Here is a 55,989-nt window from a genome sequence, read left to right as displayed (position 1 = left end):
TGTCGCCAAGGTTGCGCAGGTTGACCGTCGCGAGACCCGGGTTGGTATCACCCGCATTGCTGGCGCGCGCCTGGCCGGGAATGCCGACCGCCGGGATCTGCGTCAGCACGTCCTGCACGTTGGTCGCGCCGGCATGCTCGATCGTCTGGGCGGTGACCGCCTGCAGCGGCGACGGCGAGGTGAGGGTGGGGCTCCGGATGCGGCTGCCCGTCACGACGATGCCGGCGTCGCTCGCGGCGTCCTGCTCCGCAGGTGTCGTGGCTTCCGGCACGGTTTGCGCCGGCTCGGCGACCTGGGCGAAGGCGCCCGATGATGCGAGCAGCGTTAGCGCGCTCGTCCCGAGAAATGCCCCACGCAATGCTGTGTGCATGGGTGAGCGCCGAACCTCAAACATATCCATCTCCCCTTAAATATTTTGTCTAGTTACAGTACCAATTCGATGCCGCCGGACCGTCCGGCCCCTTCTTCAGCCCGCCCACGGAGGGGCGAGAATCATCCTGCGCGAGACTGCCGCGCCGTTTTCTCCTGAATCTCGTGATGCCGCTGGCGCGGATGGCAGACGGCGTGTCGGATGCTGCGATTGCGGAGCATCGCCGTCTGGATGGTGACCTGGCAGGTGCCGGCGGCGTCCTCGGATGGCGCGACATGGGGCCGCGCTGGCGACCGCAGCAATGGCTGACGATGCGCGAATCGGTGATGACGATGCCCAGTTCGGCCGACCCGGCCGCCCCCGCGTGGCGCACGGGTGACGTCAAATCTTGCCATCCAACCCTCTCCCCATTGCGTCGCTCTTTCGACAGGCGACTTCCCGCTCGTGTTGATCCCGCACGACGATGTTTTCGTCTGTCCGGGTTCGGACCAAGACGGATCATATGGTATACTGGTATAATGAGCAACTGATTTGTGTCTCGCCCGAGTACCACGGCAACATTCGGCGCTAACCGCCTGCCGAGGCAGCAGGGAGCCGCCATTTTTTGCAATTGTGCGGGTCACGTGAGACCACGGATTCTCGCGCATCGCGCAATATCCACGTTCTTGATCGCGAAAATATCGATGCGAACTGAATCCGTTTGCGCCGGCTCCACGAGAGTCGGCGCAAACGAGCTCCTATTTTTTCCAGGCGCTGACGCGGACCTCGGCGCCTTCGTTGAGCGCGGTCTTCGTACCGAAGGCGATGATACCGGCGCCCTCGATCCGGACCCGCTGGTCCAGATCGTCCCGCCCCTCATTGCCCTTGGAACTCGTGATGGACACGAGCTTGGACTGGATGGAGTAGGTTTTCCCGCCGGTGCGCACGGTGTGGAAAGAGAAGCTCAGGATGGCATGATCGGCACGGTCGACCGTCCCCTCCACTACGGCTCCTCGCAGCTGCCTCGGGTCGATGATCTCCCCCGTGATCGGATCGCCGACCTTGCTGGTGGTCGTGCTTATGGAGGTGTTCATCTTCACCAGCATGCTGCTGTTTGCTTCTGGGATGACGATGGCGTCCTTCGATCCTTCCTGGGCAAGGGCGCAGGACGGATAAAGCAAGGCACCAAGGATAAGGATAATCGGTTTCATGGCGTGATCCTATTTCATGGTTTCGCCGTTGGGCGCGTCAGCGCGTTCCTACTCTCCGAACCAGCACGGCCCAGTCGCTCGTGACGTCGCTTGGAGCCTTGCCCAGGGCGCGGCTGGCGCCCCCTTCGACGGTGCGCACGGATCCGTTCTTCAGATCGCCGCCGGTTCTGGGGTTGTACCATTTGACTTCGAACGTCCCGCTTGCGCCGGAAAGATCGAGCGCCGTTGTGCCGCCGTCGGGCAGATAGACGGCGTAGGCCTGTCCGGGTTTCGCCAGCACATAGTCGTTCGCCAGCGACGTCAGCTCGTCGGCGTGCCGCATCTCGTCGAATGGCAGGTACTTGCTGACGAAATCATGCGCGTAGCGAATGAGATCGAACAGCTGGTCCCGGCTGCGGAAATCTTCCATGTTGAGATCGCCGATGGGATCGGTGAAGAAGAACATCGTCCCCGTTCCGCCGGCCATGTAATGGCCCCAGATCGCCAGCTTGCGCACCTTGTTGTGCCCGCGGTCCTCCACGTCCGGACGAACGCCCGGGTTCATCTCGATCAGCTGCACGAGCCAGGGATGTCCGGCAGCAGCCGACTTATCCAGCCACTTGATCGTCTCGGAGTGCGTATTTTCGGGATCGTGCTGCAGCGCGGTTGAGTCGAAGTTCGGGAAGCCCAGCAGCCTGCCGTACGTCTTGTCGTCGGCGATCATCTCGGCCTTCCACTGCACATACTGGATCGGATGCTTGTAGGGATCGAGCGCCTTTATGTAATTGGCGATGTCCTGGGTGTCTTGGGTGGTGAAATAGCGGAAGCGGTCCATCTCCTCATCCAGATCCCAGATGATTCCGTGATGGTGCGCGAAGCGCGCGATCAGTTCGCGATAGTAAAGCTTGCGCTCGACGGTCATCTTGCCAAGCGTCTGTTCGCCCTCTTCCTCCTGGGTGATCATCATCACCTGCATGCCCAGGCGGTCCATGTGCGAGAAAACGATCTCCCACTGGGCGAGCTTCGAGACGTCGTAGCGCGTGTGCTCGTCATAGGCGATCCACGGATTGGTATCCATGGCGTCGCCGTAATTGTTCATCGTCAGCGTGTAGAAGGAGTTCATCCCCTTGCCGGCGAGATAGTTGAGCGCGCCGATGATGCCCTTGCCCTTTCCGCCTTGCCAGGTCGGATCGCCGGGCTTCCAGTCCTTCACATGCGGATCGTAATGGTGAAGCTGGTCCGGGTAGGGGAGGCCCTTCTGGCCGCGGTAATCCTTGGTATTGTCGAACTCGTAATAGGCCAGGAAATTCTCGGGGCTCTGGGTGCCGGCCATCACGAAGTATTTGCCCGTGCCGGCGTAGCGCAGAAAATGCTTGTTCGCATATTGCAGCATGCCGTTCGCGCGGTTGTCGCGCCCGGTCTTGTCGCTGGGCTTTACCTCGAACTTGCCCTTTTCGCCGTTGAAGGAGACCGGAGAGCCTGCCTTCGGATCGAGACTTACCGCGACATCCGACCCGGTCCGGAATGACACCTGATAGGTCCAGGTTCCCGTTGCATCGGGCACAAAATTCACGCGCCAGAGATTTCCCTCGGTCGCGCCGGTCTCGGCGGCATTGCCGTCCGCGGCAAAATAGCCGGGAACGACATAGACCTTGTCGCCGTGCGTGAAGGTGACATTCAACCGGTAATCACGGAACGGATTGGGGTCGGCGGTCTCGCTCGTCTTGGGTCCTGCGAAAGTCAGCTGGATATCGTGCCATTGCTTGCGTTCGCCATCGATGGTGGCGGCCGACGCAACGCCCAGGCTAAAACCAAGCAGGCTCAATATGGCTACGAAAACTTTCAGGAATATATGTCGCGGACCCCGGCGCCAGGGATCGGCGGCGTGATGCGAAGAATGCAAACCTCGAGCATGCATTTTCATCTCTCCTATTGCTGTCGCGGCTGGCCGAAACTGTCTGGGGTCCAGCACCAAGGCTGGAGTGCCGGGCGATCGCGCGCCTCGAACGCCACCGAATAGGCAAATGCCATTCGCTGTCCCCTCCTCTGCATCGCCGTTGCCCACTTTCCGTGATGCGGCTTATCGCTTGGACATGAGTCCAAGCTGGTATGATAAGATCATAATCATACCTGGACTGTCAATTCAGCCTTTCGCAGGTTTCGAAGCGCGACGCGGCATGGGTTTGGCCATGCTTTGAGGGGCATGTCGGCGGTTGTGCTGAAGCTGGTGGCTCGGGCCGGTCCCGCTCTCGCCGGACCGCAGGCTCGTGGAGCCGTGCACGACAGACTGCAAGGACAGGAAACAGTCTGGCAGGAGACTGGCTCCCCGGGCCTGATTCGAACAGGCGACCATTCGATTAACAGTCGAACGCTCTACCGCTGAGCTACCGGGGAAAACCGTCTTGTAGCGGCCGGGGCCGCTGCGGAGGCGCGCCTATAGCAGCGGGTTTTCAGGCTTTGCAAGGCCTTCAGGCGATGAATTGTTCCATCGTTATGCGATCGTCGAGCGCATGCTCCGGATCGAAGAGCAAAGTGAGGTCGCGATTATGGTCGATCTCGACATAGACCTCGGCGACTTCGCGCACCTCGCGCTGATCGGCGACGGCGCTGACCGGGCGCTTGTCGGCTTCTAGGACGCGCAGGCCGATGCGAGTTTTCTCAGGCAGGATCGCGCCGCGCCAACGCCGCGGACGGAACGGGCTGATCGGCGTGAGCGCGAGCAGCGCCGACCCGAGCGGCAGGATCGGACCCTGGGCGGAGAGATTATACGCGGTCGATCCCGCCGCGGTGGCGACGAGGATGCCGTCGCATACCAGTTCGGGCAGCACGACCCGGTCGTTTACGGTCACTTCGAGCTTCGCGGTCTGGCGGGTCTCGCGCAGCAGCGAGACTTCGTTGATCGCGGGGAGCACGCACTGCTCGCCGTCCACCGTGGTGGCGGTCATGCTTAGTGGCGCAACCCGGAAAGGCTTGGCGCGGGCGAGACGCTGTTCGAGCCCCTCGAGCGCCCAGTCGTTCATCAGGAAGCCGATCGTGCCCAGGTTCATGCCGAACACGGGAACGATGCGACGGCGCTCGAGCATTGCATGGAGCGTCTGGAGCATGAAGCCGTCACCGCCGAGTGCAACGACCTGCTCGGCCTGGTCGAGCGGCACCCAGTCATAAGCCTGACGCAGCTCCTCGACCGCGATCTGGGCCGGAGCAGTGGGCGATGCGAGCAGCGCGCGGGGAATCGTCATCCGCCGGTGACACTCATGTGGCGAGAGACGGCAGGCGCGGCGCCGCGGACGATGTGGAAATCATGCGCCGCGGGCTTCTCGTCCAGCGCCTGGTCGATGCGCAGATCGACCAGGGTAAGGCCGCCGGTGCGGATCGCCGCCTTGAGATCGACCGACTGCTCATGGCCCAGGCACATGTGGAGGCGGCCGTCAGTGGAGAGGCGGACGCGATTGCACGTCGCGCAGAAATTGCCGGTGAGAGGCGAGATCAGGCCGAGCCGCGTGCCGGTGCCGGCGACGCGCCAGTAGCGCGCAGGGCCGCCGCTGTCATGGGTATCGTGCAGCAGATCGAATTCCCTGCGCAAGGCGTCCATCACCTGCGTGAGCGGCAGGAAACGATCTGCACGGTCTTCATCGATCGTGCCGAGCGGCATTGTCTCGATCAGCGAGAGATCCATGCCTTCGGCGATCGCCCAGGCGAGCATCGGCGCGAATTCGCGATCATTGAGCCCCTTCAGCGCGACCATGTTGATCTTGACCGCAATGCCTGCGGCCCGGGCGGCGGCGATGCCGTCCAGCACCTTCGCCACCTCGCCATGACGGGTGATGTAGCGGAAGGTCTCGGGGTCGCGGCTGTCTAGGCTGACATTGACCCGGCGGACGCCGGCATCGAACAAGGCTTCGGCATGCTCGGCCAGGCGGGTGCCATTGGTAGTGAGTGTGAGCTCGTCGAGCGCGGTGCCGATATGGCGGCCGAGGCGCCGGGCGAGATCCAGCATGTCGCGCCGGACCAGCGGCTCGCCGCCGGTCAGCCGGATCTTCCGCACCCCGCGCGCGATGAAGCGCTCGGCGATCAATGCGATCTCCTCAAGGCTGAGCACTGCGTCCTTCGGCAGGAACGTCATCTTTTCGGACATGCAATAGCGGCACCGGAGATCGCACCGGTCCGTCACCGAGATGCGCAAATAGCGGATCGCGCGACCGTGGCGATCCACCAGAGCTTGCGGTGCAAAGGCGGGAGCACTGGCCATGCAGCTTGGGTAAGCACTCGCGGCGATGCAAACAACCCTTGCGATGGCGGATCGCCACGCTACCGGCTATCGATCTGCGATGGATGATGAGTTCGCGATAATTCAGACCAACGCTGCGGCGCCCGAAACGCCGGTGTTCGTGCTGTCCTTCCGCCAGCGCGACGAAGTGGCGGCGGCAGCGGCGGGCGGCGGCTGGCGAGTCGTGGCGGCGCGGCGAAGCGAGGGGCTGGAGACCCGCTTTCTGGCCAGCGGCGCGGCGGTGGCGGTGATCGACGCGCGCGGCGCGATGACCGACGGGCTCGATGCCGCCAAGATCCTGGGCCCGACCATCCAGGCGCACGGCGCAGCGATGCTGATCCTCGTCTCGCAGAGCGACACGGTGCATATGCAGCGCTTCTACGATGCCGGCGCGACGCATTTCCTGGGCAGCCCGATGTCCTCCGCGGCGATGGCGCATGCGATCCGCTTCGCGCAGCGCCATGTCGAGCGGCTGGCCAGCTGGCTGGGGCAGGGGACCGGCAGCACCGAACCGCTGGGCTGGCGCTACGATCGCGACATGGGTTCGCTCGAAATGACGCCGGCGCTCGCGGCGATGCTCGACTTGCCCGAGGCGCCAGGCATTCGGGCAATGTTCTCGCGGTTGGTCCCCGGGGACCGGAAACTGGCGCGTGCCGCGCTCAAGCGGCTCGACGGGGAAGGGGGATCGACGGCGTTCGCGCACGACATGCCCGGCATGGGCCGCGTGGTGCAGCACCTCCAATATGATCCGGAGACCGGACGGCTCGACGCATTGGTCGAGGCGCTGGGAATGGCCCCCGATGCGGGCGCGGCGGTGCGCGATGCGCTGACTGGCGCGCGGGACGGCCCGAGCGCGCGGCGCTGGGTCGATCGGCGGCTGGAAGAGGGGAATTCGATCGGGCTGATCCTGATCGGGCTCACCCGCTTCGACACGGTCAACACAGCTTATGGCCGCGCCGCGGGCGACGAACTGCTCCGCGGTGTATCGCGACGCGTGGCGGAAGTGGTGCGCGAGACGCTGGGCAAGGATGCGATCGTCGCACGCATCGGCGGATCGGATTTCCTGGCGGCGAGCCTCGATCCCGGCCGCAGGGCGCTGACGGAGACTGCGGATCGTCTGAAGGAGGCACTGGCGCGGCCTTTCGTGGCGGGCGGCGAGCTCGCCCATCTCGGCGCCAAGCTGGTGACGGCGGAGAGCGAGGCGGCGGACACGGCGGGGACCCTGCTGCGCCGGGCGAGCGAAGCGCTGCTCGGCGATGGGCCGGTGAGCGCGCATAGCGGACCATCGATCGAGGCGCTGGTCGGCGATCTGCGCAAGGGCATCGAGCGCGGCGAGATCGGCGTGCTGTTCCAGCCGCAGGTGGCGATCGCGACGGGCCAGATCATCGGCGTCGAGGCGCTCGCCCGGTGGCAGCACCCACAATATGGCGAGGTCGGCGCCGAGCCTTTATTCACCGCCGCCGAACGCGCGGGGCTGGAAAGCCTACTCAGCGACCATGTCCAGAAGCGCGCGCTGACGGTGGCGGCGCTCTGGCCGCAAACATTGGGCAAGCTCAGGCTCTCGATCAACGTGACCGCGGCCGATGTCGGGCGGCCGGGCTTTGCCGACAGCCTGTTGGGGCGGATCGACGCCAGCGGCTTTCCGCGAGCGCGGCTGACGATCGAGATCACCGAGAGCGGAATCATGGCGGATCTGAGCGAGGCGGCGCGGCTCCTGTCCGAGCTGCGCACCGCCGGATGCCGGGTGGCGATCGACGATTTCGGCACGGGCTATTCGAGCCTTGCCTATCTCAAGGCGCTGCCGCTCGACTATCTCAAGATCGACAAGAAATTGAGCCAGGACATCACCGGCTCGCACCGCGACCGGATCGTGGTGCGCGGGGTGATCGACATGGCGCGCTCGCTGGGGCTCTCGGTGGTGGCCGAGGGGGTCGAGACCGAGACCCAGCTCGACATGCTCGCCAAGGAAGGCTGCCAGTATTTCCAGGGGTTTCTATGCTCGGGGCCGATCGACGTGCCCGCGCTGGCGACGCTGGCGCGCGACTGGTGAGCGGCGACGGGCGCGACGTTTCCGGCGTCTGGTACGGACGCTGGAGCTCGACCGATCCCTTTGTCGATCCCAACAGCTTCATCGCGGTGCTGGAGGAAATGGGTGGCGCGGTGGACGGCAGCATCAGCGAGACCGATCCCGAGGCGCCGGAACCGCTCCGCGCGACGGTGAGCGGCGCGCGCACGGGTGCGCAGATCCACTGGATCAAGCAATATGAGGGGCGCTGGACCCACGCCGTCTACTATGCCGGCACGGTCAACGACGACGCGACCGAGATCAGCGGCGGCTGGCGGCTCGATCAGTGGAGCGGCAGCTTTGCGATGCGGCGCGAGAAATTCTCGATCGAGGAGCTGGAGGCGGATCGGGAGATCGTGCTGGTGATCGGGCCAGGCGGCGATTCGGGGTTGGAGCGGTAACTGGCTACCCGAGGTTGACACGGTTGACACCTGCTATGTCGAAAATCCTGGGTCCCCGATGGAGGACTGCCCCGGGTAAAGCCGGCGATGAGAAAGAGCCCGGAAGGCTTCGCAGCTCAAATCCTACATTTCAATTCGAGGCGCTGGCGAAATCCTGCATTGCGAGACGTACGGCTCGAAATTGCCAAGGCGCAGATGGGAGATCGAGATGGATGACCAAATTGTGCGACCGGCGCTGGAGCACCATTGGGCCGCTTCGGACGCCGGAGACTTCGAGGCCGAACATGAAATCTACTGCGAAGACGCTGTGCTGGATTACCCGCAATCGGGCGAACGTATCCGCGGCCGGCGCAATATCCAGGAAAGTCGATACGCCCAGCCAAACAAGAAGCGGTTTGCGATTCGGCGGATCATTGGCGGAGGCGATCTGTGGATCACGGAATTCGTACTCAGCTATGACGGCGTGCCATCCTATGCGGTGAGCATCATGGAGTTCTGCGAAGGACAGGTATTCCATGAGACGCAATATTTTGCCGATCGGTTCGAGCCGGCCCCTTCGCGCGCCCATCTTGTCGAACGCATGGGCGACACCGCGCCACCCTAGGTTCATCGCCGGGAAGCGTTCCAAACTACCGTCGACTGAGAAAGCGTGATCCGTCGAGGCAGAAGCGCCACGGTGTCTCCACGCCTTTGCTGATCCCGATCCGCGGACCGGCGCTGATCATTGGAGTCCGTTCGGCGGGTGATAGCGCAAAGGGCGGCTCGTCGAGCGATCGTCCGTCGAGTCCGATATCTATGCCAAGCGCCTGGCAGAGGCGGCCAGGGCCTGCGCACAGTCGACGGACGTCAGCCACGCCGCGACGTTCGATCATGCGGTCCAGGCCGGCGACCGGTTCCAACGCGCGGATCAGCACGCCGCTTCCCGTGGTGCAGACGAAGTTCAGGCACCAGTGAATGCCGTAGCTTCGATAGACATAGGCGTGACCGGGCGGTCCGAACATGCTGGCATTGCGGGCGGTGCGGCCGCGGAAGCAATGGGATGCCGGGTCGTTCGAATCATAAGCTTCGGTCTCGACGATCATGCCGCCGACATCGTCGACCAGAAGGTTCGTCCCGATCAGCGCACGGGCGACCGTCTCGACCTCGCGTGCGAAGAAGCCGGCCGGCAGTCGCCCCATGACCGCTAGCCCGCCGCCTTGGCCAGACCCCGCGACAATTGCAGCGCGCCGTGCAGTCGCGCCTTGGGGTTCGCCCAGACGCGATTGATGACGAGCTTCATGTCGGGGCGCAGGCGCGCGGTGCCGTCGAGCTTGTCGACATAAGCGAGCAGGCCGGCGACGTTCGGGAACTTGTCGTCGTGGAAGGTGACGAGCGCGCCCTTGGGGCCGACGTCCAGCTTGGCGATGCACGCGGTCTTGGCGTTGAGCTTTGCCTCGATCAGCTGGAGGAGATTGTCGGTCGGCTCGGGCAGCTTGCCGAAGCGGTCGATCATCTCGGCGGCGAAGCTCTCGATCCCGGCCTTGTCCTCGACCTCGTTGAGGCGACGATACAGGCCCATGCGCAGATCGAGATCGGGGACATAATCCTCCGGGATCATGATCGGTGCATCGACCGTGATCTGCGGCGACAGGTCGCGTGGGCGCTCGTCGCGCAGGCCGCCGGCGCGGGCGTCGAGGATCGCCTCCTCCAGCATCGCCTGGTAGAGTTCGTAGCCGACTTCCTTGATGTGCCCGGACTGCTCGTCTCCGAGCAGGTTGCCCGCGCCGCGGATGTCGAGATCGTGGCTGGCGAGCTGGAAGCCGGCGCCCAGCGATTCGAGATCGGACAGGACCTTGAGGCGCTTGTCGGCAGCCTCGGTCATCAGCCGCTCGGGCGGGGTGGTGAGATAGGCATAAGCGCGGGTCTTGGAGCGCCCGACGCGGCCGCGGATCTGGTAGAGCTGGGCGAGACCGAACTTGTCGGCGCGGTTGACGACCAGCGTGTTGGCGCTGGGTATGTCGAGGCCGCTCTCGATGATCGTAGTCGAGACGAGCAGGTCGTAGCGGCGGTCGTAGAAGGCGGACATGCGCTCCTCGACCTCGGTCGGCGCCATCTGGCCGTGGGCGACGACATAGGTGATCTCGGGCACGTCCTCGCGCAGGAACTTCTCGATATCGGGTAGATCAGCGATGCGCGGGGTGACGAAATAGGCCTGGCCACCGCGATAATGTTCGCGGAGCAGCGCCTCGCGCAGCACGACCGGGTCCCAGGGCATGACATAGGTGCGCACTGCCAGGCGATCGACCGGGGGGGTCTGGATGACGGACAACTCGCGCAGGCCCGACATCGCCATCTGGAGCGTACGTGGGATCGGCGTGGCGGTTAGGGTAAGGACGTGGACGTCCGCCTTCATCGCCTTGAGCCGTTCCTTGTGGGTTACGCCGAAACGCTGTTCCTCGTCGACGATGACGAGGCCGAGGCGCTTGAACTCGACGCTCTTGGACAGCATCGCGTGGGTGCCGATGACGATATCGATCGTGCCGTTGGTGAGGCCTTCCTTGGTCGCCTTGGCCTCGGCGGCGGGAACGAGGCGCGAGAGGCGGCCGATATTGAGCGGGAAGCCTTGGAAACGCTCGAGGAAGTTGCGGTGATGCTGCCGCGCGAGGAGTGTCGTCGGGCAGACGACCGCGACCTGGAGGCCACTCATTGCGGCGACGAAGGCGGCGCGCAACGCGACCTCGGTCTTGCCGAAGCCGACATCGCCGACGATGAGCCGGTCCATCGGGCGGCCGGCCGCGAGATCGCCTAGCACGTCGCCGATCGCGCGGTCCTGGTCGTCGGTTTCCTCATAGGGGAAGCGATCAACAAAGGCGGGATAGCTGCCATGATCGGGTTCGATGACTTCGCCGGGGCGCACCGCGCGATGGGCAGCGGTGGCGATGAGCTCGCCCGCGATCTCGCGGATGCGATCCTTCATCCGCGACTTGCGGCGCTGCCAGCCTTCGCCGCCCAATTTGTCGAGCGTCGCACCTTCCTCGCCCGCGCCATAACGGCTGAGGACCTCGAGATTCTCGACGGGGACGTAGAGCTTGTCGCCACCGGCGTAGCTGAGGGCAACGCAATCGTGCGGGGCCCTCTGAACCGGGATCTGGGTCAGCCCTTCGTAGCGGCCGATGCCGTGATCGACATGGACGACGAGATCGCCGGGGGAGAGCGTGGCGAGTTCGTTGAGGAACGCGTCGGTCGATTTGCGACGCTTGGCACGGCGGATGAGGCGGTCGCCGAGCATATCCTGCTCGGTGAGGACGACCACGTCGGGCGCGCTGAAGCCGTGGTCGAGCGGGAGGACGGTGAGCGCGACGCCCTTGTCCGCCGCGCCGAGCGCTTCTTGCCAGGTGTCAGCGTTGCGGGCGCCTTTCAGGCCATGATCGCCGAGCAGACCGGCGAGACGATCGCGCGCGCCGGCGGAATAGCTGGCGAGGATCGCCTTGCGGCCCTGCTTCTTCGCCTTGGCGAGGAAATCGACCACGGCTTCGTAGACATTGGCGCTGGCGGCGCGCTCGGGCGCGAAGTCGCGCGGGCCGTCGACGTTGAATTCGAGGACGGTCCGGGATTCGGGCTCGTGGAAGGGCGTCGCGGTGTGGACCGGGCCGTGGTCGAGCTTTTGCGCCCATTCCTCGGCGGTCAGGTAAAGCGCGGCGGCGTCGAGCGGGCGATAGCTGCCTGGCGCGGAGGATTCAGCGCGGACGCGGTTTTCCTGATAGTCGGCGATCGCCTCGAAGCGCTGCTCGGCCGCGCCGGTAGCGGCCGAATCACGGACGATGACGGCGCCGTCGGGCAGGTGATCGAACAGAGTCTCCAGCCGTTCCTCGAACAGCGGGAGCCAATGCTCCATGCCGGCGAGGCGGCGGCCGTCGCTGATCGCCTGATAGAGCGGGTCGCCGGTGGCGGTGGCGCCGAACTTTTCCCGATACCGCGTGCGGAAGCGCTTGATCGACTCCTCGTCGAGCAGGGTTTCGGAGGCCGGGAGCAGGGTGAAGCCGTCGATGCGGCCGGTGGTGCGCTGGTCCTCGGGCGAGAAGGTGCGGACGCTCTCGATCTCGTCGCCGAAGAAATCGAGGCGGAGCGGCTGCTCGGATCCGCTCGGGAAGAGATCGACAAGGCCACCGCGCACCGCGAATTCGCCGGCGTCGTTGACCGTATCGAGCCGGACATAGCCGTTGGCCTGGAGCAGGGTGGTCAGGCGATCGAGGCTGATCCGCTCGCCAGGGGCGAGCCGCGCGACGAACTGGCGGACGCGGAAGGGGGTGAGGGTGCGCTGGGTGGCGGCGTTGACGGTGGTGACGAGCAGGCGCGGCCTGCCGGGCTTGGCCTGGAGCGCGTGGAGCGTGCCGAGACGCTCGGACATAGTACGCAAGGTCGGGCTGGCGCGGTCATAGGGAAGGCAGTCCCAGGCGGGGAAGCTCAGGATCTCCAGCTCGGGTGCGAAGAACGGCGCGGTGGACGCGACCGCGCGCATCGCCGCCTCGTCGGGCGCGACGAACACGGTCATGCCGGCGGCGCGCGCGAGATCGGCCAGCATCCAGGGCAGGAAGCCAGTAGGTGCGCCGGCCAGCGTCAGCGGGCGCGTGGCGGAAAGGATGGTTTTCAGATCGGGCATTCAGCGGGAAATCGGCACGTAGGTGAGGGTCTGGAGGTCGTTGATCAGGCTGCCGGCATAGCGCGCGGGTACGGGCTCCGTTCCCATCGCCCAGGCCATGATGTCGACGTCCTGCTCCTCGAGCAGCACTTCGAACAGCGCAATCTCCTCGACGTTCCAGCCAGCTGAATAGCGATCGAAGAAACCGCCGATCAGCAGGTCGGCCTCCTTGACGCCGCGATGCCAGGCACGGAAGCGCAGGCGCTTGAGGCGGTGTTCGCGATCCATAGGGCTCCAACGCGAATTGGCCGACAGCGCTGGAATGCGCGGTCGGCTTGGGTGTAGGGCGGGAGATAGACATGCGGCCCGACATTCTCAATCCACTGTTTGCCGAGATCACGGCGCTGAAGGGCATCGGCCCGGCGCTCGCCAAGCCGCTGGAGCGGCTGGGGCTGGCGCGTGCCGTGGATGTCGCGTTCCACTTGCCGACGGGTTTCATCGACCGGCTGCCGCGGGACGAGCTGATGGCGGCAGATGTAGGGCAGGTGATCACGATCCCACTGACTCCCATGAACTATCGCTTCGGCGGCAGTGCGCGGGCGCCGGCGCGAGTGCAGGCGGTGGATGCGAAGGGCAATTATGTCAGCCTCGTCTTCTTCGGCGGCAATTCAGGCTGGGCGAAGAAGCTGCTGCCGCTGAACGAGACGCGCTGGGTATCCGGGCGGCTCGACCAGTACGGACAGGAATTGCAGATCGTCCATCCGGAGGTTTCCGAGGAATCAGAGGCTGGCGGGCGCGAGGCGGTCTATCCCTGCTCCGAGGGGATCACCTCGAAGCGGATCGCGGCGATGGCGGCACAGGCGCTCGAGCGCGCGCCGGAGCTGCCCGAGTGGATCGAACCGAGCCTGAAGGCGCAGCACGATTGGCCCGATTGGCGCGAGGCGCTGGAACGCATCCACGCCGACCCCGCGGACGCCAAGGCGCGCGAGCGGCTGGCCTATGACGAGGTGTTCGCCAACCAGCTGGCCTTGCTGCTGGTGCGCGGCGAGGCGCGGTCCAAGCGGGGCCGACCGCTGCAGGGCGACGGACGGCTGCGAGATGCACTGACCTTGCCCTATGCGCCCACCGGCGCACAGGCACGGACGATCCACGAGATCGAGGGCGACCTGACGCAGACCCAGCCGATGTTGCGGCTGCTGCAGGGCGATGTCGGATCGGGCAAGACGCTGGTGGCGACGATGGCGCTGCTGATCGCCGCCGAGGCCGGAGCGCAGGGCGCGCTGCTGGCACCGACCGAGATATTGGCGCGGCAGCATTTCGAGACGCTCAACCGACTTCTTTCGGGCATCGGGGTGCGGGTCGCGATCCTGACCGGGCGTGACAAGGGGCGGGTGCGCGAGGCGACGCTGATGGGGCTCGCCGTGGGCGAGATCGACATCTTGATCGGCACGCATGCGATCTTCCAGGAAGGCGTGACCTATCGCGACCTGGGGCTGGTGGTGGTCGACGAGCAGCACCGCTTCGGTGTGGCGCAGCGGATGATGCTTCAAGCGAAAGCGGAACGCCCGCCGCATCTGCTGGTGATGACCGCGACGCCGATCCCGCGCACGCTCACCCTCGCCCAATATGGCGAGATGGACGTCAGCCGGCTCGACGAGATGCCGCCGGGGCGCCAGCCGATCGAGACGAGCGTGATCTCGGAGGAGCGGTTGCCCGAGATCGTCGACGCGCTCGGGCGGCATCTGGCAGGCGGGGGACAGGCCTATTGGGTATGCCCGCTGGTCGAGGAGAGCGAGAAGAGCGATCTCGCCGCCGCCGAGGCACGGGCGGAATCGCTGCGGGCGCGGTTCGGCGACAAGGTCGGGCTCGTCCACGGCCGGATGAAGGGTCCCGAGAAGGATGCGGTGATGGCGCGGTTCGCCGCAGGCGAGTTGGGCGTGCTAGTTGCGACGACGGTGATCGAGGTGGGCGTCGACGTGCCCAATGCGACGCTGATCGTGATCGAGCATGCCGACCGGTTCGGGCTGGCGCAGCTCCATCAGTTGCGGGGTCGCGTGGGGCGGGGGAGCGGGCGATCGGTGTGCATCCTGCTCCGCGGCGGCCAATTGAGCGAGACCTCGCGGGCGCGGCTGGCGCTGATGCGCGAGACCAATGACGGGTTCCGGATCGCCGAGGAGGATCTGCGGCTGCGCGGAGCGGGCGAGCTGCTGGGCACGCGGCAATCGGGCGACATGCAATTCCGGTTGGCGTCGCCCGAGATGCTTGGCGGGCTGCTGCCACCGGCGAACGGCGATGCGCGGCTGCTGATCGACCGCGACGGCGGACTGAAGGGCGAGCGGGGGCAGGCGGCGCGGATCGCGCTCTATCTGTTCGAGCGGGACGCGGCGGTGGGGCTGCTCAGGGCCGGGTGACGGCTCAGTCGGCAGGCGCCGAGGCGGGCAACGTTATCGTCACGCGGCTCTCAACCGGCGTCAGCATCAGGGTCATGCCGAACAGAAAGCCGAAGGCGCTCCAGACATAGCGCTTCCGACGGAAGTCCACGACTGCCTGGACGATGCAGCAGATCGCCAGGGTGCAGCCTAACAGAGCCACCCAGGCCGGTTGCTCGCTCATGCCGGGCGCTTTGCGTCATTGCCTCGACAACGGCAATGGTGTGCGCACCCTTTAGTTCGCGCGGACCATCGTGGCGATCAGCTCGTAATAGCTTGCCAGGTCGATCGCGCGCTCGAACTGGGCGCCGATGCGGCCGCCCAGCGACCAGCGCACCTCGGCGATTACCACGCCGACCTTGGGCAGCTGGACGCGGATACGATCGCCGACCTCGAAGACCGCCTCGCAGCGGGCCATCATGCCGTGCGGTGAGACGTTGACGATCAGGAAGGTCAGCTGGCGGGCGTCGGGACCGAAGGCGCGGGCGCGGTAATGGACTTCGTCGCGATCGACGCTCCTATTGTCCGCAAAAGCCAGATTCCCGTAACCGAAACTCACACGCGCCTCATTCAAATACCTTGAGGTACGACGAAATGGATACCCGGCTCGTGTGAATCCCGGCCCAACGAAGCTACTTAACGCGCGTTTACGACCCCGGTGTCAGGATACCATGATGCTTCTTCCCCGCCGAGACTCGGACCGGCGCGGATATGGTTAACAACTGCGCTTCGTCATCGACTTTTTCATTGTCGACGCGGGCGCCGCCGCCTTTGATCAGCCGGCGTGCCTCGCCCTTGGAGGCGCAAAATCCCAGGTTCACCAGCGCGTCGACGATGGTGATGCTGCCGCCTTCGACGACGAAGGTCGGGAGCGCATCGCCGGCGCCTCCCTCCTCAAAGGTGCGGCGCGCGGTCTCGGCGGCTTCCTCGGCGGCGGCGCGGCCACGGCACAGCGCGGTCGCCTCGTCGGCGAGGATCTTCTTGGCCTCGTTGATCCCGGCGCCCTCAAGGCCTTCGAGACGCGTGATCTCGTCAAGCGGCAAATCGGTGAACAGCCGCAGGAAGCGGCCCACGTCGCGATCGTCGGTGTTCCGCCAGAACTGCCAGTACTCGTAATGCGAGAGCTGGTCCTCATGGAGCCAGATCGCGCCGTTGACCGACTTGCCCATCTTCGAGCCGTCGGCCTTGGTGATCAGCGGCGTGGTGACGCCGAAAACCTCTTCGCTGTCGATCCGGCGGGTGAGCTCGACGCCGTTGACGATATTGCCCCACTGGTCCGATCCGCCCATCTGGAGGCGGCACTTCGAACGGCGGGAAAGCTCCAGGAAATCATAGGCCTGGAGGATCATGTAGTTGAATTCGAGGAAGGTCAGCGGCTGTTCGCGATCGAGGCGGAGCTTGACCGAATCGAAGGTGAGCATCCGGTTGATCGTGAAGTGCCGGCCGACGTCGCGCAGGAACGGGATATATTCGAGCTTGTCGAGCCAATCGGCGTTGTTGACAAGGATCGCATCGGTCGGGCCGTCGCCGAACGTCAGGAAGCGCTCGAAGATGCGGCGGATCGAGGCGATGTTCGCCGCGATGCCGTCATCGTCGAGCAGCTTGCGGATCTCATCTTTACCCGAGGGATCGCCCACCTTGGTAGTGCCGCCGCCCATCAGGACGATCGGCTTGTGCCCGGCCTGTTGCAGGCGACGGAGCAGCATGACCGAAACCAGATTGCCGACATGGAGCGACGACGCTGTGGCGTCGAAGCCGACATAAGCGGGGATGACCTGCTCGCTTGCGAGGGCGTCGAGGCCGGCCGCATCGGTGACCTGGTGGATATAGCCGCGCGCAAAGAGCGAGGTCAGGAGATCGGACTTGTGTTCGGTCATGATGGTGGCCGCATAGCCAAAGCAGGGCCGCGCGTCATCCCCGCGGGCGGGCGAAAGCTGAGGGCTTGGCCGCGTTCGGGAAGTGGAGCAGACGAAACCTCCATTGGACACGAACCGGATTCGTATGATCCTCAGATTGATCTGCCACCCTGACACTCCGCCGCGTGCCGTATCGGCGATCGAAGTGGAGATCACCGCTACCGATTGGCGCGACGCGCTGATCGAATATGTCGTCCACGACGCCGACATGCTGGTGGTGCCGGAACCCGCGACGCCGACACGTGCCGACGGGTTGTGGCAAACGACTTGTTTCGAGCTCTTCGTTCGCCCGGAGGGAGCGGAAGGCTATTTTGAATTCAATTTCTCGCCGTCCAGCCAATGGGCGGCCTACAGCTTCGCCGCGCATCGCACCGGGCGGCAGAACCTGGAGGTCTCCGTCGAGCCGCACATCGGAGCCGTGCGGACGGAAGCGGGATTCAAACTGGAGGTGGATGTCGATTTCTCGGAGCTCGCGAACCGAATCTGCACGGCCAATCTGACGGCGGTGATCGAGGAGGCGGACGGCACCAAATCCTATTGGGCGCTCGCGCATCCTCCCGGCGAGCCCAACTTCCATGATCCCGCTTGCTTCACGCTGGAACTGCCAGCAGCACGGCCTAACCAGCCGTGAGTCCGTCTTAATTCCCGCTGGATCGTTCGGCCCGGCTGCGGCATTCCAGGCGGCATGGAGGCTGGAGCGCCAGAATCCTGGAGTCGATTGCGAGGCGCGCCGCCGCTGCTCATGCCCGCGCCGGCTCCGATCGTCACGGCGCCGCTCCCCGAGCAGGGGAGCAATATTCTTTCCGGCAAGGCGCCCGTCACCGCCCCGGGGAGTGACACGCGCGGGCAGGGCAGCGGCACAGCTGCTGCGGGGAACGGCTCCGGCGAGGGTGGAGACACGCCGTTGCGGCTGATCGAGGGCGCCATCCGCGATGCGGACTATCCGCGCGCCGCCGCGCGTGTCGGTGCTTCCGGCACCGTCTATCTCCGTTTCATCGTGGACGTACGCGGGCGGGTGACCGACTGCACCGTGACGCGATCGAGCGGCCATGCCGCACTGGACAACGCGACCTGCCGGCTGATCCGCAAGCGCTTCGCTATATCCCGAGCAAGGACGCGCAGGGGCGCCCCTATGCCGACGTCGTGACCGGCAGGCAGGTCTGGATGATCCCGGATCGGTCGGGCCGGAGCAGGCAGCACACCGGTGCTTCGACCGAGGAATAGGCGGCAGGTATCGCATCGCGCGACGATCCGGCTTGCGTCGCGCGGCATCTGGCGGCACCTCGACGCCCATGAAATTCGGTATCGACCGGCTGATCGCCGACCCTGAACTCCGCAAGCCATTGGAAGGCAAGCGCGTCGCGCTGCTGGCGCATCCGGCCTCGGTCACCGCGGATCTGACCCATTCGCTCGACGCGCTGGTCGCGACTGGGCTCAATGTGTCGGCATTGTTCGGGCCGCAGCACGGCGTGCGCGGCGACCTGCAGGACAATATGATGGAGTCGCCCGACTTCACCGATCCGACCTATGGCATGCCGGTGTTCAGCCTGTACGGCGAAGTGCGGCGGCCGACCGGGCAATCGATGGGCACGTTCGATGTCATTCTGATTGATCTTCAGGATGTTGGCTGCCGTATCTACACTTTCGTGACAACATTGCTCTATGTGCTCGAAGCCGCGGCGTCACATGGCAAGCAGGTCTGGGTGCTCGACCGCCCCAATCCCGCGGGACGTCCGGTGGAAGGGCTGACGCTGCTGCCCGGCTGGGAGAGCTTTGTCGGCGCCGGGCCGATGCCGATGCGGCACGGGATGACGCTGGGCGAGATGGGCCAGTGGTTCATCGAGCATTTCGGGCTGAACGTCGACTATCGCGTGATCGAGATGGAGGGCTGGCAGCCGGGGGACGGTCCGGGCTTCGGCTGGCCGCCCGAGCGCGTGTGGATCAATCCGAGCCCCAATGCCGCCAACGTCAACATGGCGCGGGCCTATGCCGGTACGGTGATGCTGGAGGGGACGACCCTGTCCGAGGGGCGGGGGACGACGCGGCCGCTCGAGCTGTTCGGCGCGCCGGACATGGACGCCAAACGGGTCATTGCGGAAATGCGCGCGCTGGCGCCGGAATGGCTTGCCGGCTGCACGCTTCGAGACATGTGGTTCCAGCCGACCTTCCACAAGCATGTCGGCCGGCTCTGCTCGGGCGTGTTCCTCCATGCCGAGGGACAGGGATACGACCATCAGGCGTTCAAGCCGTGGCGGCTCCAGGCGCTGGGCTTCAAGGCGATCCGGCGGCTCTATCCCGACTATGACCTCTGGCGCGACTTCCCGTACGAATATGTGTTCGACAGACTGGCGATCGATGTGATCAACGGCGGCCCGGGGCTGCGCGAATGGGTGGACGATGCCGGGGCGGTGCCTGCTGACCTCAACGCGGTGACGCTGCCCGACGAGGCGGCGTGGGAAGATACCCGGCGGAACTTCCTGCTCTACTGAACCCGGCGATCCGACTCAGGCGAGATCGCTCGCTCCCAGCAGGGCAAGGGCAGTCCTGCGCCACCAGTCGGTTCCCCAGAGCAGGTGCATCGTCACCGCCGGAATGAGCGTGACCGCGAACCAGACCAGGTAAGCGCGGTGGATGCGCCTCAGGCGGAAGACATCCCAGAGGAACAGCGGCGCGATCACCAGCAGCGGCCAGAGCTCGACGGTCAGCGCCGAGCCTGGAAAACTGCTCGGCAGCCACTCGATCCGATCGGTCGCGGCGGGCAGCGCCGCGGCGGTGGCGAGGAACATCAATCTCTTGTGCAACTCGGTATCGAACCGGCGGGCGCGTAGGCCGATCGCCACGAGGATTGCGAAGACGATGCCGATCCGGATCTGGATCAGCATGATGTTCATGACCCTGGGAAGTTTTTCCTGCAGCCGGGCGGCGACTTCGGGAGGCCCATGGCGGATGCCGTCGATGAGCTGCCCGTCCATCGCGGGAATGAGCAGGAAACCCGCGACGACGATCGCCGGCGCCAGCACCACCGCGAGCAGGCCGAGCTGCTTGTGGATCGCGCGACGGCCCGTTGCCATCAATGTCGCCTGTGTGAGCAGCAGCAATAGCCAGCTTCCCATCAGCACGGCATGGACGTGGAGAATGGGCGGGAAAGGCGGTCGCCTGCCCGCCGCGACATCCCCCATTTTGCCGATCGAATCCGGGACGAACCCCGCAAAGACGGTGACAATGAACAGCCCCGCCATGAACACGTAGATCCAGCGACTGACGAAGGCGACGAAATCCCCGCCACAGCCCTTGAGTGTGGTGTCGTCCGCTGTAGTTGCCATAACTCGGTCTCCCCATCCGATTTACCGCAGGCCCAATTATTATCATGAATGTGCAGATAAGAAAATGCGGGGCCGTGCCAATTTGGAAAGATGGACTGCAGGGATTTGCCTCCTCGCGCCATTCATCCTAACCCCGCCGCCATGCTTGCAGGCCTGATTTTCGCCATCGAGGAAGCCACTGACCGCCCGGGTTCGCTCGTCGCGACGCTGCCTTTTGGCGGCATGACGCTGCTCGAATACCAGATACGGCTGCTCAACGGCGCCGGCGCCCAGCAGATCCTGGTCGCGGTGGGCAAGATGACGCCCGGGCTGCTGGCGGCGGTCAACCGCGCATCGAAGCGTGCCGCGACGGTCGAGATCGTGCGATCGGCCGAGGAAGCGGCGGAGAAGGCCGATCCCGACGCGCGCGTGCTGGTGCTCGCCGACGGGCTGGTGACGACCGATCCGGTGGTGGACCGGATGGCGGCGGATGGCCCCGAGGCACTGCTCGTCACCGACGATGCCGGATCGCCCGCTGCGATCGAGCGGCTCGACATGAAGGATTGCTGGGCTGGGATCGCCCGCATCTCGCCCTCGCAGCTCGCGCAGATCGCGCAGATGCCCGAGGATTACGACTTCCAGTCGGCGCTGCTCCGCGTCGCCGCGCAATCGGGGGCCGAGCATGTACCGCTCGCCAAGGGCTGGCTGCGCGGCGGACATGCGGTGGAACGCAGCGTGGATGGGCTTGCCTCGCGCAACGCCAGCGTGCTGGCCGCGCTTACCGAACGGCTTCCCGGCTGGTCCGACCGCTGGATCTTCACGCGCGGCGCGAGAATGGTGCTTCCCGAGCTCGTCTCGCGCGGGGTGCCTGGGTTCGTCGCGACGCTGACCGGCGGCCTGTTCGGCCTGGGCGCGCTGGCGGGCATCTGGTTCGGCTGGAGCGGGGTAGGGCTGGTCGGCTCGCTGGTGGCGACGGCATCGCTGGCATCTGGCGCGGCGATGTCCGCGCTGCGCGGCGAGGAAAAGCGGGCGCGGCGGGTCGAGGCCGGGATATTCCTGCTGTTCGCGGCAGTCACGCTGCTCGGCGGCTGGACCGAGTTCCGGTTGCTCGGGACGGCGACGCCGCTGGTGCTGGCGCTGATCGCAGTCGCTTCGCAATTGCTGGTCGAGCGCGCCTCGTCGCTGCATCGGCGCTGGTGGGCGAGCCCCTCGGCGCACCTGCTGCTGCTGACGCCGTTCGCGCTGGCCGGCTATGTCGAATATGGTCTGGGCGCGGTGGCGCTCTATGCCTTCGCCACGCTGGCGGCGGCGGTTGAGGCGACGCGCGAAAAGCCTTAGTCTCGTCTTAACGACGCTTCCGCTAATCGAGGTCCATGTCGGACAATCCCGTCGACATGCGCGGTGGCTCCCCCATCGACGCAACCGAGTTGCTCGCGCGTGCGGCGGCTGCGGAGCTCTGCGTCCAGCGGGGATTGCAGAGGACGGTCGACGATTTCTTCCTGCCCGAGGACGCCCGGCTCGACGAACGCACCCGCTCGGCGCTGTCCGAGCTGCTGCGCGGTCTGATAGACGCGGTGGAGCGCCAGATCCGGCGTCATGGCGGCGATCTGGCCCCCGATCCGGTGTTTGCACGGCTGATGCGATCGGGGCTGCTGCGCGATCCCGAGCTGATGGCCGAGCTGGTCGGGCGCGTCCGCCAGGAGCTGCTGGGGCACGAACTGCCCGCGCATGCGCCCGACGATCCCGAGCGGCCGAGCCTGATCAACCGATTCGTCGATCACCCCGATCGCGTGGTCGCGGCGAGCGCGATGGCGCTGCTGATTGCTGAAAGTCGACGCCGGACCAGTCCCGAAGCGGGACAGTTCATCCAGACCGACCTGCCCGCCGAGCTGCACCACCGTCTCGTCTGGTGGGTCGCGGCAGCGCTCCGCGAGGAGAGCGGCGATCCGACCGCCGCGCTGGACTACGCGCTGTCCGAGGCGGCGATGCGCAGCCTCGCGGCCTATGACGAGGGCGACCGGCTCGAGACTTCGGCGATGCGCTTTGCCCTGGCGGTCAATCCGCAGCGCGGCGAGCTTTCGGACCTGCTCGTCGAGGCGCTGGGCGACCGGCGCATCGTGCTGTTCATCGCGCTGCTCGGCCATGCGCTGGGCGTCGACTATGCGATCGCGCGCGAGATGGTGCTCGACACCGGCGGCGAGCGGCTCTGGCTGGCGTTGCGCGCGCTGGAGATGCCGCGCGCGGCGGTGGCCCAGGTGGGCTATGCGCTGTGCGAGGCCGATCCGCGGCGCGATCTGGAGAGCTTTGCAGAACTGCTCGACGCGATCGCGTCGATCGAACCGATCCAGGCGCGCGCGGCGCTGACGCCGCTCCGGCTCCATCCCGATTATCGCGCGGCCCTGCTGGCGCTCCGGCGTGGAGACGTGAAGTGAACGCGCACGACCTCAGCATGCCGCTGGCCATCGGCAGGCTCGATTCGGGCGGGCGGCTGATCGATGCCGAGCCGCTGCTGATGGAGCTCAACCAGCGGGCGGGCGGCAGTCAGGGCGCGGCGCTGGCGGTGCCGCAGGTCGCGGCGCTGGCACGGCTGGCGCAACGGCTGGGGATCGCGATCTCGCGCAACGTGATCGCCGCCGATGGCGACGACGATATCGAGCTCTGGGTGCGCGCCGAACCAGAAATGGGCGGTCTGCGACTCGAAGTGAGCGGCTGGCGCCCGCGCCCGGCATGGCGGGCAACGGCGAGCGATCCCGAGCGCGACGGCGACTTCTTCCGCTCCGCCGCCGATTGGCTGTGGGAGACCGATGCCTCGTTGCGCATCACCTTCCTCTCGATCGAGGCGGGCGAGCGCTATGGATTCGACTCGGGCGAAATGCTGGGGCAGCCGCTGACCCGGCTGTTCGCGCTAGAGCATGACGAGACGGGCAACCTCCCGATCCTGAACGCAGTGACCGCGCAGGCACGGTTCGACGGGCAGAAGGCGGAATTGCGCGGCACCGGGCGCCTGGTCCGCCTCGCCGCGACGCCGCGCACCGATCCGGGCGGGCGCTTCGCTGGGTTCGTCGGGGCGGCGCACATGATCGACGAGGCGCCGCCGCCGCCGGTGCTCGACGCGCCGGTGCCGGGCCCCGCTGCGCCGTTCGGGGGCTTCCCCGATTCGTTCAGCCAGCGGCTCGACCGGGCGCTGCGCGGACCACTCAGCAAGATCATCGCCAATGCCGACTCGATCAGCGCCGAGACCGAGGGGCCGCTCAAGACCGACTACGCGGAGTATGCCGCGGACATCGCCAATGCGGGGCGGCATCTGCTCGGGCTGGTCGAGGATCTGGTCGATCTCCAGGCGGTGGAGCGCGACGATTTCGCGCCGCTCCAGGAACCGGTTGACCTAGCCGATGTCGCGCGCCGCGCGGCGGGGCTGCTGACGGTGCGCGCCAACCAGGCCGACGTGCGGATCGACAAGTCGGCGCTGGACGAGGAAATGCCGGTCACCGGCGAGTTCCGCCGGGCGCTGCAGGTGCTGGTCAATCTGATCGGCAATGCCGTGCGTTATTCGCCGCCGGGCGGGATGGTGTGGCTGCGGCTCGAGCGCGACGGCGACATGGGCTGCGTGATCGTCGCCGATCAGGGCAAGGGCATTGCCCAGGAAGACCAGGCGCGGATCTTCGAGAAGTTCGGCCGAGTCGATGCCAGCGAGCCGGGGGGCTCGGGATTGGGACTCTATATCTCGCGGCGGCTGGCGCGGGCGATGGGCGGCGACCTGCTGGTCGACAGCGCGCCGGGCATGGGTGCGCGGTTCGTGTTCACCTTGCCGATGCGCGGCTGAGGGCGGCGCCCGCCCGCGAGGGACGGACGCCTGACCCTGAATTTAACGGCAGACGCGGACGCGATAGCCGCGATGCCACTCGTTCCAGCAGCTGCGGTGATGACGGCCGCGATTATAATAGCGGCGGTCCCAACCGCGATGATAGCCGCGATCCCAGCCGCGGCGATGCCCGCGATCCCAGCGATCGTGACGGTCGTGGCGGTCACCGCGATACTCACGGTCCTGGCGGTCGCCGCGATAACGCTGGGCGTCGGCCGGTGCGGCGGCGGCGATGGTGGCGACGGCGATGCCCGCCGCGGCGATGATCTTGGTAAGGGTCTTCATATCTGCTTCCTCTCTTTTTGCCCGCTGACCAGAGGAATACGCTGCAGAAGCGTTCGCGTTGCTGAATCGGTCGTTGGGGAAGGTTCAGGTTAGGACCGCGTGCCGCCGAATCGCGCCAGAAGAATCAGAACCGCGCCAATCGCGGCGATCACGGCGCCGCGAAATATCCAGGTACGGCTGTCGATCATGAAGCTTTCCGCTGGCCAGCGGATCACGCCGAGGCCCTGGAGCAGGAACAGCGCGCCGAAGGCCAGGAGGAGGATGCCGGCGGCAGTTGCGAGCGTGCGGACCAATGGACGACTCCTCTCGGGTGGTAAGGGAGCGTAACCTCTCCGGCCGTGTGTGCCAAAGCTGGACCGTTCCAGAGTTGTTCCATCATGCGACTTGCCGCAGCATCCGCGGATGCGACGTATCACGGAAGTTGAGCGCAAGGCGATACGACGTTGCGCGATCGAGTGTGTCGAATCGGCGCTTCGCCTTTGCGATGAGGCGGGAGATGGCAGCCCCGCCTGCCACCTGCAGCTCGGCCTCGATATGCTATTGGCGTTGGAGCGCGGCGAGAACGGGGTTTCGTCACTGCCCGATATCGACTCGGATGGCATCGACTCCGAAGCTCTCTAGACACGTGGCATGATTTTGTCCGATTAGGTCCACGTTGGAGGATTTGCAGGTGGACACGAGCCAGTTGTCCGAAAGTCAGAAAAACTGCTTGCGACTCGTGGCGAGAGGAATGTCCACCAAAGAGATCGCGGCAGAGACAGGTCTGTCCCCGCAGACCGTCGACACCTACGTCAAGGCGGCAATGAGCCGGCTCGGGGCCTCGAATCGTCGAGATGCGGCCCGGGCGCTCACTGCGTCGGAGCTACCCCAAAAATCGGGATCACCATCGCAAGCCCTTGCGGAGCCCGCCAACGAGGCAGAGAGCTTTGCACAGGCCGAATGGAAAGCGCTTGTAAGGCTGCTCTTTCCAATACCGGTTGGAGGAAGACTGCATGACCTGAACGCGGCTCAGATGACCTTGCTGGCAATCCGATCCGGGATAACCGGAGTGGTGCTGGTTCTAGCGATTGTGATCCTCTTTCTCGGCATCCTGAAAGTCTTCTGATTTTACCAAGGGTCGGAAACTTAATGCGCCGTGCTCCGGCGCTAAGGGGAAAGCTATGCATAAATTCGAAAAAGGCGCGGCGATAGTACTCGCCGGGGATTTGCGGTCGACATTTGACGCCGTGGATGATGCGCTGGTCGCCGGATCACGCATGTTCGGATCGTTGATCGAGACCGCTCACAACGGCAAGGTGCCACCGGCACAGTCCCAGACGATCTTCAGTTCGGTGGCTTCCGGGCTGACGTCTCTGATCGGGGTCCGAGGCGATTTCGTCGAGGCCGCCAAGCGAATGAACGTCATCAAGCGGGGCAGCAATTTGAATGTTGTGGATCTGGGATGCGACAATCCGCTCGAGGTGTTCACCGAAGCGTCGGCGCCTGTCCATCAACAACCCCAGGCGGTTGCTTGAGCGGCTGCATCTTGCGCAAGCGCATAACGCATCGTTGGGCAGGCCATGCTGATAGTCATGTTGTTCCTGTCCCTGACGCTTCTCTGTTGCGCGGTCACCGCGATCAATGGAGGCAGGGATGGACGATGGGCGGCCTTCATGTCGCTCGCCACAGTCCTGATCGGCCGAGCGGTTGGCTCGGTCGATCTGCACCTGGCAACATCGCCCGGCTTCAAGGTCATCCTGGATGGTGCACTGCTCGTCGGCTTCTACGTGCTGATGCTCAACAGCAGGCGTTATTGGACGATCTGGATCACAGGCTTTCAGATGAACGGCGTCCTGGCACATACAGCGACCTGGTTGGCGGCGGGATATACACCGGCGATCTACCGCGGGCTGGAAAGCGTCTGGGGCATCCCGATCATGCTCGTGATGGTGCTCGGCGCTACTTTAGATCGACGAGCGGGCGTCGATCCTCACCAACTTGGGCCTACCCCAGGAGGCAGCAATGTCCAGCCTTAATGCGCTCTCGATGATTGCTCGCGCCGCCGCGGGCGGGCGGTCCGCGACCGGCAATGTCGAGCGACACGTCGAAAAGTCCGATACAGAACTCGCGGCGGTGGCGCAGAAATATCTGCGCATGCGGCGAAAGCGCGGGGATTTCTTTGGCGCCGATTTGTTTGCGGATCCAGCCTGGGAAATCCTGCTGGATCTCTTTGCGGCCGGGATAGAGGGCCGTGTCGTCAGCATCACGAGCGCCTGCATCGCGTCCGGCGTGCCAACCACCACCGCGCTTCGCTGGATCACGCTGCTGGTGAGCCGGGGGGCGGTTTGCCGTGCCCCGGACGCAAGAGATCACCGCCGGTCGCATCTATACCTGTCAACCGAAGCCAAGGCCGTCATGGCCGAATGGTTGCGGGCATTGTCGCAGGCATATCACGACTGATCCCGATGGCGTGAGAGGGTGGGTTCCCCACCCCTCAAACCAAGCCGGCGCCCCCATTCATGCCCGGGGGCGCCGGCCAAGTCTGTCTCGCGGGAGAACGGATCAGCGATTGTCGACGGGGACGTAGTCGCGCTGCGTCGGGCCCGTATAGAGCTGGCGCGGACGGCCGATCTTCTGCTCGGGATCCGAGATCATCTCGTTCCACTGCGCGACCCAGCCGACGGTGCGGGCGAGCGCGAACAAAGCGGTGAACATCGTCGTCGGGAAGCCAATCGCCGAAAGGATCACACCCGAATAGAAGTCGACGTTCGGGAAGAGCTTCTTCTCGATGAAATAATCGTCCTTGAGCGCCATTTCCTCGAGCTGGAGCGCCACGTCAAACACCGGATCGGAGACGTTCAGTTCCTTGAACACCTCGCGCACGGTCTTCTGCATTACCGTCGCGCGCGGATCGTAGTTCTTGTAGACGCGGTGGCCGAAGCCCATCAGGCGGAACGGATCGTTCTTGTCCTTGGCGCGGGCGATGAACTCGGGGATGCGCTCCGGACGACCGATCTCATGCAGCATGTTGAGCGCGGCTTCGTTGGCGCCGCCATGCGCCGGGCCCCAGAGGCAGGCGATGCCGGCGGCAATGCACGCGAACGGGTTGGCGCCCGAGGAACCGGCGAGGCGCACGGTCGAGGTCGAGGCGTTCTGCTCGTGATCGGCGTGGAGGATGAAGATGCGGTCGAGCGCTTTCTCGACCACCGGGTTCACCACATATTTCTCCGCCGGCACGCCGAAGGTCATGCGCAGGAAATTGCCGGTGTAGCTGAGGTCGTTGTCCGGATAGAGGAACGGCTGGCCGACGCTGTACTTGTACGCCATCGCCGCGATCGTCGGCATCTTGGCGATCAGCCGGTGGCTGGCGATCATCCGCTGCTTGGGATCGGTGATGTCGGTCGAGTCGTGATAAAAGGCCGAGAGCGCGCCGGCGACGCCGCACATCACCGCCATCGGATGCGCATCGCGGCGGAAGCCGCGATAGAAGGTGGCGAGCTGCTCGTGCAGCATGGTGTGGCGGGTGATCGTGCGGGTGAAGCTGCTCAGCTCGTCCTGGGTCGGCAGTTCGCCGTTCAGCAGCAGGTAGCTGACTTCCATGAAGCTCGAATGCTCGGCGAGCTGGCCGATCGGATAGCCGCGATGGAGCAGGACGCCCTCGTCGCCGTCGATGAAGGTCAGGCCCGATTCGCAGCTCGCCGTCGAGGTGAAGCCAGGATCGTAGGTGAACATGCCCGTCTGGGCATAGAGCTTGCGGATATCGACGACATCGGGGCCGGTGCTGCCCTTCAGGATCGGATATTCGACTTCCTTCCCCGGAACCTGCAGCTTCGCGGTGTCGCTCATAGTTCGTCGTCCTTGCTTGTCCCGCGGTTCAGGCGGGAACGGTCATCTGGTCTGCGATGCGGGCCAGGCTTTCCTCGCGCCCCAGCAATGCCAGGACGTCGAAAATGCCGGGCGAGGTCTTCCGCCCGACAAGTGCTGCGCGCAACGGTTGCGCAGCGGCGCCGAGCTTGACCCCCGCATCTTCCGCGACGGTGAGTACCGCCGCTTCGAGCGCTTCCGTATCCCAGGCTTCGACGCCGTCAAGCGCGGCGTGAAGCCGGGCCAGCAGCGCCCGCGCGTCGCCCTCTAGCAGAGCGGCCGCGGCCTCGTCCAATTCGAGTGGGCGCGTGCGAAACAGGAAGGAAGCACCTTCTGATAATTCCAGGAGATTCGCGGCCCTAGGCTTCAAGACTGCCATGCCGCGCTGCAAAAGATCGCGCTGCGACTCGGTCAGATCGAACGGAAGGTGCTGGGCTACCAGATCGGCGAGCCGGGCATCGTCGGCGGCGCGGATATAGTGACCGTTGAGATTCTCGAGCTTCTTAAGGTCGAACCGCGAAGGCGACTTGCCGACCCCGGCGAGATCGAACCATTCGATCGCCTGCTCGCGGCTGATAATCTCGTCATCGCCATGCCCCCAGCCGAGGCGGAGCAGATAATTGCTCAGCGCCTCGGGCAGGATGCCCATCTCGTCGCGATAGGCGTCGACGCCCAGCGCGCCGTGGCGCTTCGACAGCTTCGCGCCGTCCGCGCCGTGGATCAGCGGGATATGGGCGTATTCGGGCTCGGGCCAGCCCATGGCGCGGTAGATTGGCAGCTGGCGGAAGGCGTTGTTCAAGTGATCGTCACCGCGGATTACGTGCGTGACGCCCATGTCGTGGTCGTCGACCACCACGGCAAGCATATACGTAGGTGTGCCATCCGAGCGGAGCAGGACGAGATCGTCGATCTCGCTGTTCTGCACGGTGACTTCGCCCTGGACCTGGTCGCGGATCGTTGTCGCGCCTTCGGTCGGCGCCTTGAGGCGGACGACATAGGGCGCGTTCGCGTCGTTGTTCTCGCGCTCGCGCCAGGGAGAGCGGATGCGCAGCGGCTTCTTGGCCGCCTCGGCCTCGGCGCGCATCGCCGCGAGTTCGTCTTGGGTGAGGTAGCAGCGATAGGCTGCACCCTTCTCGATCATCTGGCGCGCGACCTCGGCATGGCGCTCGGCGCGGGCGAACTGGAAGACCTCGTCGCCGTCCCAGTCGAGCCCGAGCCAGCGCATTCCATCGAGAATGGCCTCGATCGCGGGCTGCGTAGAGCGCGCGCGATCGGTATCCTCGATGCGCAGCAGGAACTTGCCGCCGTGATGGTGGGCGAAAAGCAGGTTGAACAAAGCGGTGCGCGCGCCGCCGATATGGAGGAAGCCCGTGGGGGACGGCGCGAAACGGGTGACGACTGGCTTGCCGCCGGTATCAGAATTTGCGCTCAACCGCGCTTGCTCCCAGACTTGAAATTTGATGGCCAGTTCAGCCGCCGAGGCCCCTAGCACGGGGTTTTCCTCCCTACAAATGGAGGCGCGGCACGGATTCCGCCAGTCGCGCGACGGCGTGGAACGCTGGCTGGAGGCCGAGCGCGAGCAATTGGTGCTGTGGCTGCCGGTGATGCTGGGCGCGGGGATCACTGCCTGGTTCGTGCTGCCCGACGCGGGGCGCTGGATCGGGTTCATGCTGGGCGGCGTGGCAGTGGCATTGGCGGGCGCGACGCTGGGCGGACGTTTCGGGCGTGCTGTGCTGATCGCGGGACTGATGGCGGCCGCGGGATGCGCGCTGATTTGGTGGCGGGCGGAGAACGTGGCGGCGCCGGTGCTGGCGCGGCCGGCGATCGCGACGTTCCAGGGGCGGGTAGTCCGTGTCGAGCAACTGCCGTCGCGCGAGCTCGTGCGCCTGACGATCGCGCCGCTCGGGCGGGCGGATCTGCCGGGCAAGTTGCGGGTCAATGTCGCCGAGGAGGACATGCCGGCGGTCGTGGCGCGGGGCGCGGTGGTGGAGATGCGGGCGCGGCTGATGCCGCCGGCGCCGCCCTCGGTGCCCGGCGCCTATGATTTCGCGCGGGTGGCGTGGTTCAACGGGCTGGGGGCGACGGGCAAGGGCTTCGCTCCGATCAGGGTGGTGACGCCGGGCGAGCCGCAGGGGGCGGACCTGCGGGCGCGATTGTCCAAGCATATCCAGGGCCGGGTCGAGGGAAGCGGCGGGGGAATCGCAAGCGCGCTCGCGACCGGAGACCAGGGCGCGATCTCGGAGGCAGATGCCGAGGCGATGCGGCGATCGGGGCTCGCGCACCTGCTCTCGGTGAGCGGGCTGCACGTGACTGCGGTGACCGCGGCGGCGATGTTCGTTGTGCTGCGGCTGCTGTCGCTGAGCCCGACACTGGCGCTGCGCTGGCGGCTACCTTGGTCGCGGCGGGCGCGGGCGCGCTGGCGGCGATCGGCTATACATGGCTCACGGGCGCCGAGGTGCCGACGATCCGATCGTGCGTAGCGGCGTTGATCGTCCTGCTCGCACTGAGCCTGGGGCGCGAGGCGATCACATTGCGGCTGGTGGCGGCAGGCGCGCTGGTCGTGCTGCTGCTATGGCCCGAGGCGCTGGCGGGCCCGAGCTTCCAGCTGAGCTTCGCGGCGGTGACTGCGATCGTGGCGCTGCATGAGAGCCCGAGGATCCGCGGCTGGTTCGAGCGGCGCGAAGAAGGGTGGGGACGCCACCTGCTCCGCAACCTGGGTTCGCTGCTACTGACCGGTGTGGCGGTGGAGCTGGCCCTGATGCCGATCGCATTGTTCCATTTCCATCAGGCGGGCATCTACGGTGCGCTCGCCAATATCGTCGCTATCCCGCTGACAACCTTCGTAATCATGCCGCTAGAGGCACTGGCGCTGCTGCTCGATATTGCGGGGCTGGGTGCGCCGGTCTGGTGGCTGACGGCGCGGGCCTTGGCGTTCCTGCTCTGGCTGGCGCATGCGGCGGCATCCGCACCCGGCGCGGTGGCGGCGCTGCCGGCGATGCCGGGCGGAGCCTATGCGCTGATGGTCGCGGGCGGACTGTGGATCGCGCTCTGGCGGACGCGGGTGCGACTGGTCGGGCTGGCGCCGCTGGCACTGGGTGCGGTCTGGGCGCTGCTCACGCCACCGCCGGACCTGCTGGTGACGGGCGATGGGCGGCATCTGGCGATCCGTACGCCCGATGGCGGCATGGCGCTGCTCCGCGACCGGGCGGGTGACTATACGCGATCGATGCTGGGCGAGAATAGCGGGGCGGACGATGAGGCGATCGAACTGCTCGCCGAGCGGCCCGAGGCGCGATGCAGCAAGGATCTGTGCCTGATCGACGCGGTGGCGGGCGCGCGGCGCTGGCGGGTGGCGGCGACGCGGAGCGGCTATCTGGTGCCGTGGCGCGCAATGATGGCGGTGTGCGGCGGCTCCGACATCGTGGTGAGCGAACGGCGACTCCCGCCGGGTTGCGCGCCGCGCTGGCTCAAGCTCGACCGCGAGACGCTCGCGCGCACCGGCGGCGTGGCGGTGACCTTCGCCGGCGAACGGGTAGTGACGGTTCTGAAGGGCGGGCATCATCCATGGATTGACCCGCCGATGGTGCAGCCGCCATTCGAGCGGGTGAAGGAGAAATAGGATGCGAGGATTCGTACTGATCGCCGCCGCGCTGGTGGCGGCGTCCCCGGCCATGGCGCAGCAGACCGACTGGGCGAAGGTGCGTGCCGAGTGGAACCAGCCAGCTGCGCCGTTCAGGATCCTCGGCAATGTCCACTATGTCGGGACTGCGGGCATCGCCGCCTATCTGATCGCCAGCCCCAAGGGGCATATCCTGATTGACGGGGGCATGGAGGAGAGCGCGGCCCAGGTCGCGGCCAATATCGAGAAGCTCGGCTTCAAGCTGCGCGACGTGAAGATCCTGCTGATCAATCATGCGCATTGGGACCATTCGGGCGGACTGGCGCAGCTCAAGCGACTGACCGGTGCGCGGCTGCTGGCGAGCGCGGCGGACAGACCGGGGCTGGAAGCGGGCAGGCTCGACTACAGACCCGACATTTCGAGCGCGCCGCCGGTCAAGGTCGATGAGGTGATCGGTGACGGCACCCAGATCAACCTAGGCGGCAATATGCTGACCACGCATCTGACGCCGGGCCATACCAAGGGTTGCACGAGCTGGACGATGCAGGTGCCTTCGGGCGGGGACAGCCTGACCGTGCTCTTCGCGTGCAGCCTGACGGTGGCCGACCAGCCGCTCACGCCGGGCCATGGCTATGACGCGGCGGTGAGCGATTTCCGCGCGACCTTCGCCAAGCTCAAGGCGATGCAGGCGGACGTGTTCCTGGGCTTCCATCCGTCGCAATTCGGCTTTGCCGAGAAACGGGCGAAGCTGGAGGCGGGCGACGCGGAGGCGTTCGTCGACCCGGGCGAGCTCCGGCGGCGGGTGGATGCGGCCGAGGCGGCGTTCGACGTGGAGCTGACGAAGCAGAAGGCGGGCAGGCGATAGGCCCCATGACCGTCACCCCGGCGAAAGCCGGGGCCCAGGATCACAAGCAATGTCCTGCTCGGCCCTGGGGCCCGGCTTTCGCCGGGGTGACGAACGCAACTTCCTACGGATAGAGTCTCAATACCGCCGCAGCAGCCCCGCGAGCTTGCCCTGCACGCGCACCTGATCGGGGCGGTAGCGCTGGGGATTGTAGTCGCGGTTGGCGGGATCGAGGCGGATCATCGCGCCTTCCTTGCGGAAATACTTCAAGGTCGCCTCGACATCGTCGATCAGCGCCACGACGATCTCGCCGTCGCGCGCGGTCTCAGTGCGGCGGATCAGCGCAAAATCGCCGTCGAGGATACCGGCCTCGACCATCGAATCACCGGCAACTTCGAGCGCGTAATGCTCGCCCGCGCCGAGCAGGGCGGCGGGGACGGGGAGCATCGTCGAGCCTTCGAGTGCCTCGATCGGCGTACCAGCGGCGATGCGGCCATGCAGTGGGATCTCGACCACGTCATTCGCCGCTGGCGGCAAAGTCGTAGGCGATTTGTCCACTTTCGCGGTGACGGCAGGAGCGGATTTCTTCGCGTCGCCGCGTTCGGGCATGCGCAGCACTTCAAGCGCGCGGGCACGGTTCGGCAGGCGGCGGATGAACTCGCGTTCCTCGAGCGCGCTGATCAGCCGGTGCACGCCCGACTTGGATTTGAGATCGAGCGCTTCCTTCATTTCCTCGAACGAAGGCGAGACGCCGGTCTCGTTCAGCCGATCGGAAATGAAGCAGATGAGCTCGTGCTGCTTGCGCGTGAGCATCCAGGTTCTCCTGTCTAGAACAGACTGGGAACGTTTACGCAATGTTCCGCGGCGTTGTCAAGCGATGTCGAGGATTTCCACCGAGTCGCCGGCCCTGGCCGGTTCGGCATGCGGTTCGCGGACGATCAGGCAGCCGGCGCGGGCGAGCGTGCGCAGCATCGAACTATCCTGGATCGTGGAGGCGAAAGCGCGGCCGTCGCGTAGCTCGGCGCGGAGATAATCGGTGCGCTCGCCGTTCGCGGGGAGCGCCTCGCCGAGCAGCGCAGGGTGACGGCGCGGCAGCGGATCGGCGGCGCCCGACAGGTGCGCGACGAGCGGGCGGACGAACAGAAGGGTAGTGACGAAGGCCGAGACTGGATTGCCGGGAAGGCCGACGACCACCGCGTCGCCGAGGCGGCCGGCCATCATCGGCTTGCCCGGGCGAAGCGCGATCCGCCAGAAGTCGATCTTCGCGCCCGCTGCTTCGAGTGCCGGGCGGACGAGATCGTGATCGCCGACCGAGGCGCCGCCGGTGGTGACCAGCACATCCGCCTGGACGGCGCGGAACGCGGCCTCCAGGGGGTCGAGGCGATCGAGGAGGATGCCGAGGTCGATCATCTCGACCGGGAGATCGGCGAGCTGGGCGGCGAGCATCAGCCGATTGGTCTCGGGAAGCTGGAATTCGCCGACGGGCGCGCCGGGCGGGACCAACTCGTCGCCCGTGGCGGCGACCGCGACGCGGACGACGCGGCGCACGGGGAGCGCGGCGTTACCGCCGGTGCCAGCGACCGCGAGGCGGGCAGGGGTCACACGCTCGCCGGCCACGATCAGAACGTCGCCTTCGTGGAAATCGAGGCCCTTGCGGCGGACGTTGCGGCCGAGATGGGGCGGTCCCTCGCCCGCCAGGGTCAGGCGCGTACCGTCCCGCGCCGCTTCTTCCTGGACGAGGATCGTGTCGGCGCCGGCAGGGAGCGGCGCGCCGGTGAAGATGCGGGTCGCCTGGCCGGGGTCGACCGTTCCGCCAAAAGCCCGGCCGGCGGCGCTTTCGCCGATCACGTCCCATGGGCCGGGCATATCGGCGAAGCGGATCGCATAGCCGTCCATCGCCGAGAGATCGGCCGAGGGTCGGGTGCGGAGCGCCTTCACGTCCCGCGCGGCCCAGCGTCCGGCGGCCTGGGCGAGCGGCACCCGCTCGATCCCCACCGGCGCGGCCAGGCCGAGCAGGCGCGACTGGGCTTCGGCGACGGGGAGCAGCGGACGCATGGAAAGCACTTGGCGCACCCGCGGGCGGGGACGCAAGGGGCTGGAGCGACTCAGCTCGCCTGGCGGCCGCCGCCGGATAGCGTGCGAAGGTCTTCAAGGCGCAGCGGGATGCTGAATTCGCAGAGCGTGCGGTTGTGGCTTGTCTCGATCACCTTGGCCGGGGTGCCGCCGATGCCGGGGATATCGATCCAGACCTTGGCGCCGCGCGCGAACAAGGTGTGCGCCTCGAACTCGACCAGATGCGGCGTAAGGCCGCGGACGCGGACATTCCACCAGCGGACGCCTTCGCGGACGCGAGACGGCGAATCGAGACGGAAGACCTGCTTGTCGGGAATCAGGCTTTCGGGTTCCTGGCTCATGACCGTGGGCGTGGCTGGCGGGGTGTTGGCGGCGGGGCTGCGCTGGACATGGCGCAGCCAGGGGATCAGCACCTGCCAGCTCAATTCCTGATCGAAGGCGATGCCCGCTAGCCCCTTGCGTACCCAGCGCACGGTGCCACCCAGCGGGCGCAGGCCGTCAAAGGTGATCTGGACCGGCTCACCGACGGCAACATCGATGCGTGCTTCGATGCCTACGCCGCCCTGCGAGACATTGCGGGCGCGGACGAATTCGATGCGGTCGCCGCGATGGATGCCGACGGTCTGGTAGAGCTCGACGCGCGGCACCTGGCGGCGCTCATCGGGAACGCTGGCGAGATTGCGGGCGAGCGTGCCGATCACGTCGATCGGCGAATCGAAGACGAATCCAGCCTCGTCGGCGGTGCTCCAGCCGATCGTGCCCTCCAGCCGCTGGCCGTTGGCAAGCTCGAGATGCATCGCCTCGCCCTGGCGCAGCTCGGTCTCGACGCTGAGCGTCGCGCCAGCTGCGCTGAACTTGCGGATCGAGCAGGCATATCGGTCGGTCGCCGACGCGAGCATGCCGGTATCGAGCTCGGCGTGCACGTCGGGGTCGATCGGCAGGGCGATCGGGGCATCGGCGGCCAGACTGAATATCGTTGCGGACGTAAGTCCCTGTTCCATTTTACCTTCCCGCCCGGTCGCGAACAGCATTGGCGCAGGCGGCTGAAGGGCTGGTTAAGGGTCAGGGTTGTGAAAACCCTAATCGCGATCTGGAGCGCCCAGCGGGAAATAATGGCGATAGCGCCGAGCCTCGTCGACGGCGCGGGCGAAGGAGGGGCGGGCGAGCAGGCGAGCGCGATAGGCCTTGAGATGGGCATGCGCGGGCGGAATTTGATACGCCCAATCGGCGTAGAAGAGCGATGGCGCCGCCGCGCAATCGGCGAGGGTGAAGGCGTGGCCGGCGGCCCATGTGCGGGTCGCCATGTGCGTGTCGAGCCAGGCATAGGCCTTGTCGAGCGCGCGATGGACCTCCGCCTCGAGATAGGGGTCACGATGCGCCTCCAGGCGGAGCATGTTGCTCACGAGCGGCTGCATCGCGTTCATGACGTAATTGTCGAAGATCCGGTCGAGCATGCGGACTTCGATCGCGGCATCGGGATCCTCTGGGATCAGGCGGACCGGGCCGGGATGGTGGAGCTGGAGATGCTCGATGATCGCGCTGGTCTCGACGATGGTGCGGCCGTTATCGACCAGGATCGGGAAGCGCTTGAGCGGCCAGAGCGCCTCCAGCTCCTGGCCGGCATTGCCCTCCTCGAGATGGCGATAGTCGAAATCCACGCCGTTCTCGTACAGCGCGATCAGCACCTTCTGGCAGTAGGACGAGAAGGGATGAGCGTAGAACAGGGGCTTCATGGCATCCTCGTATAGTTAGGTTTTTGCCTTACTATACCGAATCGCGTGCCCAGTCACCCGATTTTCCACCGGTCTTGGAGAGAAGGCGGATGTCGCTGATAATCATCGTCTTATCGAGCGCCTTGGCCATATCGTAGAGCGTGAGCAGCACGACGCTGACCGCGGTGAGCGCTTCCATCTCGACGCCGGTCTGCGCCTCGGTGGCGGTGGTGGCGGTGGCGGTGACGCCGGTGTCGTCCAGCGCGAGATCGATGGTTACCCGGGTGAGCGGCAGGGGGTGACAGAGCGGGATCAGCTCGGCGGTCTTCTTGGCCGCCATGATCCCGGCGATGCGCGCGGTGGCGAGGACATCGCCCTTCTTGACGCTGCCTTCGCGGATCGCGGCGGCGGCTTCGGCCGACATGGTGATGCGGCCGGAGGCGATGGCTTCGCGCCGGGTGACCGGCTTGCCGGCGACATCGGCCATGCGGGCGGCACCGGCTTCGTCGAGATGGGTGAGTTCGGTCATCCTTCGAGCAGCTTGCGCGTCGCGGCCTCAACATCCGGCTGGCGCATGAGTGACTCGCCGACGAGGAAGCAGCGTACACCGTGATCGGCGAGGCGGCGGATGTCGTCATGCGTTGAGATGCCGCTCTCGGCAACAAAAAGGCAATCGGCGGGGGCGTTGCGCAAGACTTCAATCGTGCGCTCAACATCGACGACGAAGTCCTTGAGATTTCGATTGTTAACGCCGATCAGCCGCGACTTGAGCTTGAGCGCGCGCTCGAGCTCGTGGACGTCGTGAACCTCGACCAGCACGTCCATGTTCTGAGCGATCGCGGCGGCCTCGATCTCGGCCATCTGCCCGTCTTCGAGCGCCGCGACGATGATCAGGATCGCGTCCGCTCCAATCAGGCGGGATTCGGCGACTTGCCAGGGGTCGACCATGAAATCCTTGCGCAGCACCGGCAGATCGCAGGCCGCGCGGGCGGTGACCAGATAGTCCTCATGCCCCTGGAAATATTCCTGGTCGGTAAGCACGGAAAGACAGGCAGCGCCGCCGGCCTGATAGGCATGCGCATGCGCTGCTGGATCGAAATCAGGGCGGATCAAGCCTTTGGAGGGGCTGGCCTTCTTGATCTCGGCGATTAGGCCGTAGCCGCCGGCGGCGATTTTTCGCTTCAGAGCCCATTTGAAGCCGCGCAGCTCCCGCAGGCTGGCTTCCGCGCCGAGTAGCGCGTCGGCCTGCACGTCGGTCATCGGCCAATCCGGATCGTTCCGGTATTCGGCGCGCCACCGTTCCTTGCGCTCGGCAACCTCGCGCCGCTTGGTCTCCAGGATCTGGTCGAGGATCGTGCTCATGCGTAGGCGATCCAGCAGTCGAGCAGCGCGTTGGCAAGCCCGTTGTCGATCGTCTCGGCGGCTTCCTCGACACCATCGACGAGCGACGAGACGCGGCCGGCGACCATCAGCGCGGCGGCGGCGTTGAGCAGCACCGCGTCGCGATAGGCGCTCGGTTCGCCCTGGAGCAGGCGACGTAGCGCGAGTGCGTTATGTTCGGGGTCGCCGCCGCGAATTGCGCTCAAGGGATGCCGGGGAAGGCCGGCGTCCTCGGGTGTGATGCGCAAAGGGAGGTCTGCCGAGCCGATATTGACGGCGATGCTGGCACCCTCGGTCGAGAGTTCGTCGAGCCCTTCCTCGCCCGAAATCACCGCGGCCGCCTCCGCGCCGAGCTGGGTCAATGCCTCGGCATAGATGCCGGCATAATCGGGTCGGGCGATGCCGATGAGCTGGCGAGTGACACCCGCCGGGTTCGCCAGCGGGCCCATCAGGTTGAAGATCGTCCGGCGGCCGATGCGACGGCGAAGCGGGCCGATGCGCGCCATTGCGGGGTGATGGTGTTGCGCGAAGAGGAAGGCGATGCCGAGATCGTTCAACGTGTCCTCGGCGCGGGCGGCGGCGCGGTCGAGGTTCAGGCCCAATGCTTCCAGCGTGTCGGCGGCGCCGGCCTTGGACGAGGCGGCGCGGTTGCCGTGCTTGGCGACGGGGACGCCCGCCGCGGCCACCACGAGGCTGACGGCGGTCGAGACATTGAGCGTGTGGTGACCGTCGCCGCCGGTGCCGCAGACGTCGATTGCGCCAGCGGGCGCGGAGATGGGGATCAGGCGGGCGCGCATCGCCCGGGCGGCCTCGGCGATCTCGATGCTGGTCTCGCCGCGGATCGAGAGGGCGATGAGGAACCGCTCGATCGCCTCTTCGGGCACGGTGCCGTCGAGGATGTCGGCAAAGGCCTGCGCCGCGCTCTCATGGCTGAGCGGCGTCGAGGGATCGGGCAGGAGCGCGAAGGTCGTCACGCCGCTTCTATTCCGGGCGGCGGGGCGCGAGTCGAGCAAATCCTGCTGGGGCGGGTGAAGCACGGGCCCCTAACCCTGCTCGATCAGCCGGTGGCCATCGGGGCCGATGGCGAGGTCGCGCCAGTCGAGCTCCTCCTGGAGCAGCTCATATTCCTCCTGGCCGATCGCGTCCTCGTCGAGGAGCTGGTGCAGGCGGGCGCGCTGCGCGGCATAGGCGGCGAGCTCGAGGCGCTGGCGCTCGTCATATTCGCTGCAATTGCCCTGGAGTCCGGTGCGGTCGACCTCGAACCGGCGGCGGGATTCGTCTGCGACGGGGCTGACCTCGCCCGCCAGGCTGGCCAGCGCTGCGTCGGCAAGGGCCCGGCGTGCGCGGTTGAGTTCCGTTTCGGGGTCTTCCCCACCCGAAAGCCCGAGCCAGTGGATCAGCGGCGAGAGGGTGAGTCCCTGCAGCACCAGAGTCACGAGCACCACAGCGAAGGCGGCGAGCACGATCAGATCGCGTTGCGGGAAGTCGGCGGGGAGCGCGAAGGCAGTGGCAAGCGTGACGAGGCCGCGCATGCCGCACCAGCCGATCACTACGCCCTGGGCAACGCTGGAGGGCTTGATGCCGCCGCGCAGCACGGGGAAGTGGTAGGCGAGCCGGTTGTAGAGCATCACCCAGGCCATGCGCGTGACGATCACGCCGAGCACGACGAGGCCCGCAAAGGACGCCGCCTCGCGCAGTCGTTCGGGACTCATGCCCGCGACGATCTGCCGCGCCTGCATCCCCATCAACAGGAACGCGACGACGTTGAGCACGAAAACGGCGACGCCCCACACCGCGAAGGACTGGACCCGGTTGCGTGCGCTGATCTCAACCTTGGGGGAGTTGGCGATGTACATCGCCATGGTCACCACGCAGAGCACCGCCGAAAGCCCGAGTCGCTCGGCGAGGATCCAGGCGATGAAGGTGTTGACGAATTCGAGCAGATTTCCGCCGAACGAACCGCGTGTCCAGGGCAGGATGAAACGGAAGCACCAGCCGAAGAAAAGCCCGAGCGCAACCCCGCCCGGTACCGCGAAGCCGAGGCGCGCCGCGACGCCGCTATCGATACCGCCATGACTCTGGATCGCGACGGCCGCGCCGAACAGCAGCAGCGCCGAAGCGTCGTTGAGCAGGCTTTCGCCGGTCAGCACCTGCACCGTGCGGCGCGGGAGCGAGGCGGACTGGAGCACGGTGGTCGCCGCCGCAGCATCGGGCGGGGCAACGATCGCGCCCAGCGCGATCGCGGCCGCCACCGGCAGTCCGGCAAAGGCCCAGCCGATCCACGCGACCACCGCGGTGGTGCAAAGCACCGCGACCACCGCGAGCGAGATCAGCGGCCGCCATAGCCGACGAATCGCGGCGAGGGGGAAATCGAACGCGGCGTCGAGCAAGACCGGCGCGATGAACAAGGCGAGCGCGGTATGGCCGTCGAGCGCGATCGACGGGCTGCCGGGCACGAGCGCGACGATTACACCCGCGGCGGCGAGCATCGTCGGATAGGGAATCCATGTCCGCCGCGCGACCTGCAGCAGCACGACCGCGAGCAAGAGCAAGGCGACAAGGCTCTCGAAGAAGCTCATGCCGCAAGGCTAACGCGCTTAGCGGGCCTAAGTCGACTCAGGCCAGCGCGCGGGTCTCGATGCCGGCGATCCGCAGGAAATTGGCGAGCATCGCGTGGCCATGTTCGGTGGCGATGCTTTCCGGATGGAACTGGACGCCGTGGATCGGCAGCTCGCGGTGGCGGACGCCCATTACCGTTGCATCGGGCGCGGTCGCGTTGACGATCAGGTCGTCGGGCACGTCCTTGACGATCAGCGAGTGGTAGCGGGTTGCGATGAAAGGCGAGGGGAGCCCTTCGAACAGGCCGGTGCCGTCATGCTCGACCGGACAGGTCTTGCCGTGCATCAGCCCGCCGCGGACGACCTTGCCGCCGAAATGCTGGCCGATCGCCTGGTGACCCAGGCAGACTCCCAGAAGCGGTTTCCCAAGCTCGGCGCAGGCGGCGACGAGATCGAGGCTGACGCCGGCTTCATTGGGCGTGCACGGGCCGGGCGAGATCAGGAACGCCTGGGCATTGCTCGCGATCGCCTCGCGCGCGGTGAGCGCGTCGTTGCGCACGACCTGCACTTCGGCGCCCAAGTCCATCAGATAATGGACGAGGTTCCAAGTGAAGCTGTCGTAATTGTCGATGACGAGGATCATGCGAGCGAGTTAGGGGGTTTGGGCCGGGTTCACAATCGCTGGTGCAGAGAGTCTGCCTTGGCGGCGCCATAGTGACACGCAACGGTGATCCGTACAGGGGCGTTGCACGCCTTGAAGGAGTTTCGTGAATGCTTGCCAGATTGCTTATCGCCACCGCTCTGCTCGCCGGCCCCGCCACGGCGCAGGACAAGAGCACGCCGCAGGATCCGCCCAAGCGCGTCCGTTCGATCCTGCTTTATGGTGACGACAAGTGCCCGGCTGCGCAGAATCCGGACGAGATCGTAGTGTGCGCGAACGCGGGCGAATCGCCCTATCGCATTCCCAAGCGCTTCCGCGACCAGCCCAAGGAAGACGCGGCGTCGCAGGCCTGGACCAATCGCGTCGAGACCGTGGAGGAATTCAATCGGGCGGGCCTGCCCAACAGTTGCTCGCCAGTCGGCACGGGCGGTCAGACCGGCTGCACGCGCAAGTTCCTCCAGCAATGGTATCAGGAACGGCTGGATGCCAAGGCGAAAGCGGCGCGGACCACAGCTCCCGATCCCGATGCCGGTACCAATCCCTGAGTCCAAATTCCTCCCCAAGCTTGCTTGAGGAGGGGGACCGCTCGCGTAGCGAGTGGTGGAGGGGCGGCGGACCAAGTCCGCCGTCTATGCTGCGCCCCTCCACCACGCCCTTCGGGCGCAGTCCCCCTCCCCGAGACGAGCTTGGGGAGGATTTGACTATTGCCCGAAACCCGCTTCGCTCGCCCGCGTGACCGCTTCGCGCGCGGCGGCGAACAGCGCGCCGGCCTTGGCCTCGCATTCGCGCTGTTCGTACGCCGGATCCGAATCGGCGACGATGCCGGCGCCAGCCTGGACGTGCATGACGCCGTCCTTCACCAGCGCGGTGCGCAGAACGATGCAGCTGTCCATCGATCCATCGGGCGAGAAATAGCCGACGCCGCCGGCATAGGGACCGCGCGTCTCGGGCTCCAGCTCGGCGATGATCTGACAGGCGCGGACCTTGGGGGCGCCGCTGACCGTGCCCGCCGGAAAGCCGGCGAACAGCGCGTCGAGCGCATCGGCGTTGCTGCGGAGCTTGCCGACCACGTTCGAGACGATGTGCATCACATGGCTGTAGAATTCGACGGTGTAGCTGTCGGTGACCTTCACGGTGCCGGTATCGGCGACGCGGCCGACATCGTTACGGCCGAGATCGAGCAGCATCAGATGCTCGGCGCATTCCTTGGGATCGGCGAGCAGGCTGGCGCGATTGGCCTCGTCCTCGGCGGCGGTGCGCCCGCGCGGGCGGGTGCCGGCGATCGGGCGAATCGTGACTTCGCCGTCGCGGGCGCGAACGAGGATCTCGGGGCTCGAGCCGGTCAGCGCGAAGCCGGGCAGGTCGAGATGATAGAGGAAGGGCGAGGGGTTCACGCGGCGCAGCGCGCGGTAGAGCTCGAACGGCGGCAGCGCGAACGGCGTGGTGAAGCGCTGGGCCAGCACCACCTGGAAGATGTCGCCGGCGGAGATATACTCCTTGGCGCGGGCGACCATCTCGCCATAGCGGCCGGGCGCCAGCACCGGAGTGAGCGTGACCTCGCTCGGCTCGGCGCGGACGGGAGCGGGAAGCGACGCGGTGGCGAGCCTGGCGGCGACCGCATCGATCCGCTCGGCGGCGACGTCGACATCGCCGCCCGGCCAGACCGGCGCGACGAGGAACAAAGTGTCGGCGAGGCGATCGAAGACGAGGATGACGGTCGGCCGCACGAACATCATGTCGGGCACGCCGACCGGGTTCTGCGGCGGGCGATCGAGCTTCTCGACCAGTCCGACCGTTTCGTAGCTGAAATAGCCGACCAAGCAGGCGAGCGCGCGCGGCAGCTCCGCCGGCACCTCCATCCGGCACGCGCCGACGAGCGCGCGCAACGCGTCGAGCGTCGGATCGGCGCAGGGCGCGAACGCGTCGCGATCGGTGAGCCAGTGATCGTTGATCGCGGCTTCGTTGCCGGTGGCGCGAAAGACGAGATCGGGGGCGAGCCCGATTAGGCTGTGACGCCCACGCACCGATCCGCCCTCGACCGATTCGAGCAGGAAATCGCCCCGCCCGGGCTCGATCAGCTTGAGCGCGGCGGCGACCGGAGTCTCGGTGTCCGCGACCTGGCGGCGCCAGAGCAGCGCGGGCCGCCCGGCGGCCAGCGCCGCGCGGGCGGCTTCTGCGCCGTGGATCACCTCAGCGTGCCGTACCCTGGCGGGCGAGATCGGCGCGGAAACGGGCGATGGCGGCCTCGTTGCGCGTGACCTTCACCTGCTTGCGAACCGCGCTGATGAACTGCGCCGCATATTCCTGGCCGGTCCGCTGCGAGAGCGCACCACGCACCTGCGCGACCGCGATCGGATCATTGGCGGCGCTATGCTCCTCGATCTGGTCGACATAGACGACATAGTAACCGGCGCGATCCGGCGCCTCGACCAGCCGCGCCTTCTTGGCCGGCATGTTGAACGCCATCTGGATGAAGGGCTCCTTGCCCTGGAGTTCGGCGCGCTTGAAGTCGAACGGCTTGGGCGCCGCACCCTTGGTGACACCGGCTTCGGCCAGCGCCTGTGCCATCGGCACGCCCTTGTCGAGCTTGGCGATCATGCTGGAGGCGGCGGCGCGTGCCTTTTGCAGCGCCTTGTCCATCAGATAGTCGGCCTTCACCCTGTCGCGGATGCTGGCGAGCGGGCGGGGCGCGGCGGCGACGATCTTCTCCAGCGAGACGAGTGCGAAGCTGCCGTCGGCGGCGGTCTGGATCACCTGGGGCTCGTCGCCGGCCTGTTCGAAGGCGAAGCCCGAACGCATCAGCGCGACCATCATCGGATCGGGCTTGTAATTGGCGTCGTCCGGATTGGTGCCGTCGGCGGTCAGCGCCGGCGTGCTTTCGGCGGTAAGCTTCGCGTCGCGCACGGCTTCGTCGAAGGTCTTGCCGTCGCCGACGCCGTCGTCGATCGCCTGGCGCAGATCGCCGAGCGCCTGGGCGAGCTTGCGCTGGCCGATCTCTTCGGCGAGCTCGGTGCGCGCTTGGTCGAGGGACTTGGCGGCGATCTTCTCGATCTTGTCGACGCGGTAGACATACCACGTACCGCCGAGCTGCGACGGGCCGGCCAGCACACCCTGCTGCGCTGCGAAGGCAGCCTCGGCAAAGGCGGACGACACCTGTTTGGCGAGCGCGGCCTTCTCGACAGCGTCGACCTTGCGGACCTCGAGGCCGGCGGCGCGCGCGGCGGTATCGAGCGCACCGCCCTTGGCCTGATTGGCGATGTTGGTGGCGGTCGCCCGATCGAGCGCGGTGACGATCTCGAGCGTGCGCTTCTCGGTCGCGGCGTAGCGGGCGCCGGCCTTCTTGTAGGCGTCGGCGATCTCTGCCTCGGTCGCGGCGGTCGTGGTGCGAAGCGCGTCGGGCTTGACCGAGGCGAAGCGGACGATCCGGCGCTGCGGGACCATGTAGCGGCTGCGATTGCTGGCGTAATAGGCGGTCAGCGCCTGATCGTCGGGATCGGGACCGGGATCCATCGCGACCGACTGGACGAAGCCGACGACGCCGGTGCGGCGCTCGAGCAGCAGCGAGGCATAGGGCAGCACGACCCCGTTGGGGAGCTGGCCACCCAGCGTGGCGCGGTTGATCAGCCAGGTGCCGTAGCGATCGTTCGTCAGGCTCTCACGATACGTGGCCGGGGTGATGCGGTTCTGCGCGAGCAGATCCTCGAAGCCCTTCTGGCTAAATTTGCCGTCGATGCCGGCGAAGGAGGGGTTGCTGGCGATGTCGCCGTCGATCAGCTTCTTGCTGACCTGCATGCCCGATCCTTGCGCGAATTCGATCAAAGCGGCCGAATTGATCATCTCGTCTAGCGCCAACTCGAGGCCGCCCTGCGCGAGGAACTGCTCCATCGTGACGTTCTGGCCCTCGCGCTGCGCGTTGCGCAGGAAGCGATCGATCCGGTCGCGCAGCTCGCGATCGGTGACCTTGGTGCTACCGACATTGGCGAGCACGCCGGTGCCTCCGGTGGTGCCGTTGGAGCGCAGGCCGGTGACGTCGCCGGCGGCGAAAGCGATCGCGATCAGGCCGAGGAACACGAACACCGCGATCGTGCCGTAGCGCGACTTGGTGAAGTTCCGGAAGAAATTGAGCATGAAGGGCCGTTCGTTCGAGGGAATCCCGCGTGCTTTAGGGCGGTGGTGCTTCGCCTTCAAGCTTGTGCAGCGCGCGACGCTTGGTATCGGCTGCGATCAAACAGGAGGAGTTGGGTATGCGCCGCAAGCTAGTCGCCGGCAATTGGAAGATGCACGGGCTGAGGGCCCAGCTGGGCGAAGTGGAGGCGATCGCAGCGGCGGCCGCAGCCAATCCGGGCGTGGATGCGACGCTGTGCGTGCCTTTCACGCTGATTTCGGCGGCGGTTGGCGTGGCGGGCGCGCTGCCGATCGGTGCGCAGGACGTCCACGAAGCGGACCAGGGCGCGCATACCGGATGCATCTCAGCGCCGATGCTGGTCGAAGCTGGGGCGACGCTGACCATCGTCGGCCATTCGGAGCGCCGCGCGGACCAGCACGAGACGAGTCACGACGCCTGGGCCAAGGCGGCGGCGGCGCGGCGGCACGGGCTGCAGGTGATCCTGTGCTGCGGCGAGACCGAGGCCGAGCGCGATGCCGGGCGTGCCGAGCGGATCGTCCAATCGCAGATCGAGAAGTCGCTGCCCGACGGCGCTTCGCCCGAATGGCTGACGCTCGCTTATGAGCCGCGCTGGGCGATCGGCACGGGCCGTACCCCGACGCTGGACGAGATCGCGTCGATCCACGCGATCGCGCGGGCGAAGCTCAGGATGATGGTGGGCGACGCCGCTTTGGGCATTCGCATCCTCTATGGCGGATCGGTGATCGGAACGAACGCTGCGGCGATCCTGGCGGTCGACAATGTCGATGGGGCGCTGGTGGGGGGCGCCAGCCTGACCGCCGAGAAGTTCGTGCCGATTATCGAGGCTGCGACTTCGGTTTCGCGCTGAGCTCGCCCAGCGTCACGAACGCTATCACGCCCGAAAGGGCCGCCAGCGCCGCGCCCACCAGCGCGGCATGGTGGAAAGCGGTGATCAGCGCGGCACCGGCGGCAGCGATGACCGCGCCGGCTATGGCGATGGCGATCAGGCCGCCGGTGCGGGCGATCGCGCTGTTGAAGCCCGATGCGGTGCCGGTATGGCTTTCCTCGACCGAAGCCAGCACGGCGGTGGTGAGCGGCGCGGCGACGCACGACATGCCGAGGGCGATTAACAGGATGCCGGGGAAGACCGAGGTCCAATAGGGCGCACCCTCATTGACCAGCACCAGCGCGGCAAGCCCCAAGGCAACGACCAGCGAGCCGATCGACAGCGGCAGGCGCGGCCCAACCCGAACCGTGAGCGGGCCCATGATTCGCGAAGCGAGTCCCATGCCCAGCGGCATCGGCAGTAGCGCGAAGCCGGCATGGAGCGCCGAATAGCCCCCGGCCTGGATCAGCACATAGGGAAGCAGGAGGAACAGGCCGCCTAGCGCGCCGTAGAGAAAGAAGGTGAGCAGGGTCAGGCCGACAAAGGCGCGCGAGCCGAACATCGCGAGGGGCATCATCGCGCGGTTGCCGCGATGATGCTCGATCCAGAGGAACAATGCGGTCAGCGCCAAGCCCAATGCGAGGCCGATCGCCGCGGACGGATCGATGGCGCGGTGGCTCGACCAGAGCGTGAGCGCCCAGGTGAGCGCGCCGAGCGCGAGCGTGGCGCTGATCGCGCCGGGCCAGTCGAGCGGGAGGGCGCCCTCGGCGCTTTCGCGGACGTAGCGCCAGGCGATCAGGATGGCGAACAGGCCGAGCGGCAGGTTGATGTAGAAGATCGCGCGCCAACCGATCGCATCGACCAGCCAGCCGCCGAGCGGCGGGCCCACCGCACCCGCGATCGAACTCGCCGCCGCCCAGGTGCCGATCGCGCGCCCGCGTTCCTCGCCCTCGAAGCTGTTGCCGAGGACCGCCAGGCTGTTGGGCAGCAGGATCGCGGCGCCGATGCCCTGGACGACCCGCGCGCCCAGAAGGAGGTTGAGATCCGCGGCCATGGCGCAGGCGATCGAGGCGAGGACGAACAGCGCGATGCCGCCGATCAGCAGCTTCCGCCGCCCGTAATGATCTCCTGCCGCGCCGCCGAGCAGCAGCAGCGCGGAGAGCGGCAGTAGATAGGCGTTGATCGTCCATTGCAGCTCGGCCGGCGTCGCGTGGAGATCATTACCGATCGCGGGCAGCGCGACATTGGTGACCGAACCGTCGATAAAGGCGAGGCTCGAGGCGAGGATGCAGGCGACCAGGGTGAGGCTGGGATGCGCGGCGCCGCCCTTCGCGGTGGCAGGTACCGAATCACTCGTTGGGTGGAGGGTGCTCACCTCTTCTGACTAAGCCAGGCTCGCGGCAGCCGCCAGCGGCTGGCGACGATAGCGGCGATGCTCGTCGGCGGTCCATATTGCGACGCGCTCCGCCGCGCGGGCGAGCCAGCCATGCTTCTTCCGTCCGGAAAGGGCATCGCGGATCGAGTCATGGGCGGCGGCGTCGCCAGCATGGATGGTGGCGAGATCGCCGGCCATCGCCCGCACCAGCCGGTCAGCGAGTGCGCTGCGGATCTCACCGAATTCGAGCTTGCGGCTGTTGGGCGACAACCGCCGGACGGAAAAGCCCCCCGCATAGTGGAACAGCGGATCCGGCGAGCGGAAGCGGCCGTGCGCTACCATCTCCGAAAGGCCGGGCTCGTGCCCCGATGCCCAGCAGGAGGGTAATTGGGCCTTTACCTCCACTGCGATCGGGCCACCGCGATAGTCGCTGCAATAGGCGACGAAACGGGGCCGGCCGAGGCTTCCCGCTCCAGCCTGCCGAGGGGATATGCTGACCGGCAGACCGGGCTCGGGCAGGGCGGCGAGCAGCGCCGCACGCAGCGCCGGCGGGACGTCGCCCGTGGGCCTCGCTTCCTCCCGTTCTTCCCAGAAATCCTGGCGATATGCGTCATCGGCGGCGAATGCATCGCGCAACCGGCGATGCCCACGCTCGAGCACCATCGCGCGGGGCTCGGCGATTCCCGCACGATATCCGTCGAGAGCGAGTTCGGCGATATCGCTGGTCTTCCAGCCGGGAATGGCAAGCGCGAGGCTCGCGCACAGCCGCACCAGATCGAGCGGCCAGGGCAGCCGTGCCGCCTCGTCGAAATCGTTGACGCCCCAGACCAGCCGCCCGGAAGCGTCGCGCCACAGGCCGAAATTGCCGGCATGCGCATCGCCCACCGACGGGGCATGCGGCGCCTCCATCAGCTCGGGGCACAGGAAAGGCGCGGCCTCCGCCCACCGCCAGCACGTCGCGCGCAGGAACAGGAACGGATCCTCTTCCCGCATCGTCCGGTGCTTCGCGACAAGCCCGTCTTCGACGATTCCGTCGGCAAGCTGCTCGCGCATCCAGGCTTCGTATCGCGCGATGGATTCCGCGAGATCGACGAGCCCGGACAGGTCGGTCATCCCCCGTAGCGGTCCTTGAGCACCTTCCACGTCGCGCGGAGACTCACCGCCTCGGCGCCCTTGGGGCGGCCGGGCTTGTGGCTGCCGTTCCAACAGAAGATGTCGAGATGCGCCCATTGCGCCTTTTCGGGCACGAATTCCTTGAGGAACAAGGCGGCGGTGATCGCGCCGCCGAACGGCGCCTCGGCCGCGTTGAGCATGTCGGCGACGTCGGACTTCAGCATCTCCTTGTACGGGTCGTACAAGGGCATGCGCCAGATCGGATCGGACTCGGCCTCGCCCGCGGCGAGGATCTCGGCGGCAAGCGCATCGTCATTGGCGAACAGCGCCTGGAGATCGGCGCCCAGCGCGACGCGCGCGGCGCCGGTGAGCGTCGCGAAGTCGAACACCAGCTCGGGATTGCCCTCGGCCGCCTTGGTGAGCGCATCGCCCAGGATCAGCCGGCCCTCGGCATCGGTGTTGCTGTTCTCGACGGTGATCCCCTTGCGGGAGATCATCACGTCGCCGGGACGCGCTGCCTCGCCCGAGATAGAATTCTCGACCGCGGGGACGAGCATATGGAGGCGGACCGGCAGGCGGTTCTGCATGACGAGCTCGGCCAGCGCGAGGGCGTGGGCCGCGCCGCCCATGTCCTTCTTCATCAGACGCATGCCGGCGGCGGGCTTGATGTCGAGACCGCCCGAATCGAAGCAGACGCCCTTGCCGATGATGGCGATGCGCGGATGCTCGGGATTGCCCCATTCGATCTCGATCAGCCGTGGCTCGCGGCCCTTGCCGGCGGCCTTGCCGACCGCATGGAGCATGCCATAGCCCTTTTCGATCTCGGCGCCCTTCACCACGGTGAGCGTGGCACCATAGGCCTTGGCGAGATCGGCGGCGGCGGCTTCGAGATCAGCCGGGCCCATGTCGTTGGCGCCGGTGTTGATCCGGTCGCGCAGCTTGAAGGTGACCGCGGCGAGGCGTTGCGCCTCCTCCATCTTCACCGGATCGCCGGTGAGCAGGACGCGCGGGCCCTGGGGCTTGGTCTCGGCCTTCTTGTAGCGGTCGAACTTGTACTGGGCGGCGAGCCAGCCATAGAGCGCCTTGCCGGGCTCACGACCCTCGACGCGATAGGCGCCCTCGGGCAGCGTCTCGGCGAGCTTGGCCAGGCACCATGGCGTCAGCCGATCGACATTGGCGACGACGGTGACGACCGACCAGTCCTCTGGGCCATCGCCCGGCAGGATCGCGCTCGAATAGGCGGTGGGCGCGAGCTTCTGCGCGGCGGCAGCGGCGCGATGGCGCGGTGGCTGCGCGGCGAGCCAGGTATCGAAGCCCTTCGCATCGATCAGGTGGATGGTGCGCGCGGCCTGGCCGCGGTCGGGCTGAATCAGCGTGGAGAGATCGGACATGGGGGTGATCTAGGGTGCGCGGGGCGCCGCGCCTAGCCCGGACTTGCCACGAAATTCGAAGAGTGCGCCGAACCGGGGCGCTAGTGTATCGGTTTGCCCCTCGGCGCGCACATCGCGATCGCGTGCTCGACCATGAAAAGCAGTCGATCCCGGGCGAGGGCGAGTTCGGCGGGATCGAGGCCGCGATCGAGCGTCTCGAAGTTGAGATAGGCGAGGTGGTGGAGCACGGCATAGTTCGACAGCGAGCCGTCGCTCGTGAGGACGCGCTCCTGAACCACGTTGTAATCGGCGGCCACCATCTGATCGCGGCAAAAGGCATCGCTCGGCTGCTGTTTCGCGACAAAGGTGGCGAAGGCGACGGTGTCGTCGTCGTCGAAGGGATAGGATTTCGACTGGGAGGGGCTGGGGATCAGCGTGTCGTCGCAGAAGCGGATCGAGATGACACCCTGACCCTCGGGATCGCCCCTGTTGCACTTCGACTCCGCAGTTTCGAAGCCCTTGGCGTTGGTGTGGAGCGCGATGACCGGGCCGCCGCGCAGATTTCCCAGGATGCGGCGCGCATAGCCGGGCAGGGCGCTGTCGAAATTGCGGTTGGGGTCGACCGACTTGCCGTAGTCGACCGCGCGGTTCATCCGAACGCCGTCGGCGCCCGGCGCGACGCCCGAATCGACCGCGATCAGCGTGCCGCCATATTTACGGACCAGCCTGAGCCCCGCTTCGAACCCGGCATTCTCATTGTCGTGGGGCACGAAGAAGAGCGGGCCCTTGCGGTGCCGGACATTGGCGATGCGCCATAGCCGCCACTGGGCGCGTTCCTCGCGGAACTCGATCCGGCTCACCGCGAGCCCGCGCCATTCGGCGGGGTCGCGGTGGCGGGCGAAATCGTCGTCCTGCACCGTCAGCGGATCGACGCGCGAGACGGTCGCGCGATCGGGATCGCTGGCGCCCGACAGCGCGAGCCAGGCAGCCATTGCGGCGAGGACGACGGCTTTCATGTCAGCGCGGCATCACGATGAACTGCTCGAACTTTCCGTCGGCGCCATCCTCCGCATAGGTCACCGCGACGAGGCGGCGGTCCTTGTATTGGATCGCATAGTTGCGGTTGACGAAGCCGCCGCGCAGCCGGGCCTTGCCAAGCGGAGCGAAGCTTACCGGATCGCCAAGCGCCGCCAAGCTGTCGCGATAGTCGCCGGTCGCGGTGGCGTCGAAATAATAGCTCGCGTCTTCGGTGAGCAACGACCGATCGAGCGTGCCGGTGCGGAGCTGGTCGAACAGTTTCCGCGCGAGCGCGTCGCGGGTCTGGTCGAGCGTCATCGCCTTGGGCGCATGGTCGACCGGCACGAGCAGATCGGCGACTTCCTCCGTAATCTCGTCCTGCGCGCCGCCGAAATCGGCATTGACCAGTGCGACCACTGCGAAGCGCTGGTCAGGGATCACGACGTTGCTGGAGAGGAACCCGACCGCTTCGCCGCCATGCGAGACCTCGAGATGTCCGCCGCGATCGGCGAGCGAGACACCAAGGCCGTAATGCGTGGCGCCGCCGTCGATCAGCTTGATCTCGGTTTCCTGGGTCTGCCAGTCCTCGGGAGTCAGCACAGAGCGGTTGATCCGGGCGATGTCCCACTTCGCCAGGTCGCTTGCGGTCATCGCCAGCTCGCCCGCGGCCCAGAGCCAGCCATGCGCGGCGGGCTTGGCGGGGCGGACGGGGCCGAGCGCGAAGCGGTGCGTGGGGATCGGATAGCCCTTGCCGATCGCGAGATCCTGATCGACCGGCTTCATGCCGAGCGGCTTGAAGACCTTGCGGTTCAGATAGTCGAGCAGCGGCATGCCCGACGCCTTCTCGACGATCATGCCGGCGACGACATAGCCGGTGTTCGAATATTGCCAGGCAGTGCCGGGATCGAAATCGAGCGGTTTCTTGCCCCAGCGATCGACGATGCCCTGCGGCGTGACGGGCTTCTCCATAGCGGCGAAGCTGTAGTCCTGGGGCCAATAGTCCTGCAGGCCGGCGGTGTGGCTGAGGAGCTGCCGGATGGTGATCCTGTCGGCGCCCGAAACGTCGGGAAGGAACTTTGCCACCTTGTCGTCGAGGCTCAACTTGCCTTCGTCCTCGAGCAGCAGGAGCGCCGCGGCGGTGAACTGCTTGGAGATGGAAGCGATCGGATATTTGGCGTCGGCGCTCGGCCCCTTCAGATTGGGGCCCTGGTCGCCATAGGCCTTGGCATAGACGACCCTGCCGCCCTGGACGATCGCAATCGAGGCAGAAGGGACGCCCGAGGACGAAAGGGCATTGGCGACGATGGCGTCGACCTTGGCGGACTGATCAGGCGTGAGCTGCTGGGCGGCAGCGGGTGTGGCAAAGAACAGGGCTGCGCCGATAGCGGTACGGATCATGAAGCCTCCCCCAGGGACTGGCAACGAGCATATGCGGCGAACCGCATGTCGTCACCCCGGCCTTAGTCGGCGGTTATACCCTTGGGAACGATTACGTGGGGTGAATGGAGGGTTCCCTGCGTCTCATGCCGGATGGGAAATTCAGAAAAAATATCCAAAATAGACCTTTAATCATGTTCTAATAATGCATCAGTCCCGCTCGCTGTACGATCAAATCTAATAATGATACTCTGCGAGTCCAGCCAAGGCGCTGTATCGGCTGGAACTGTGACATAACAAGGGGAGGACTCCGATGTTATTTGCATATGCAGCAATGATGGGGTGGTGTGGAACCAAATGGCCAGGTTGGTGGCGCTGGCCGCGCCCGCCGCATCCCGATCCCGAGCCTTGGTGGCGGTTGGTTGATGGCCTGCTCGGCGTGGCGGGCGGCATCGCGGCGGTCGTGGTCTTCGAGCCGATGCTGAAGGACCAGGGCCTGCTCATCACGGGGCTGACCGCGTTCTTCGGCGGACTCGCCGTCGCGACGTTTGTCGATGCGGTGATAGGGATGAACGCCAAGGCGCGTTGAGTGGGTGGCGGCGCTCCTGGCGAGCGCCGCCCCTTTATATGAGCGGCACGCCCCAGAGATCATGCTTCAAGGCGCCAGCGTTCCTCCGGGCATCAGTGCAAGCCGCGGCGCATAGCGCCAGGTTTCGGACCGCACGGCATGCGCAAGGGCCAGCGCGGGATGGCCGCGTTGCAACAACCCGGCAAGGTCGGGCCGGACATCCACGGAAGTAGCCGGTGTGACAAGGAGATAGGCGGCCGGCCCGTCGCCGATCGCACGGTACCAGCTTGCATTCGGGATAGGGCGAGCGACCAATGCCGCCTCGAACCGGGCAGGATCGCTAACGGCGATCGCATGGACCTGGATTAGGGGGGCGGACTGACGCTCCTCAAGCGGAGTAGCGGTGCTGGCCTGGCGCCAAAGCTCCCAGCCTTCATCGCCGAGCGCCTTGGCGAAGGGTGCCGCATTCGCGCGGAAATCGGCGCCGTCCCCTTCGGGATCGGGCCGATTGGCCAGGCCCTGGGGCGTGGTACCGAAAGTACCATCGACAAAGGCACCCGCGCGGTCGCCCGCCATCACATACCAGGCGAACCAGGCGAGCTTGTCGCCGCGCGCGGCGTGCCATTCGAGATGCTTGCGATAGCCTTTCTCGAAGGAGGGCCGATCGCTGAGGGTATAAGCGTAGAGATGCGCGGTACCGCCGGTTTGCGCCATCGCGGGCAAGGGGAGGGCGAATAGCGCGAGCGCCAGGAAGCGGGAGCGGGAGCGGGACATGGCGAGTCTCCTTCGGCCACCGGTCTAGACCTTCCTGCAATCTTCGATAATTTGGAAGATTGGATGCGATCGTTAGGTTTTATCGAATGTTGGAGGGCGCAGATCTTCGCCGGGCGGCGGTGTTTCACGCGGTTGCGCGGGCGGGCGGCATCACCGCCGCGGCGCGGGCGATCGGCAAGTCGCCCCCGGCCGTGCACAACGATTTGCGACGCTTCGAGCGCGATGTCGGCGTGGTCCTGATGGAGCGATCCGGCCGCGCCCTGCGCCTGACACCGCGGGGACGCGTGCTGTTCGAGACGATCGGACGGGCGCTCGACGAGATCGAGCGGGTGCGCGCGCATCTCAGTCGCGCCGATGTCTCGCAATCACCGCTGCGGATAGGCGCGGTGACCGGATTCGCGCGGTACCGGCTGGCACCGCGGCTGTTGGATGCGCTCGACGCGGCGCGACCGCTGATTTTCGTGACGGGCGCGCATGCGGATCTGCTCGCGGCGCTGTCGGCTGGACGGATCGACCTCGCCGTCACCTATCGCGCGGTGACCGCGGTGCCGATCGACAGCGTCGCAGTGGCCAGCGAGGCGCTGGTCCTGGTGGGCGAAGGGACGCGAGACGTGTCGGACCTGGAATCGATCGAACGGCTGCGCTTCATCACCTATGACGAGCATGACTATGTGTTCGGACGCTGGTTCGCCGATGTCCATGGCCGCCAGCCCGCCGCGTTGATCCAGCACGACCATTGCATCGAGCTCGAGGAAGCGCTGGCTGGCGTTCGCGCGGGACGCGGCGCGACGATCGCGCCGCTCGATGCGTGCCTTGCGTTCGGGCTTGTCCCAGCGCCTGGGCAATGCGCCAACACGATCTATCTGTGCGGCGTCGGCAGCGCGCTCGCCTCGCCCGAGGCGGCGCTGATCCGCGCCTGTCTCGATCAGGCGAGCGGTACGCCGTAGAGATCGTGCTCGTCGGCGTCCTCGATCTCGACCTGGACGATGTCGCCCTGCTTGAGATGGCTCGAGTCGCGCAGGAAGACCTCACCGTCGATCTCGGGCGCGTCGGCCTGGGATCGCCCCGTGGCGCCTTCGCCGTCGACCGCGTCGACGATCACTTCGAGCGTGCGGCCGACCTTGGCCTGGAGCTTGGCGGCGGAGATTGCGGCGGTCTTCTCCATGATGCGGGCGTAGCGCTCTTCCTTGACCTCTTCGGGCACCGGATCGGGCAGGTCGTTGGCGGAGGCGCCTTCGACCGGCTCGAAGCGGAATGCGCCGACGCGGTCGAGCTGGGCCTCGTCGAGCCAGTCGAGCAGATATTGGAAATCCGCCTCGGTCTCGCCAGGGAAGCCGACGACGAAGGTCGAGCGGATCGCGATGTCCGGGGCGATCGCGCGCCAATTCTTGAGGCGCTCTAGCACCTTGGCCTCGTTGGCCGGACGCTTCATCCGGCGCAGCACCGCCGGCGCGGCATGCTGGAACGGAATGTCGAGATAGGGGAGGATCAGCCCCTCGGCCATCAGCGGGATGACCTGGTCGACATGGGGGTAGGGGTAGACATAATGGAGCCGTACCCAGGGGGCGATCTTGCCAAGCTCGCGGGCGAGATCGGTCATGTGGGGGATCACTTCCTGCCCCTTCCACATGCGCGGCTGCTTGCGGATATCGACGCCATAGGCAGACGTATCCTGGCTGATGACCAGCAGTTCCTTGGTGCCCGCTTCCACGAGCTTTTCCGCCTCGCGTAAAATCGCATCGGGGCGGCGGCTGACCAGGTCACCGCGCAGGCTGGGGATGATGCAGAAGGCGCAGCGATGGTTGCAGCCTTCGGAGATCTTCAGATAACTGTAGTGGCGCGGTGTGAGCTTGAGGCCGCTTTCCGGCACCAGGTTCAGGAAGGCGTTCGGCGGCATCGGCGCCGCGTCGTGCACCGCACCGACGACTTCCTCATATTGATGCGCGCCGGTGACGGCGAGGACGTTGGGGAATTTCAGGCGGATCATCTCCGCCTCCTTGCCCATGCAG

The 55,989-nt window shown here is 66.4% G+C and carries 54 protein-coding genes, 1 tRNA gene and 1 pseudogene (2 of these 56 running past the window's edge); 21 read left to right on the top strand and 35 right to left on the bottom strand.

Going from position 1 to position 55,989, the window contains the following annotated elements; translation table 11 throughout:
* The 6 genes from IAG41_RS06200 to moaA form a co-directional block, all read right to left on the bottom strand.
* Positions 1–370, bottom strand: the 5' portion of a protein-coding gene (locus tag IAG41_RS06200; RefSeq protein WP_187727637.1) for a TonB-dependent receptor plug domain-containing protein. 2,720 nt of this gene lie to the left of the window's left edge; the window shows 370 of its 3,090 coding nt (coding positions 1–370); its start codon is at positions 368–370; its stop codon lies beyond the left edge, outside the window.
* A gap of 737 nt (positions 371–1,107) precedes the next feature.
* The gene (locus IAG41_RS06195; RefSeq protein ID WP_187727636.1) at positions 1,108–1,560 is read right to left on the bottom strand and encodes a hypothetical protein; all 453 of its coding nucleotides are present in this window, start codon (positions 1,558–1,560) and stop codon (positions 1,108–1,110) included.
* A gap of 37 nt (positions 1,561–1,597) precedes the next feature.
* Complete coding sequence (locus tag IAG41_RS06190) at positions 1,598–3,364, bottom strand: DUF5060 domain-containing protein (RefSeq protein WP_187727635.1); 1,767 nt, start codon at positions 3,362–3,364, stop codon at positions 1,598–1,600.
* A 494-nt stretch (positions 3,365–3,858) separates the two neighbouring features.
* Positions 3,859–3,933 (bottom strand) — tRNA-Asn (locus IAG41_RS06185).
* 74 nt (positions 3,934–4,007) lie between these two features.
* Entirely contained in the window at positions 4,008–4,778 is a 771-nt protein-coding gene (locus IAG41_RS06180; protein WP_187727634.1) for an NAD kinase, read from the bottom strand.
* Positions 4,775–5,788, bottom strand: coding sequence for a GTP 3',8-cyclase MoaA (moaA, locus tag IAG41_RS06175; RefSeq protein ID WP_187727633.1), 1,014 nt, complete (start codon positions 5,786–5,788; stop codon positions 4,775–4,777). Before moaA ends, IAG41_RS06180 begins: the two co-directional genes overlap by 4 nt.
* 79 nt (positions 5,789–5,867) lie before the next feature.
* Between moaA and IAG41_RS06170 the strand changes: the two genes are divergently transcribed.
* The 3 genes from IAG41_RS06170 (at position 5,868) to IAG41_RS06160 (ending at position 8,876) form a co-directional block, all read left to right on the top strand.
* Complete coding sequence (locus IAG41_RS06170; RefSeq protein WP_187727914.1) at positions 5,868–7,856, top strand: bifunctional diguanylate cyclase/phosphodiesterase; 1,989 nt, start codon at positions 5,868–5,870, stop codon at positions 7,854–7,856.
* Positions 7,853–8,272, top strand: a complete 420-nt coding sequence (locus tag IAG41_RS06165; protein ID WP_187727632.1) for a hypothetical protein — start codon at positions 7,853–7,855, stop codon at positions 8,270–8,272. Before IAG41_RS06170 ends, IAG41_RS06165 begins: the two co-directional genes overlap by 4 nt.
* 208 nt (positions 8,273–8,480) lie before the next feature.
* Entirely contained in the window at positions 8,481–8,876 is a 396-nt protein-coding gene (locus IAG41_RS06160; RefSeq protein ID WP_187727631.1) for a nuclear transport factor 2 family protein, read from the top strand.
* A gap of 25 nt (positions 8,877–8,901) precedes the next feature.
* Here the strand turns inward: IAG41_RS06160 and IAG41_RS06155 are convergent, their stop codons facing one another.
* From IAG41_RS06155 to IAG41_RS06145, 3 genes are read right to left on the bottom strand one after another with little or no spacing between them, the layout of a single operon-like run.
* Positions 8,902–9,450, bottom strand: coding sequence for a DNA-3-methyladenine glycosylase (locus tag IAG41_RS06155; RefSeq protein ID WP_187727630.1), 549 nt, complete (start codon positions 9,448–9,450; stop codon positions 8,902–8,904).
* Positions 9,451–9,455: 5 nt separating this feature from the next.
* Positions 9,456–12,911 carry a transcription-repair coupling factor gene (gene mfd / locus IAG41_RS06150; protein ID WP_187727629.1) on the bottom strand — a complete coding sequence of 1,152 codons (3,456 nt, stop codon included), beginning with the start codon at positions 12,909–12,911 and terminating at the stop codon, positions 9,456–9,458.
* The gene (locus IAG41_RS06145) at positions 12,912–13,178 is read right to left on the bottom strand and encodes a succinate dehydrogenase assembly factor 2 (protein ID WP_187727628.1); all 267 of its coding nucleotides are present in this window, start codon (positions 13,176–13,178) and stop codon (positions 12,912–12,914) included.
* Between the two features lie 71 nt (positions 13,179–13,249).
* On the opposite strand from IAG41_RS06145, the gene recG reads away from it, so the two are divergent.
* Positions 13,250–15,301, top strand: a complete 2,052-nt coding sequence (gene recG, locus IAG41_RS06140) for an ATP-dependent DNA helicase RecG (RefSeq protein WP_187727627.1) — start codon at positions 13,250–13,252, stop codon at positions 15,299–15,301.
* A gap of 4 nt (positions 15,302–15,305) precedes the next feature.
* Here the strand turns inward: recG and IAG41_RS06135 are convergent, their stop codons facing one another.
* The 3 genes from IAG41_RS06135 to tyrS all read right to left on the bottom strand — a co-directional run bounded on the left by IAG41_RS06135 (position 15,306) and on the right by tyrS (position 17,196).
* The gene (locus IAG41_RS06135; protein WP_187727626.1) at positions 15,306–15,503 is read right to left on the bottom strand and encodes a hypothetical protein; all 198 of its coding nucleotides are present in this window, start codon (positions 15,501–15,503) and stop codon (positions 15,306–15,308) included.
* A 51-nt stretch (positions 15,504–15,554) separates the two neighbouring features.
* Positions 15,555–15,878: a PilZ domain-containing protein gene (locus tag IAG41_RS06130; RefSeq protein WP_316251089.1), complete on the bottom strand. Its 324-nt coding sequence runs from the start codon at positions 15,876–15,878 to the stop codon at positions 15,555–15,557.
* Positions 15,879–15,966: 88 nt separating this feature from the next.
* Positions 15,967–17,196, bottom strand: coding sequence for a tyrosine--tRNA ligase (tyrS, locus tag IAG41_RS06125; protein ID WP_187727625.1), 1,230 nt, complete (start codon positions 17,194–17,196; stop codon positions 15,967–15,969).
* 103 nt (positions 17,197–17,299) lie between these two features.
* Here tyrS and IAG41_RS06120 point away from each other — a divergent pair, with 103 nt between their 5' ends.
* The 3 genes from IAG41_RS06120 (at position 17,300) to IAG41_RS06110 (ending at position 19,724) form a co-directional block, all read left to right on the top strand.
* Complete coding sequence (locus tag IAG41_RS06120) at positions 17,300–17,866, top strand: DOMON-like domain-containing protein (RefSeq protein ID WP_262408467.1); 567 nt, start codon at positions 17,300–17,302, stop codon at positions 17,864–17,866.
* A 111-nt stretch (positions 17,867–17,977) separates the two neighbouring features.
* Entirely contained in the window at positions 17,978–18,382 is a 405-nt protein-coding gene (locus IAG41_RS06115) for an energy transducer TonB (protein ID WP_187727624.1), read from the top strand.
* 145 nt (positions 18,383–18,527) lie between these two features.
* Positions 18,528–19,724 (top strand): exo-beta-N-acetylmuramidase NamZ domain-containing protein, encoded by a 1,197-nt coding sequence (locus IAG41_RS06110; protein WP_187727623.1) that lies wholly within the window; start codon positions 18,528–18,530, stop codon positions 19,722–19,724.
* Between the two features lie 15 nt (positions 19,725–19,739).
* Here the strand turns inward: IAG41_RS06110 and IAG41_RS06105 are convergent, their stop codons facing one another.
* Positions 19,740–20,558: a hypothetical protein gene (locus IAG41_RS06105; RefSeq protein ID WP_187727622.1), complete on the bottom strand. Its 819-nt coding sequence runs from the start codon at positions 20,556–20,558 to the stop codon at positions 19,740–19,742.
* 141 nt (positions 20,559–20,699) lie between these two features.
* On the opposite strand from IAG41_RS06105, the gene IAG41_RS06100 reads away from it, so the two are divergent.
* Genes IAG41_RS06100 through IAG41_RS06090 form a run of 3 tightly spaced genes read left to right on the top strand, consistent with a single transcriptional unit; the run spans position 20,700 to position 24,360 of the window.
* On the top strand, positions 20,700–21,875 hold the full coding sequence (locus IAG41_RS06100; RefSeq protein WP_187727621.1) for a hypothetical protein: 1,176 nt from the start codon (positions 20,700–20,702) through the stop codon (positions 21,873–21,875).
* Positions 21,876–21,910: 35 nt separating this feature from the next.
* Complete coding sequence (locus tag IAG41_RS06095; protein WP_187727620.1) at positions 21,911–22,969, top strand: DUF2336 domain-containing protein; 1,059 nt, start codon at positions 21,911–21,913, stop codon at positions 22,967–22,969.
* Positions 22,966–24,360, top strand: a complete 1,395-nt coding sequence (locus tag IAG41_RS06090) for an ATP-binding protein (RefSeq protein ID WP_410468065.1) — start codon at positions 22,966–22,968, stop codon at positions 24,358–24,360. The genes IAG41_RS06095 and IAG41_RS06090 overlap by 4 nt, the downstream gene beginning before the upstream one ends.
* Before the next feature lie 42 nt (positions 24,361–24,402).
* On the opposite strand, the gene IAG41_RS06085 is transcribed toward IAG41_RS06090, so the two are convergent.
* The gene (locus tag IAG41_RS06085; RefSeq protein ID WP_187727619.1) at positions 24,403–24,684 is read right to left on the bottom strand and encodes a hypothetical protein; all 282 of its coding nucleotides are present in this window, start codon (positions 24,682–24,684) and stop codon (positions 24,403–24,405) included.
* An 89-nt stretch (positions 24,685–24,773) separates the two neighbouring features.
* Positions 24,774–24,977: a hypothetical protein gene (locus IAG41_RS06080; protein ID WP_187727618.1), complete on the bottom strand. Its 204-nt coding sequence runs from the start codon at positions 24,975–24,977 to the stop codon at positions 24,774–24,776.
* Between the two features lie 109 nt (positions 24,978–25,086).
* Here IAG41_RS06080 and IAG41_RS06075 point away from each other — a divergent pair, with 109 nt between their 5' ends.
* Genes IAG41_RS06075 through IAG41_RS06055 form a run of 5 tightly spaced genes read left to right on the top strand, consistent with a single transcriptional unit; the run spans position 25,087 to position 27,123 of the window.
* Positions 25,087–25,305 (top strand): hypothetical protein, encoded by a 219-nt coding sequence (locus IAG41_RS06075; RefSeq protein ID WP_187727617.1) that lies wholly within the window; start codon positions 25,087–25,089, stop codon positions 25,303–25,305.
* Positions 25,306–25,354: 49 nt separating this feature from the next.
* The gene (locus tag IAG41_RS06070; protein ID WP_187727616.1) at positions 25,355–25,789 is read left to right on the top strand and encodes a helix-turn-helix domain-containing protein; all 435 of its coding nucleotides are present in this window, start codon (positions 25,355–25,357) and stop codon (positions 25,787–25,789) included.
* Between the two features lie 55 nt (positions 25,790–25,844).
* Positions 25,845–26,198, top strand: coding sequence for a hypothetical protein (locus IAG41_RS06065; protein WP_187727615.1), 354 nt, complete (start codon positions 25,845–25,847; stop codon positions 26,196–26,198).
* Positions 26,199–26,243: 45 nt separating this feature from the next.
* Positions 26,244–26,699, top strand: a complete 456-nt coding sequence (locus tag IAG41_RS06060) for a hypothetical protein (protein ID WP_187727614.1) — start codon at positions 26,244–26,246, stop codon at positions 26,697–26,699.
* Positions 26,686–27,123, top strand: coding sequence for a MarR family transcriptional regulator (locus IAG41_RS06055; RefSeq protein ID WP_187727613.1), 438 nt, complete (start codon positions 26,686–26,688; stop codon positions 27,121–27,123). Before IAG41_RS06060 ends, IAG41_RS06055 begins: the two co-directional genes overlap by 14 nt.
* 102 nt (positions 27,124–27,225) lie before the next feature.
* Here the strand turns inward: IAG41_RS06055 and IAG41_RS06050 are convergent, their stop codons facing one another.
* Both IAG41_RS06050 and gltX read right to left on the bottom strand, forming a co-directional pair.
* Positions 27,226–28,509, bottom strand: a complete 1,284-nt coding sequence (locus tag IAG41_RS06050; protein WP_187727612.1) for a citrate synthase — start codon at positions 28,507–28,509, stop codon at positions 27,226–27,228.
* A 28-nt stretch (positions 28,510–28,537) separates the two neighbouring features.
* On the bottom strand, positions 28,538–29,959 hold the full coding sequence (gene gltX / locus IAG41_RS06045; RefSeq protein WP_222950482.1) for a glutamate--tRNA ligase: 1,422 nt from the start codon (positions 29,957–29,959) through the stop codon (positions 28,538–28,540).
* Between the two features lie 79 nt (positions 29,960–30,038).
* Between gltX and IAG41_RS06040 the strand changes: the two are divergent.
* Positions 30,039–32,146, top strand: a pseudogene (locus IAG41_RS06040) (ComEC/Rec2 family competence protein).
* 1 nt (position 32,147) lies between these two features.
* Entirely contained in the window at positions 32,148–33,011 is an 864-nt protein-coding gene (bla, locus tag IAG41_RS06035) for a subclass B3 metallo-beta-lactamase (protein WP_187727610.1), read from the top strand.
* Between the two features lie 117 nt (positions 33,012–33,128).
* On the opposite strand, the gene lexA is transcribed toward bla, so the two are convergent.
* From lexA to IAG41_RS05990, 9 genes are all read right to left on the bottom strand, one after another.
* On the bottom strand, positions 33,129–33,803 hold the full coding sequence (gene lexA, locus IAG41_RS06030; protein WP_187727609.1) for a transcriptional repressor LexA: 675 nt from the start codon (positions 33,801–33,803) through the stop codon (positions 33,129–33,131).
* Positions 33,804–33,860: 57 nt separating this feature from the next.
* Positions 33,861–35,045 (bottom strand): molybdopterin molybdotransferase MoeA, encoded by a 1,185-nt coding sequence (locus IAG41_RS06025; RefSeq protein ID WP_187727608.1) that lies wholly within the window; start codon positions 35,043–35,045, stop codon positions 33,861–33,863.
* 50 nt (positions 35,046–35,095) lie between these two features.
* Positions 35,096–36,064, bottom strand: a complete 969-nt coding sequence (locus IAG41_RS06020; protein ID WP_187727607.1) for a PilZ domain-containing protein — start codon at positions 36,062–36,064, stop codon at positions 35,096–35,098.
* 78 nt (positions 36,065–36,142) lie between these two features.
* The gene (locus IAG41_RS06015; RefSeq protein WP_187727606.1) at positions 36,143–36,796 is read right to left on the bottom strand and encodes a glutathione S-transferase family protein; all 654 of its coding nucleotides are present in this window, start codon (positions 36,794–36,796) and stop codon (positions 36,143–36,145) included.
* Positions 36,797–36,827: 31 nt separating this feature from the next.
* Positions 36,828–37,304 carry a cyclic pyranopterin monophosphate synthase MoaC gene (gene moaC, locus IAG41_RS06010; RefSeq protein ID WP_187727605.1) on the bottom strand — a complete coding sequence of 159 codons (477 nt, stop codon included), beginning with the start codon at positions 37,302–37,304 and terminating at the stop codon, positions 36,828–36,830.
* Entirely contained in the window at positions 37,301–38,137 is an 837-nt protein-coding gene (trpC, locus tag IAG41_RS06005; protein ID WP_187727604.1) for an indole-3-glycerol phosphate synthase TrpC, read from the bottom strand. The genes moaC and trpC overlap by 4 nt, the downstream gene beginning before the upstream one ends.
* The gene (trpD, locus tag IAG41_RS06000; protein WP_187727603.1) at positions 38,134–39,129 is read right to left on the bottom strand and encodes an anthranilate phosphoribosyltransferase; all 996 of its coding nucleotides are present in this window, start codon (positions 39,127–39,129) and stop codon (positions 38,134–38,136) included. Before trpD ends, trpC begins: the two co-directional genes overlap by 4 nt.
* Before the next feature lie 69 nt (positions 39,130–39,198).
* Entirely contained in the window at positions 39,199–40,734 is a 1,536-nt protein-coding gene (locus IAG41_RS05995; RefSeq protein WP_187727602.1) for a cation:proton antiporter, read from the bottom strand.
* A gap of 37 nt (positions 40,735–40,771) precedes the next feature.
* On the bottom strand, positions 40,772–41,356 hold the full coding sequence (locus IAG41_RS05990) for an anthranilate synthase component II (RefSeq protein ID WP_187727601.1): 585 nt from the start codon (positions 41,354–41,356) through the stop codon (positions 40,772–40,774).
* A gap of 128 nt (positions 41,357–41,484) precedes the next feature.
* On the opposite strand from IAG41_RS05990, the gene IAG41_RS05985 reads away from it, so the two are divergent.
* Entirely contained in the window at positions 41,485–41,919 is a 435-nt protein-coding gene (locus tag IAG41_RS05985) for a hypothetical protein (protein WP_187727600.1), read from the top strand.
* Positions 41,920–42,075: 156 nt separating this feature from the next.
* Here the strand turns inward: IAG41_RS05985 and trpE are convergent, their stop codons facing one another.
* Both trpE and IAG41_RS05975 read right to left on the bottom strand, forming a co-directional pair.
* The gene (trpE, locus tag IAG41_RS05980) at positions 42,076–43,560 is read right to left on the bottom strand and encodes an anthranilate synthase component I (protein ID WP_187727910.1); all 1,485 of its coding nucleotides are present in this window, start codon (positions 43,558–43,560) and stop codon (positions 42,076–42,078) included.
* 4 nt (positions 43,561–43,564) lie between these two features.
* A complete protein-coding gene (locus tag IAG41_RS05975; protein ID WP_187727599.1) occupies positions 43,565–45,502 on the bottom strand; it encodes a peptidylprolyl isomerase in 1,938 nt (645 codons plus the stop codon).
* A 116-nt stretch (positions 45,503–45,618) separates the two neighbouring features.
* Here IAG41_RS05975 and tpiA point away from each other — a divergent pair, with 116 nt between their 5' ends.
* Entirely contained in the window at positions 45,619–46,368 is a 750-nt protein-coding gene (gene tpiA / locus IAG41_RS05970) for a triose-phosphate isomerase (protein WP_187727598.1), read from the top strand.
* Here the strand turns inward: tpiA and IAG41_RS05965 are convergent.
* The 5 genes from IAG41_RS05965 to IAG41_RS05950 all read right to left on the bottom strand — a co-directional run bounded on the left by IAG41_RS05965 (position 46,337) and on the right by IAG41_RS05950 (position 52,659).
* Entirely contained in the window at positions 46,337–47,761 is a 1,425-nt protein-coding gene (locus IAG41_RS05965) for an MFS transporter (RefSeq protein ID WP_316251088.1), read from the bottom strand. The two genes, tpiA and IAG41_RS05965, sit on opposite strands and share 32 nt — an antisense overlap.
* A gap of 9 nt (positions 47,762–47,770) precedes the next feature.
* Positions 47,771–48,874, bottom strand: coding sequence for a DUF2252 family protein (locus tag IAG41_RS05960; protein WP_222950481.1), 1,104 nt, complete (start codon positions 48,872–48,874; stop codon positions 47,771–47,773).
* Positions 48,871–50,265: a leucyl aminopeptidase family protein gene (locus IAG41_RS22930; RefSeq protein WP_222950480.1), complete on the bottom strand. Its 1,395-nt coding sequence runs from the start codon at positions 50,263–50,265 to the stop codon at positions 48,871–48,873. Before IAG41_RS22930 ends, IAG41_RS05960 begins: the two co-directional genes overlap by 4 nt.
* An 80-nt stretch (positions 50,266–50,345) precedes the next feature.
* The gene (locus IAG41_RS05955; protein WP_187727596.1) at positions 50,346–51,260 is read right to left on the bottom strand and encodes a hypothetical protein; all 915 of its coding nucleotides are present in this window, start codon (positions 51,258–51,260) and stop codon (positions 50,346–50,348) included.
* Position 51,261: 1 nt separating this feature from the next.
* Complete coding sequence (locus tag IAG41_RS05950; protein WP_187727595.1) at positions 51,262–52,659, bottom strand: serine hydrolase domain-containing protein; 1,398 nt, start codon at positions 52,657–52,659, stop codon at positions 51,262–51,264.
* A 292-nt stretch (positions 52,660–52,951) separates the two neighbouring features.
* Between IAG41_RS05950 and IAG41_RS05945 the strand changes: the two genes are divergently transcribed.
* Positions 52,952–53,227, top strand: coding sequence for a hypothetical protein (locus IAG41_RS05945; RefSeq protein ID WP_187727594.1), 276 nt, complete (start codon positions 52,952–52,954; stop codon positions 53,225–53,227).
* Between the two features lie 66 nt (positions 53,228–53,293).
* Here IAG41_RS05945 and IAG41_RS05940 read toward each other — a convergent pair whose 3' ends face one another.
* Positions 53,294–53,980, bottom strand: a complete 687-nt coding sequence (locus IAG41_RS05940; protein ID WP_187727593.1) for a hypothetical protein — start codon at positions 53,978–53,980, stop codon at positions 53,294–53,296.
* An 86-nt stretch (positions 53,981–54,066) separates the two neighbouring features.
* Here IAG41_RS05940 and IAG41_RS05935 point away from each other — a divergent pair, with 86 nt between their 5' ends.
* A complete protein-coding gene (locus tag IAG41_RS05935; protein ID WP_187727592.1) occupies positions 54,067–54,927 on the top strand; it encodes a LysR family transcriptional regulator in 861 nt (286 codons plus the stop codon).
* Here IAG41_RS05935 and rimO read toward each other — a convergent pair.
* A protein-coding gene (rimO, locus tag IAG41_RS05930; RefSeq protein WP_187727591.1) for a 30S ribosomal protein S12 methylthiotransferase RimO crosses the window boundary here: on the bottom strand, positions 54,906–55,989 show its 3' portion. It continues 245 nt past the right edge of the window; 1,084 of the gene's 1,329 nt are visible here — the last part of the coding sequence; the start codon falls outside the window, past its right edge; its stop codon occupies positions 54,906–54,908. The genes IAG41_RS05935 and rimO overlap by 22 nt on opposite strands.

The sequence above is a fragment of the Sphingomonas sp. JC676 genome, assembly GCF_014489075.1.
In the GTDB taxonomy this organism is placed as follows: domain Bacteria; phylum Pseudomonadota; class Alphaproteobacteria; order Sphingomonadales; family Sphingomonadaceae; genus Sphingomonas.
Note: the sequence above shows the minus strand (reverse complement) of the source record. Positions and strands in the feature narration are given on the sequence as shown.

What these genes read in the sequence shown, in the direction of transcription:
- IAG41_RS06195 (WP_187727636.1), bottom strand. Translation starts at nt 1,560, where the DNA reads ATGAAACCGATTATCCTTATCCTTGGTGCCTTGCTTTATCCGTCCTGC.
- IAG41_RS06180 (WP_187727634.1), bottom strand. Translation starts at nt 4,778, where the DNA reads ATGACGATTCCCCGCGCGCTGCTCGCATCGCCCACTGCTCCGGCCCAG.
- moaA (WP_187727633.1), bottom strand. Translation starts at nt 5,788, where the DNA reads ATGGCCAGTGCTCCCGCCTTTGCACCGCAAGCTCTGGTGGATCGCCAC.
- IAG41_RS06170 (WP_187727914.1), top strand. Translation starts at nt 5,868, where the DNA reads ATGGATGATGAGTTCGCGATAATTCAGACCAACGCTGCGGCGCCCGAA.
- IAG41_RS06160 (WP_187727631.1), top strand. Translation starts at nt 8,481, where the DNA reads ATGGATGACCAAATTGTGCGACCGGCGCTGGAGCACCATTGGGCCGCT.
- IAG41_RS06155 (WP_187727630.1), bottom strand. Translation starts at nt 9,450, where the DNA reads ATGGGGCGACTGCCGGCCGGCTTCTTCGCACGCGAGGTCGAGACGGTC.
- mfd (WP_187727629.1), bottom strand. Translation starts at nt 12,911, where the DNA reads ATGCCCGATCTGAAAACCATCCTTTCCGCCACGCGCCCGCTGACGCTG.
- IAG41_RS06145 (WP_187727628.1), bottom strand. Translation starts at nt 13,178, where the DNA reads ATGGATCGCGAACACCGCCTCAAGCGCCTGCGCTTCCGTGCCTGGCAT.
- recG (WP_187727627.1), top strand. Translation starts at nt 13,250, where the DNA reads ATGCGGCCCGACATTCTCAATCCACTGTTTGCCGAGATCACGGCGCTG.
- IAG41_RS06135 (WP_187727626.1), bottom strand. Translation starts at nt 15,503, where the DNA reads ATGAGCGAGCAACCGGCCTGGGTGGCTCTGTTAGGCTGCACCCTGGCG.
- tyrS (WP_187727625.1), bottom strand. Translation starts at nt 17,196, where the DNA reads ATGACCGAACACAAGTCCGATCTCCTGACCTCGCTCTTTGCGCGCGGC.
- IAG41_RS06115 (WP_187727624.1), top strand. Translation starts at nt 17,978, where the DNA reads ATGCCCGCGCCGGCTCCGATCGTCACGGCGCCGCTCCCCGAGCAGGGG.
- IAG41_RS06110 (WP_187727623.1), top strand. Translation starts at nt 18,528, where the DNA reads ATGAAATTCGGTATCGACCGGCTGATCGCCGACCCTGAACTCCGCAAG.
- IAG41_RS06105 (WP_187727622.1), bottom strand. Translation starts at nt 20,558, where the DNA reads ATGGCAACTACAGCGGACGACACCACACTCAAGGGCTGTGGCGGGGAT.
- IAG41_RS06100 (WP_187727621.1), top strand. Translation starts at nt 20,700, where the DNA reads ATGCTTGCAGGCCTGATTTTCGCCATCGAGGAAGCCACTGACCGCCCG.
- IAG41_RS06095 (WP_187727620.1), top strand. Translation starts at nt 21,911, where the DNA reads ATGTCGGACAATCCCGTCGACATGCGCGGTGGCTCCCCCATCGACGCA.
- IAG41_RS06085 (WP_187727619.1), bottom strand. Translation starts at nt 24,684, where the DNA reads ATGAAGACCCTTACCAAGATCATCGCCGCGGCGGGCATCGCCGTCGCC.
- IAG41_RS06075 (WP_187727617.1), top strand. Translation starts at nt 25,087, where the DNA reads ATGCGACGTATCACGGAAGTTGAGCGCAAGGCGATACGACGTTGCGCG.
- IAG41_RS06065 (WP_187727615.1), top strand. Translation starts at nt 25,845, where the DNA reads ATGCATAAATTCGAAAAAGGCGCGGCGATAGTACTCGCCGGGGATTTG.
- IAG41_RS06060 (WP_187727614.1), top strand. Translation starts at nt 26,244, where the DNA reads ATGCTGATAGTCATGTTGTTCCTGTCCCTGACGCTTCTCTGTTGCGCG.
- IAG41_RS06055 (WP_187727613.1), top strand. Translation starts at nt 26,686, where the DNA reads ATGTCCAGCCTTAATGCGCTCTCGATGATTGCTCGCGCCGCCGCGGGC.
- IAG41_RS06050 (WP_187727612.1), bottom strand. Translation starts at nt 28,509, where the DNA reads ATGAGCGACACCGCGAAGCTGCAGGTTCCGGGGAAGGAAGTCGAATAT.
- bla (WP_187727610.1), top strand. Translation starts at nt 32,148, where the DNA reads ATGCGAGGATTCGTACTGATCGCCGCCGCGCTGGTGGCGGCGTCCCCG.
- lexA (WP_187727609.1), bottom strand. Translation starts at nt 33,803, where the DNA reads ATGCTCACGCGCAAGCAGCACGAGCTCATCTGCTTCATTTCCGATCGG.
- IAG41_RS06025 (WP_187727608.1), bottom strand. Translation starts at nt 35,045, where the DNA reads ATGCGTCCGCTGCTCCCCGTCGCCGAAGCCCAGTCGCGCCTGCTCGGC.
- IAG41_RS06020 (WP_187727607.1), bottom strand. Translation starts at nt 36,064, where the DNA reads ATGGAACAGGGACTTACGTCCGCAACGATATTCAGTCTGGCCGCCGAT.
- IAG41_RS06015 (WP_187727606.1), bottom strand. Translation starts at nt 36,796, where the DNA reads ATGAAGCCCCTGTTCTACGCTCATCCCTTCTCGTCCTACTGCCAGAAG.
- moaC (WP_187727605.1), bottom strand. Translation starts at nt 37,304, where the DNA reads ATGACCGAACTCACCCATCTCGACGAAGCCGGTGCCGCCCGCATGGCC.
- trpC (WP_187727604.1), bottom strand. Translation starts at nt 38,137, where the DNA reads ATGAGCACGATCCTCGACCAGATCCTGGAGACCAAGCGGCGCGAGGTT.
- IAG41_RS05995 (WP_187727602.1), bottom strand. Translation starts at nt 40,734, where the DNA reads ATGAGCTTCTTCGAGAGCCTTGTCGCCTTGCTCTTGCTCGCGGTCGTG.
- IAG41_RS05990 (WP_187727601.1), bottom strand. Translation starts at nt 41,356, where the DNA reads ATGATCCTCGTCATCGACAATTACGACAGCTTCACTTGGAACCTCGTC.
- IAG41_RS05985 (WP_187727600.1), top strand. Translation starts at nt 41,485, where the DNA reads ATGCTTGCCAGATTGCTTATCGCCACCGCTCTGCTCGCCGGCCCCGCC.
- IAG41_RS05975 (WP_187727599.1), bottom strand. Translation starts at nt 45,502, where the DNA reads ATGCTCAATTTCTTCCGGAACTTCACCAAGTCGCGCTACGGCACGATC.
- tpiA (WP_187727598.1), top strand. Translation starts at nt 45,619, where the DNA reads ATGCGCCGCAAGCTAGTCGCCGGCAATTGGAAGATGCACGGGCTGAGG.
- IAG41_RS05960 (WP_222950481.1), bottom strand. Translation starts at nt 48,874, where the DNA reads ATGACCGACCTGTCCGGGCTCGTCGATCTCGCGGAATCCATCGCGCGA.
- IAG41_RS22930 (WP_222950480.1), bottom strand. Translation starts at nt 50,265, where the DNA reads ATGTCCGATCTCTCCACGCTGATTCAGCCCGACCGCGGCCAGGCCGCG.
- IAG41_RS05955 (WP_187727596.1), bottom strand. Translation starts at nt 51,260, where the DNA reads ATGAAAGCCGTCGTCCTCGCCGCAATGGCTGCCTGGCTCGCGCTGTCG.
- IAG41_RS05950 (WP_187727595.1), bottom strand. Translation starts at nt 52,659, where the DNA reads ATGATCCGTACCGCTATCGGCGCAGCCCTGTTCTTTGCCACACCCGCT.
- IAG41_RS05945 (WP_187727594.1), top strand. Translation starts at nt 52,952, where the DNA reads ATGTTATTTGCATATGCAGCAATGATGGGGTGGTGTGGAACCAAATGG.
- IAG41_RS05940 (WP_187727593.1), bottom strand. Translation starts at nt 53,980, where the DNA reads ATGTCCCGCTCCCGCTCCCGCTTCCTGGCGCTCGCGCTATTCGCCCTC.
- IAG41_RS05935 (WP_187727592.1), top strand. Translation starts at nt 54,067, where the DNA reads ATGTTGGAGGGCGCAGATCTTCGCCGGGCGGCGGTGTTTCACGCGGTT.